The 54,614-nt window shown below is 66.6% G+C and carries 57 protein-coding genes and 1 tRNA gene (2 of these 58 only partly in view); 37 read left to right on the top strand and 21 right to left on the bottom strand.

The genetic code is table 11. The annotated features are described in order from the left end of the window. The 3 genes in view from truB to rbfA are tightly spaced (at most 53 nt apart) and all read right to left on the bottom strand, a layout consistent with a single transcriptional unit that may run on beyond the window. Positions 1–885: the 5' portion of a tRNA pseudouridine(55) synthase TruB gene (gene truB / locus H7828_RS06430; protein ID WP_226780178.1), read on the bottom strand. It extends 18 nt beyond the left edge of the window; 885 of the gene's 903 nt are visible here — the first part of the coding sequence; it begins with the start codon at positions 883–885; its stop codon lies beyond the left edge, outside the window. Positions 886–938: 53 nt separating this feature from the next. Continuing rightward, positions 939–1,679, bottom strand: coding sequence for a phosphodiester glycosidase family protein (locus tag H7828_RS06435; RefSeq protein WP_226780179.1), 741 nt, complete (start codon positions 1,677–1,679; stop codon positions 939–941). Beyond that, positions 1,676–2,107 carry a 30S ribosome-binding factor RbfA gene (gene rbfA / locus H7828_RS06440; protein ID WP_226780180.1) on the bottom strand — a complete coding sequence of 144 codons (432 nt, stop codon included), beginning with the start codon at positions 2,105–2,107 and terminating at the stop codon, positions 1,676–1,678. Before rbfA ends, H7828_RS06435 begins: the two co-directional genes overlap by 4 nt. Positions 2,108–2,206: 99 nt before the next feature. Here rbfA and dapB point away from each other — a divergent pair, with 99 nt between their 5' ends. Together dapB and H7828_RS06450 are read left to right on the top strand one after the other, a co-directional pair. Next, positions 2,207–3,019: a 4-hydroxy-tetrahydrodipicolinate reductase gene (gene dapB / locus H7828_RS06445; protein ID WP_226780181.1), complete on the top strand. Its 813-nt coding sequence runs from the start codon at positions 2,207–2,209 to the stop codon at positions 3,017–3,019. A 58-nt stretch (positions 3,020–3,077) separates the two neighbouring features. Beyond that, on the top strand, positions 3,078–3,443 hold the full coding sequence (locus H7828_RS06450; protein WP_226780182.1) for a dihydrodipicolinate reductase: 366 nt from the start codon (positions 3,078–3,080) through the stop codon (positions 3,441–3,443). A gap of 7 nt (positions 3,444–3,450) precedes the next feature. On the opposite strand, the gene H7828_RS06455 is transcribed toward H7828_RS06450, so the two are convergent. Then, positions 3,451–3,627 (bottom strand): DUF1674 domain-containing protein, encoded by a 177-nt coding sequence (locus H7828_RS06455; protein ID WP_226780183.1) that lies wholly within the window; start codon positions 3,625–3,627, stop codon positions 3,451–3,453. A 92-nt stretch (positions 3,628–3,719) separates the two neighbouring features. Between H7828_RS06455 and H7828_RS06460 the strand changes: the two genes are divergently transcribed. The 9 genes from H7828_RS06460 (at position 3,720) to H7828_RS06500 (ending at position 15,515) form a co-directional block, all read left to right on the top strand. Next, complete coding sequence (locus H7828_RS06460) at positions 3,720–4,985, top strand: RsmB/NOP family class I SAM-dependent RNA methyltransferase (protein ID WP_226780184.1); 1,266 nt, start codon at positions 3,720–3,722, stop codon at positions 4,983–4,985. 289 nt (positions 4,986–5,274) lie between these two features. After that, on the top strand, positions 5,275–6,981 hold the full coding sequence (locus tag H7828_RS06465; RefSeq protein WP_226780185.1) for a heparinase II/III family protein: 1,707 nt from the start codon (positions 5,275–5,277) through the stop codon (positions 6,979–6,981). 22 nt (positions 6,982–7,003) lie between these two features. Beyond that, positions 7,004–8,590, top strand: coding sequence for a bifunctional phosphoribosylaminoimidazolecarboxamide formyltransferase/IMP cyclohydrolase (gene purH, locus H7828_RS06470; protein WP_226780186.1), 1,587 nt, complete (start codon positions 7,004–7,006; stop codon positions 8,588–8,590). A 1-nt stretch (position 8,591) separates the two neighbouring features. Then, positions 8,592–9,077 carry a signal peptidase II gene (lspA, locus tag H7828_RS06475; RefSeq protein ID WP_226780187.1) on the top strand — a complete coding sequence of 162 codons (486 nt, stop codon included), beginning with the start codon at positions 8,592–8,594 and terminating at the stop codon, positions 9,075–9,077. 72 nt (positions 9,078–9,149) lie between these two features. Next, positions 9,150–9,683 carry a DUF3035 domain-containing protein gene (locus tag H7828_RS06480; RefSeq protein ID WP_226780188.1) on the top strand — a complete coding sequence of 178 codons (534 nt, stop codon included), beginning with the start codon at positions 9,150–9,152 and terminating at the stop codon, positions 9,681–9,683. Positions 9,684–9,774: 91 nt separating this feature from the next. Next, the gene (locus tag H7828_RS06485) at positions 9,775–11,127 is read left to right on the top strand and encodes a M16 family metallopeptidase (RefSeq protein ID WP_226780189.1); all 1,353 of its coding nucleotides are present in this window, start codon (positions 9,775–9,777) and stop codon (positions 11,125–11,127) included. Continuing rightward, positions 11,124–12,437 carry a M16 family metallopeptidase gene (locus H7828_RS06490; protein ID WP_226780190.1) on the top strand — a complete coding sequence of 438 codons (1,314 nt, stop codon included), beginning with the start codon at positions 11,124–11,126 and terminating at the stop codon, positions 12,435–12,437. The genes H7828_RS06485 and H7828_RS06490 overlap by 4 nt, the downstream gene beginning before the upstream one ends. A gap of 49 nt (positions 12,438–12,486) precedes the next feature. After that, positions 12,487–14,355 carry a DNA mismatch repair endonuclease MutL gene (mutL, locus tag H7828_RS06495; protein WP_226780191.1) on the top strand — a complete coding sequence of 623 codons (1,869 nt, stop codon included), beginning with the start codon at positions 12,487–12,489 and terminating at the stop codon, positions 14,353–14,355. Further along, complete coding sequence (locus H7828_RS06500; RefSeq protein WP_226780192.1) at positions 14,352–15,515, top strand: DNA recombination protein RmuC; 1,164 nt, start codon at positions 14,352–14,354, stop codon at positions 15,513–15,515. Before mutL ends, H7828_RS06500 begins: the two co-directional genes overlap by 4 nt. 67 nt (positions 15,516–15,582) lie before the next feature. On the opposite strand, the gene H7828_RS06505 is transcribed toward H7828_RS06500, so the two are convergent. Both H7828_RS06505 and H7828_RS06510 read right to left on the bottom strand, forming a co-directional pair. Further along, positions 15,583–16,236 (bottom strand): ChrR family anti-sigma-E factor, encoded by a 654-nt coding sequence (locus H7828_RS06505; protein WP_226780193.1) that lies wholly within the window; start codon positions 16,234–16,236, stop codon positions 15,583–15,585. 13 nt (positions 16,237–16,249) lie between these two features. Continuing rightward, entirely contained in the window at positions 16,250–16,795 is a 546-nt protein-coding gene (locus tag H7828_RS06510) for a sigma-70 family RNA polymerase sigma factor (protein ID WP_226780194.1), read from the bottom strand. Positions 16,796–17,007: 212 nt separating this feature from the next. Here H7828_RS06510 and H7828_RS06515 point away from each other — a divergent pair, with 212 nt between their 5' ends. Genes H7828_RS06515 through H7828_RS06535 form a run of 5 tightly spaced genes read left to right on the top strand, consistent with a single transcriptional unit; the run spans position 17,008 to position 21,579 of the window. Beyond that, complete coding sequence (locus H7828_RS06515; RefSeq protein WP_226780195.1) at positions 17,008–18,300, top strand: NAD(P)/FAD-dependent oxidoreductase; 1,293 nt, start codon at positions 17,008–17,010, stop codon at positions 18,298–18,300. After that, positions 18,297–19,055: a DUF1365 domain-containing protein gene (locus H7828_RS06520; RefSeq protein ID WP_226780196.1), complete on the top strand. Its 759-nt coding sequence runs from the start codon at positions 18,297–18,299 to the stop codon at positions 19,053–19,055. Before H7828_RS06515 ends, H7828_RS06520 begins: the two co-directional genes overlap by 4 nt. After that, on the top strand, positions 19,052–20,272 hold the full coding sequence (locus H7828_RS06525; protein ID WP_226780197.1) for an MFS transporter: 1,221 nt from the start codon (positions 19,052–19,054) through the stop codon (positions 20,270–20,272). Before H7828_RS06520 ends, H7828_RS06525 begins: the two co-directional genes overlap by 4 nt. Before the next feature lie 3 nt (positions 20,273–20,275). Then, a complete protein-coding gene (locus tag H7828_RS06530; RefSeq protein WP_226780198.1) occupies positions 20,276–20,839 on the top strand; it encodes a DUF3833 domain-containing protein in 564 nt (187 codons plus the stop codon). Then, positions 20,836–21,579 (top strand): SDR family NAD(P)-dependent oxidoreductase, encoded by a 744-nt coding sequence (locus H7828_RS06535; protein ID WP_226780199.1) that lies wholly within the window; start codon positions 20,836–20,838, stop codon positions 21,577–21,579. The genes H7828_RS06530 and H7828_RS06535 overlap by 4 nt, the downstream gene beginning before the upstream one ends. A 3-nt stretch (positions 21,580–21,582) precedes the next feature. On the opposite strand, the gene H7828_RS06540 is transcribed toward H7828_RS06535, so the two are convergent. From H7828_RS06540 to H7828_RS06565, 6 genes are all read right to left on the bottom strand, one after another. Next, positions 21,583–22,902 carry a TrkH family potassium uptake protein gene (locus tag H7828_RS06540; RefSeq protein WP_245398589.1) on the bottom strand — a complete coding sequence of 440 codons (1,320 nt, stop codon included), beginning with the start codon at positions 22,900–22,902 and terminating at the stop codon, positions 21,583–21,585. 1 nt (position 22,903) lies between these two features. Then, positions 22,904–23,569, bottom strand: a complete 666-nt coding sequence (locus H7828_RS06545) for a potassium channel family protein (RefSeq protein ID WP_226780200.1) — start codon at positions 23,567–23,569, stop codon at positions 22,904–22,906. A gap of 39 nt (positions 23,570–23,608) precedes the next feature. Further along, positions 23,609–24,268 (bottom strand): histidine phosphatase family protein, encoded by a 660-nt coding sequence (locus H7828_RS06550; protein WP_226780201.1) that lies wholly within the window; start codon positions 24,266–24,268, stop codon positions 23,609–23,611. 136 nt (positions 24,269–24,404) lie between these two features. Continuing rightward, positions 24,405–25,943, bottom strand: coding sequence for a tripartite tricarboxylate transporter permease (locus H7828_RS06555; RefSeq protein WP_226780202.1), 1,539 nt, complete (start codon positions 25,941–25,943; stop codon positions 24,405–24,407). 10 nt (positions 25,944–25,953) lie between these two features. Then, entirely contained in the window at positions 25,954–26,385 is a 432-nt protein-coding gene (locus tag H7828_RS06560; protein ID WP_226780203.1) for a tripartite tricarboxylate transporter TctB family protein, read from the bottom strand. 87 nt (positions 26,386–26,472) lie between these two features. Continuing rightward, entirely contained in the window at positions 26,473–27,450 is a 978-nt protein-coding gene (locus tag H7828_RS06565; protein ID WP_226780204.1) for a Bug family tripartite tricarboxylate transporter substrate binding protein, read from the bottom strand. A gap of 149 nt (positions 27,451–27,599) precedes the next feature. On the opposite strand from H7828_RS06565, the gene H7828_RS06570 reads away from it, so the two are divergent. The 11 genes from H7828_RS06570 (at position 27,600) to H7828_RS06620 (ending at position 38,798) form a co-directional block, all read left to right on the top strand. Then, the gene (locus tag H7828_RS06570; protein WP_226780205.1) at positions 27,600–28,271 is read left to right on the top strand and encodes a response regulator transcription factor; all 672 of its coding nucleotides are present in this window, start codon (positions 27,600–27,602) and stop codon (positions 28,269–28,271) included. Further along, a complete protein-coding gene (locus H7828_RS06575) occupies positions 28,264–29,655 on the top strand; it encodes a sensor histidine kinase (RefSeq protein ID WP_226780206.1) in 1,392 nt (463 codons plus the stop codon). The genes H7828_RS06570 and H7828_RS06575 overlap by 8 nt, the downstream gene beginning before the upstream one ends. Further along, entirely contained in the window at positions 29,652–30,695 is a 1,044-nt protein-coding gene (locus H7828_RS06580) for an ABC transporter substrate-binding protein (protein WP_226780207.1), read from the top strand. The genes H7828_RS06575 and H7828_RS06580 overlap by 4 nt, the downstream gene beginning before the upstream one ends. Positions 30,696–30,836: 141 nt before the next feature. Further along, positions 30,837–33,617 (top strand): formate dehydrogenase subunit alpha, encoded by a 2,781-nt coding sequence (gene fdhF / locus H7828_RS06585; RefSeq protein WP_226780208.1) that lies wholly within the window; start codon positions 30,837–30,839, stop codon positions 33,615–33,617. Between the two features lie 68 nt (positions 33,618–33,685). After that, positions 33,686–34,018, top strand: coding sequence for an ArsR/SmtB family transcription factor (locus tag H7828_RS06590; RefSeq protein ID WP_226780209.1), 333 nt, complete (start codon positions 33,686–33,688; stop codon positions 34,016–34,018). Positions 34,019–34,027: 9 nt separating this feature from the next. Continuing rightward, positions 34,028–34,537: an arsenate reductase ArsC gene (locus tag H7828_RS06595; protein ID WP_226780210.1), complete on the top strand. Its 510-nt coding sequence runs from the start codon at positions 34,028–34,030 to the stop codon at positions 34,535–34,537. Between the two features lie 22 nt (positions 34,538–34,559). Further along, positions 34,560–35,627 (top strand): ACR3 family arsenite efflux transporter, encoded by a 1,068-nt coding sequence (arsB, locus tag H7828_RS06600; RefSeq protein WP_226780211.1) that lies wholly within the window; start codon positions 34,560–34,562, stop codon positions 35,625–35,627. Next, a complete protein-coding gene (arsC, locus tag H7828_RS06605; protein WP_226780212.1) occupies positions 35,624–36,046 on the top strand; it encodes an arsenate reductase (glutaredoxin) in 423 nt (140 codons plus the stop codon). The genes arsB and arsC overlap by 4 nt, the downstream gene beginning before the upstream one ends. Beyond that, on the top strand, positions 36,039–36,749 hold the full coding sequence (arsH, locus tag H7828_RS06610; protein ID WP_226780213.1) for an arsenical resistance protein ArsH: 711 nt from the start codon (positions 36,039–36,041) through the stop codon (positions 36,747–36,749). The genes arsC and arsH overlap by 8 nt, the downstream gene beginning before the upstream one ends. Positions 36,750–36,813: 64 nt before the next feature. Beyond that, positions 36,814–38,001 (top strand): hydantoinase/carbamoylase family amidase, encoded by a 1,188-nt coding sequence (locus H7828_RS06615; RefSeq protein ID WP_226780214.1) that lies wholly within the window; start codon positions 36,814–36,816, stop codon positions 37,999–38,001. Positions 38,002–38,171: 170 nt separating this feature from the next. Beyond that, positions 38,172–38,798, top strand: a complete 627-nt coding sequence (locus H7828_RS06620; protein ID WP_226780215.1) for a hypothetical protein — start codon at positions 38,172–38,174, stop codon at positions 38,796–38,798. Positions 38,799–38,847: 49 nt separating this feature from the next. Here H7828_RS06620 and H7828_RS06625 read toward each other — a convergent pair whose 3' ends face one another. Then, complete coding sequence (locus tag H7828_RS06625; RefSeq protein WP_226780216.1) at positions 38,848–39,147, bottom strand: SHOCT domain-containing protein; 300 nt, start codon at positions 39,145–39,147, stop codon at positions 38,848–38,850. A 367-nt stretch (positions 39,148–39,514) separates the two neighbouring features. Here H7828_RS06625 and H7828_RS06630 point away from each other — a divergent pair, with 367 nt between their 5' ends. Continuing rightward, on the top strand, positions 39,515–41,668 hold the full coding sequence (locus H7828_RS06630; protein WP_226780217.1) for a peptidoglycan-binding domain-containing protein: 2,154 nt from the start codon (positions 39,515–39,517) through the stop codon (positions 41,666–41,668). A 67-nt stretch (positions 41,669–41,735) separates the two neighbouring features. Here the strand turns inward: H7828_RS06630 and ykgO are convergent, their stop codons facing one another. Beyond that, positions 41,736–41,861 carry a type B 50S ribosomal protein L36 gene (gene ykgO, locus H7828_RS06635; RefSeq protein WP_005850168.1) on the bottom strand — a complete coding sequence of 42 codons (126 nt, stop codon included), beginning with the start codon at positions 41,859–41,861 and terminating at the stop codon, positions 41,736–41,738. A gap of 68 nt (positions 41,862–41,929) precedes the next feature. Beyond that, a tRNA-Val gene (locus H7828_RS06640) sits at positions 41,930–42,004 on the bottom strand. A gap of 158 nt (positions 42,005–42,162) precedes the next feature. Between H7828_RS06640 and H7828_RS06645 the strand changes: the two genes are divergently transcribed. Further along, a complete protein-coding gene (locus H7828_RS06645) occupies positions 42,163–43,026 on the top strand; it encodes an N-formylglutamate amidohydrolase (protein ID WP_226780218.1) in 864 nt (287 codons plus the stop codon). Between the two features lie 93 nt (positions 43,027–43,119). Here H7828_RS06645 and H7828_RS06650 read toward each other — a convergent pair whose 3' ends face one another. Next, on the bottom strand, positions 43,120–44,373 hold the full coding sequence (locus H7828_RS06650; protein ID WP_226780219.1) for a DNA polymerase IV: 1,254 nt from the start codon (positions 44,371–44,373) through the stop codon (positions 43,120–43,122). A 53-nt stretch (positions 44,374–44,426) separates the two neighbouring features. Here H7828_RS06650 and H7828_RS06655 point away from each other — a divergent pair, with 53 nt between their 5' ends. From H7828_RS06655 to H7828_RS06665, 3 genes are read left to right on the top strand one after another with little or no spacing between them, the layout of a single operon-like run. Then, positions 44,427–44,882 (top strand): NUDIX domain-containing protein, encoded by a 456-nt coding sequence (locus tag H7828_RS06655; RefSeq protein ID WP_226780220.1) that lies wholly within the window; start codon positions 44,427–44,429, stop codon positions 44,880–44,882. A gap of 30 nt (positions 44,883–44,912) precedes the next feature. Further along, a complete protein-coding gene (locus H7828_RS06660) occupies positions 44,913–45,809 on the top strand; it encodes an SPFH domain-containing protein (RefSeq protein ID WP_226780221.1) in 897 nt (298 codons plus the stop codon). Next, complete coding sequence (locus H7828_RS06665) at positions 45,806–46,090, top strand: NfeD family protein (RefSeq protein ID WP_226780222.1); 285 nt, start codon at positions 45,806–45,808, stop codon at positions 46,088–46,090. The genes H7828_RS06660 and H7828_RS06665 overlap by 4 nt, the downstream gene beginning before the upstream one ends. A gap of 58 nt (positions 46,091–46,148) precedes the next feature. Here H7828_RS06665 and pyrF read toward each other — a convergent pair whose 3' ends face one another. From pyrF to H7828_RS06680, 3 genes are all read right to left on the bottom strand, one after another. Further along, positions 46,149–46,877 carry an orotidine-5'-phosphate decarboxylase gene (pyrF, locus tag H7828_RS06670; protein ID WP_226780223.1) on the bottom strand — a complete coding sequence of 243 codons (729 nt, stop codon included), beginning with the start codon at positions 46,875–46,877 and terminating at the stop codon, positions 46,149–46,151. A 78-nt stretch (positions 46,878–46,955) separates the two neighbouring features. Continuing rightward, entirely contained in the window at positions 46,956–47,201 is a 246-nt protein-coding gene (locus H7828_RS06675; RefSeq protein WP_226780224.1) for a hypothetical protein, read from the bottom strand. 322 nt (positions 47,202–47,523) lie between these two features. Then, positions 47,524–47,820 (bottom strand): hypothetical protein, encoded by a 297-nt coding sequence (locus tag H7828_RS06680; RefSeq protein ID WP_226780225.1) that lies wholly within the window; start codon positions 47,818–47,820, stop codon positions 47,524–47,526. A 150-nt stretch (positions 47,821–47,970) separates the two neighbouring features. Between H7828_RS06680 and clpB the strand changes: the two genes are divergently transcribed. Further along, entirely contained in the window at positions 47,971–50,586 is a 2,616-nt protein-coding gene (clpB, locus tag H7828_RS06685) for an ATP-dependent chaperone ClpB (RefSeq protein ID WP_226780226.1), read from the top strand. A 66-nt stretch (positions 50,587–50,652) separates the two neighbouring features. Here clpB and map read toward each other — a convergent pair whose 3' ends face one another. Then, positions 50,653–51,465 (bottom strand): type I methionyl aminopeptidase, encoded by an 813-nt coding sequence (map, locus tag H7828_RS06690; protein ID WP_226780227.1) that lies wholly within the window; start codon positions 51,463–51,465, stop codon positions 50,653–50,655. Positions 51,466–51,692: 227 nt separating this feature from the next. Between map and H7828_RS06695 the strand changes: the two genes are divergently transcribed. Then, positions 51,693–52,229: a dihydrofolate reductase family protein gene (locus tag H7828_RS06695; RefSeq protein WP_226780228.1), complete on the top strand. Its 537-nt coding sequence runs from the start codon at positions 51,693–51,695 to the stop codon at positions 52,227–52,229. Here the strand turns inward: H7828_RS06695 and sfsA are convergent. Next, complete coding sequence (gene sfsA, locus H7828_RS06700) at positions 52,217–52,924, bottom strand: DNA/RNA nuclease SfsA (protein ID WP_226780229.1); 708 nt, start codon at positions 52,922–52,924, stop codon at positions 52,217–52,219. The genes H7828_RS06695 and sfsA overlap by 13 nt on opposite strands. Positions 52,925–53,064: 140 nt before the next feature. Between sfsA and H7828_RS06705 the strand changes: the two genes are divergently transcribed. The 3 genes in view from H7828_RS06705 to H7828_RS06715 are tightly spaced (each overlapping or abutting the next) and all read left to right on the top strand, a layout consistent with a single transcriptional unit that may run on beyond the window. Then, positions 53,065–53,796 (top strand): competence/damage-inducible protein A, encoded by a 732-nt coding sequence (locus H7828_RS06705; protein ID WP_226780230.1) that lies wholly within the window; start codon positions 53,065–53,067, stop codon positions 53,794–53,796. Continuing rightward, a complete protein-coding gene (locus H7828_RS06710) occupies positions 53,793–54,539 on the top strand; it encodes a GNAT family N-acetyltransferase (RefSeq protein ID WP_226780231.1) in 747 nt (248 codons plus the stop codon). The genes H7828_RS06705 and H7828_RS06710 overlap by 4 nt, the downstream gene beginning before the upstream one ends. Continuing rightward, a protein-coding gene (locus tag H7828_RS06715; RefSeq protein WP_226780232.1) for a peroxidase-related enzyme crosses the window boundary here: on the top strand, positions 54,511–54,614 show its 5' portion. 466 nt of this gene lie beyond the right edge of the window; 104 of the gene's 570 nt are visible here — the first part of the coding sequence; its start codon is at positions 54,511–54,513; its stop codon lies off the right edge, out of view. Before H7828_RS06710 ends, H7828_RS06715 begins: the two co-directional genes overlap by 29 nt.

Consider the following 54,614-nt stretch of genomic DNA (forward strand, 5'->3'; position numbering starts at 1 on the left):
GCTGGGGTGCAGTTCGCCGCTGCGGTAGATGCCCACGGCAACGGCGCGGCCTTCGAAGCTGGCCCAGGCCTCATCGCCGTATTCTGCATCCGACGCGATGACCATGCCGGGGTTGCCATTGCGCAGTTTCGCCGCGCCTTCGGGGGTGCAGCGCACCTCGGGCAGGTCATCCAGCCCCTGTTCCAGGGGGCGCAGCCAGGCATCCAGTGCGGGGGTGCGGGCCAGTTGGTCAAGCAGTTCCAGCGACAGGCCCTCGTCCGCCTCGAAGGGGCCGGACCAGACCCGGCGCAGCGACAGGACATGCCCGTGGCATCCCAGCGCCTCGCCCAGGTCGCGGGCGATCGAACGGACATAGCCGCCCTTGCCGCAGACCATCTCGATCTCGGCATGGTCGGGGTCGGGGCGCGACACCATGGCCAGTTCCTCGACGAACAGGGGGCGGGCGGCGATCTCCATGGTTTCGCCGTCGCGGGCGCGCTTGTAGGCGCGTTCACCGTCGATCTTCACCGCCGAGAATTGCGGCGGCACCTGCATGGTGTCGCCGGTCAGGGGCAACAGGGCCTGGCGGATCGCGTCGTCGGTGGGGCGCAGATCGGACGTGGCGATCACCTCGCCTTCGGCGTCGTCGGTGTTCGTCGCCTCGCCCAGCTTGACGGTAAAGCGATAGGCCTTCATGGCGTCGGTGATCCAGGGGACGGTTTTCGTCGCCTCGCCCAGGGCCACCGCCAGAACGCCGGTCGCCTCGGGGTCAAGCGTGCCGGCATGGCCCGCCTTCTTTGCGTCGAAGGCCCAGCGTACCTTGTTCACCACGGCGGTCGAACTGAGGCCCGCGGGCTTGTCGATCACCACCCAACCCGAAATGTCGCGTCCCTTGCGTCGGCCCATGTTCCGCTCCTGCTGTGTCAAAGCCGGGGGCCTAGCGCCGCCGACGGCCAAGGTCAATTCATTGACTGCACGGTGCCGATGATCGGACCCATGGGAAAGCCCGGATCGTTGCGTTTGATCGACGGCGCGTAAAGCCGCGAGATGTTGCCATCCAGGAACAGCGCGTTGGGCGTTTCGAATTCATCGCGGAACAGGCGCCCGAAGTGGTGAAAGTTGACCGGGCGGTCGGAAATGGCCATCACCACCTCGGTGCCGTCAGCCGAAACGCCCACCCCGTTGCGGATATAGCGTGAGGTGCCATCTTCCAGGAAACGCGGATGCAGCTTGCCGTCGATCACCAGCATCGGCCCCGATTGCGTGGCGAAGGTGCAGGCGGGGGGCGCCTTTTCATAGCTGCGGCTTTCCACCACCGCCGCCTTTTTGCCCATCATGCAGAAGACGCCGTTGGGCAGCAGGCCGAAGTTGCCCGGCCCCTCGGAGGTGATCACGCGCATCTCTTCGCGCCCGTCCTCGATGTAAAGCCCGACAGGCGCTCGGTCGGGGTGGTACATCCCGCCGTTCATCGCCACCCCCAGCGCCTTGCCCTCGGCGTTCAGCGCACGGTCGAGGTTGCGGAAGCTGCCGAAGGGCTTGCCCGCATCGTCGTAGAGCCAGAGGCGCATGGGGTCTTTTTCAAGGTCGATCCGGCAGAAGGTGAAGGGCGCGCCATCGAACTGCACCTTGCCACAGTCGGGCGCGGCCTGTGCCGCCACGGGCAGGACGGCCGCGGCGATCCATCCGAGAATCCGTTTCATCCGGTGGCGGTTCCGTCGTCGTCCCCTTCCTCGGGGGTGTCGAGATCACGGCGCACTTCTTCGCGGTTCAGAAGTTCGCGGGTGTGGTCCATGCGGTCGAAGGTCTCGTCGATCAGGAACCGCAGTTCCGGCGCGTTCTTCAGAGTGATTTCCCGCACCAGGGCGCGTCGGATCTCATACTTGTTGCGCTTCAGCGCGGCGATGGCGCCTTCCTTGTCCTTGCCGCCCAGGGGCAGGACATAGATCGTCGCGACCCGCAGATCGGGCGAGGTGCGCACCTCGGAGACGGTGATCGACATGCGGTTCAGCTCGGGGTCGTGGATATCGCCCCGGTTCAGCAGGTCGGACAGGGCACGCCGGATCAGCTCGCCCACGCGAAGCTGCCGTTGCGAAGGGCCGGAGCCACTGGAAAATCGGTTCTTTGCCATGGGTGTGATCTAGGCGCGATCGCCCCGCCTTGCAACTGGGGGTTTTCGTGCTGTTCCGGCTCGGCTAGACCATGCGCAACGTCAAGCAGGGGGCAGGCCATGGCACAGGGACCGGGAATCGCGATCACGGGGGTATCGGGCCGCATGGGGCGGATGCTGGCCGCGATGGTGGGCGAAAGCGACGCGATGCATCTGTGCGGCGCGCTGGAACGTCCGGGCCACGACTGGATCGGCCAGCACCTGGGCCAGGCCATGGGCAGCGCCGCCTCGGGGGTGATCGTGTCCGACGATGCCGCCGCGGTGATCGGCCAGGCGCAGGCGGTGATCGATTTCACCGCCCCCGCCGCGACGGTTGCTTTTGCCGAACTGGCGGCCGGGGCGGGCGTCGTGCATGTGATCGGTACCACCGGCCTGACCGAGGATGATATTGCCGCTATCGAAGGCTGCGCCGATCGCGCCGTGATCGTGCGGGCCGGCAACATGAGCCTGGGGGTCAACCTTCTGACCCAACTGGTGAAACAGGTCGCCGCCGCGCTGGATGACAGTTACGATATCGAGGTGATCGAGGCACACCACCGCCACAAGGTCGACGCGCCCTCGGGCACCGCGCTGATGCTGGGCCAGGCCGCCGCCGAGGGGCGGGGCGTGGCGATGAACGATGTGGCCGACCGCGGGCGCGACGGGATCACCGGCGCCCGGCAGACCGGCGCCATCGGGTTCTCGGCGATCCGCGGGGGCGACATCATCGGCGAACACGACGTGATGTTCGCCGCCGAGGGCGAACAGATCGTGCTGCGCCACCGCGCCACCGACCGTTCGCTCTTCGCCCGGGGTGCGCTGAAGGCCGCGCTTTGGGGCCAGGGGCGGGCACCGGGGCATTACGACATGCTGGATGTTCTGGGCCTGAAGTGATCCGGGGCGCGGCGGGGCGGGTATATCCCATGTCCGTTCCCCGGCCAGAAGGTGCCCCATGCTCCGTTTCCTCCGCCTCTCCGCCCTAACCACGTTCCTTGTCACGCTCGCCCTGCCGGTCACGGCGCAGGAGTTTCGCGCCGTCACAGACAGGGCCACGTTCGTGCAACTGGTCGAGGGGCGCGCCCTGGGCCGCTTTGCCGTGACATTGCGTGTCGGGCGCGATGGCACGATCAACGGCCGCGCCTTCGGCCGCAAGGTGACGGGCAGCTGGGAGTGGCAGGGGCAGTATTTCTGCCGCGATCTGTCCTACGGCGACAGTGCGCTTGCGGCGAACTGCCAGCAGGTGCTGGCGCGCGGCGATACCATCCGCTTCGTGGCCGACCGGGGCAGGGGGCAATCGGCGGATCTGACCCTGCGCTGAGCGCGGCTCAGAAATCGACGGCGATGCCCTTCTTCTCCCAATCGCCATAGCGCACCGGCTCGGGGCCGTCGCGCCCGCCCAGCTCCACCGGAAGATCGGCAGGCCGTGCCTTGGCGCGCCGCTCTTCGGCCTCGGCCAGGGCGCGCTGCGCTGCGGGGGGAAGGGGGGTGGTCGGCTCGCTCATGGCGTCATCCTTGCTGAGAGGCGCTTGTTCAGGGGCTGAGGGTGATATACGCCGCCCACAGGTTTTCTCAACCCGCGCGAAGGATGCACCCGATGGCCGAACCTGTTGATGCCCCGCGCCGCGCGGCGCTTGCCCTGCTGACGGGCGTGACCGAAGATCGCCGCCTGCTGGCCGAAATGCTGCCCAAGGCCATGGCGCCCCTGGCCCCGGCCGACCGCGCCCGCGCCCAGCGGCTGGCCACCGGCACCCTGCGCTGGATGGACCGCGCGGACCGCGCACTTGGCCCCTTCCTGCGGATGAAGCCCTGGCCGCGCACCCACAACGCTTTGCGCATGGCCCTCTACGAGATCTTTGTCGAGGGCGCGGCGCACCACGGCGCGGTCAATGCCGCGGTCGAACTGGTGCGCGCGGTGCCCGACACCGCGCCCCAGGCCGGGCTGACCAACGCGGTCCTGCGCAATGTGCTGCGCAAGGGCGGCTGGGACGATCTGCCGCTGCCCCGCTTGCCCAAATGGCTGCGCAAGCCGCTGGTGTCCGACTTCGGAAAGGCGCGCGTCGCCGCGATGGAGGCGGCCTTTGCCCAAGGCGCACCGCTTGACCTGACGCCAAGGGATGGCGATGCCGCCGCGCTGGCCGCCCGGCTGGGCGGCACGGCGCTGCCCACCGGTTCGGTGCGGCTGAAGGATGCGGGGCAGGTCTCGGCCCTGCCGGGGTACGAAACGGGCGACTGGTGGGTGCAGGATGCCGCCGCCGCGCTGCCCGCCCGCCTGCTGAACGCGCAGCCGGGCGAAAGGGTGCTCGATCTCTGCGCCGCGCCGGGGGGCAAGACGATGCAACTGGCCGCCACCGGCGCCCATGTGACCGCGCTCGACAGTTCCGAAGGGCGCATGGCCCGCCTGCGCGAAAACCTCGCCCGCACCGGGCTTGCCGCCGAAACCGTGGTGACCGAGGCCGAAAGCTTCACCACCGACACCCCCTTCGATGCGGTCCTGCTGGATGCGCCCTGTTCGGCCACCGGCACCATCCGCCGCCACCCCGACCTGCCCCAGGCCAAGGACGGCAGCGAATTCCCCGCGCTCTTCAAGCTTCAGGAAGACATGATCGACGCCGCCCTGCGCCTGGTCAAACCCGGCGGGCGGGTGATCTATTGCACCTGTTCGCTGCTCATCGACGAGGGCGAGGAACAGGTTCGCGATGCCCTGCTGCGCAATCCCGGCGTCACGGTCGATCCGCTGGACCACCCCGCAATCGAAGCGCAGTGGCGCACCCCCGAGGGCCTGCGACTTACCCCGGAAGACTGGCCCGGTCTCGGCCATCTCGACGGCTTCTTCATCACCGCCCTGCGCCGCCCGGCCTGACGATTCCGCAGTTTCGCCCGTTCCGGGCGAAGCCTCCGGCGGGGATATTTAAGGACCAAAGATGATGCGCGGTCCGCCCTCATCTTTGGTCGGGCAAATATCCCGGGGGGAGTCGCCGCAGGCGACGGGGGGCTGGCCCCCCGGCCACACCTGCGCCGGGCGCCGAGTTTTGAAATGACAGCACGCCGCCCAAGGGGTATCATGGCGCACAACCAGACCCCGCACCAAGGCGAGGCATTACAGGCCCGTGTCCCGATCTGAACCCTGGACAGTGCGCAAGACGCGCTGGATGAACCGTTTGCGCGCGCGTCTCAGCACCCTGAGCGCGCCGGCCACCGGCTTTGTCAGCCAACCGGAACCGCGCACCATCGGCAGCTTCGCGCGGGGGCGGCAGATTTCAGCGGGCAACTTCCTCTTTGCCGGCTACCTGGTCGAGGCGCCTGACACTGCGATCTGGGATCTGCCGATGCCCGACCTGGCGTTCGAACAGGAACTGCACGGCTTCACCTGGGTCGATGACCTGGCCGCCGTGGGCGATGGGGCCGCGAACCTGCGCCAACGCACCTGGACCCACGCCTGGATCGCCCGGTTCGGCAAGGGCACCGGCCCCGGCTGGACGCCCGATCTGACGGGCCGGCGGCTGATCCGCTGGATTCACCATGCCGTCGTCCTGCTGAACGGCCAGGACAAGACCACGAGCGAGGCCTTCTTCCGTTCGCTGGCGCAGCAGACCAGCTTCCTGGCGCACCGCTGGTCGGCGGCCTCGCCGGGCCTGGCGCGGTTCGAGGCACTGACCGGGCTGATCTATGCGGGGATCGCCCTGACCGGCATGGAGCGCCACATCGCCCCCGCCATCAAGGCCCTGGGCCGCGAATGCGCGGGGCAGATCGATGAGCAAGGCGGCATCCCGACCCGCAATCCCGAGGAACTGATGGAGGTCTTCACCCTCCTGTCCTGGGTGGCCGCCGCGCTGCGCGAAACCGGGCGCGCCCCCGGGGCCGCCCACCTGGCCGCGATGGAGCGGATCGCCCCCTCGCTGCGCGCCCTGCGCCACAACGACGGCGGGCTGGCGCGGTTTCACGGCGGCGGGCGCGGGGCCGAGGGGCGTCTGGACCAGGCGCTTGCCGCCTCCGAGGTGAAGGGCGCGAAGCGGGCAGGGCTGGCCATGGGGTTTGCCCGGCTGTCCCACGGGCGCACCACGCTGATCGTCGATGCCGCCGCACCCCCGGTGCGCGAGGCCAGCGCCCATGGCCATGCCAGCACCCTGGCGTTCGAACTGACCTCGGGACGGCGGCCGCTGATCGTGAATTGCGGGTCGGGGCGCACCTTCGGGGAAAAGTGGCGCCGCGCCGGGCGGGCCACGCCGTCGCATTCCACCGTCGCGCTTGAGGGATATTCCTCGTCGCGCCTCGGGGTTGCCGGGTTGATCTCGGGGCAGAACGCCGAACTGCTGGTGGATGCCCCGCGCGACGTGCGCATCGAGATGCGCGACAGCGACCTGTCCTCGGGGCTGATCGCGGGGCATGACGGATACCTGGGCACTCACGGGCTGACCCATGTGCGCCAGTTGTACCTTAGCTTCGACGGGCGCGGCGTGCAGGGTGAAGACGTATTGGCCACCGTCGAAAAATCCGACGAGCGGCAGTTCAACCGCGCCCTGGACCAATCCGATCTCAAGGGTATTCCCTTCAAGGTGCGGTTCCATCTGCACCCCGATGTCGATGCCGAGCTTGACATGGGCGGCGCCGCCGTATCCATGGCGCTGAAAAGCGGTGAAATCTGGGTGTTCCGCCATTCCGGCGATGCGCGCCTGTCGTTGGAGCCTTCGGTCTATCTTGAGCGCGGACGGCTTGCCCCCCGTGCCACGAAACAGATCGTCTTGTCGGCAATTGCGCTGGATCTGGCCACTCGGGTCAGTTGGACGCTTGCCAAGGCGCAGGATACCCCCGATACGATCCGCGACCTTGAACGCGACGATCCCGCGTCCGAGGCGTGAATTCTGACCTGAAGGACCTGCAATGACCCAAGCCACCCCCATCCGCCGCGCCCTGCTTTCCGTTTCGGACAAGACCGGACTGGTCGACCTGGCAAGGGCCCTGGCGGGCCAGGGGGTCGAGTTGCTGTCGACCGGGGGGTCGGCGGCGGCGCTGCGGGATGCCGGGCTGGCGGTGCGCGACGTGGCCGAGGTGACGGGGTTTCCCGAGATGATGGATGGCCGGGTCAAGACGCTGCACCCCATGGTGCATGGCGGGCTTCTGGCCCTGCGCGACGACGAAGGCCATGTGGCGGCGATGAAGGATCACGGGATCGGCGCGATCGACCTGCTGGTGGTCAACCTCTATCCCTTCGAGGAGACCGTGGCCAAGGGCGCCGATTACGCCACCTGCGTTGAGAACATCGACATCGGCGGCCCGGCGATGATCCGCGCGGCGGCCAAGAACCACGGCTTCGTCACCACCATCGTCGATGTGCAGGACTACGATGCCCTGCTGGCGGAAATGGCCGGGAACGACGGGGCCACCACCTATGGCTTCCGTCAGAAGATGGCGCAGATCGCCTATGGCCGCACCGCTGCCTATGACGCCGCGGTCAGCACCTGGATGGCTGGCGCGCTGGACGATCCCGCACCGCGCCGCCGCGCCGTGGCGGGCACCCTGGTGCAGACCATGCGCTATGGCGAGAACCCGCACCAGGGCGCGGCCTTCTATGCCGACGGCAGTGCCCGGCCCGGCGTGGCCACGGCGGTGCAGCACCAGGGCAAGGCGCTGTCCTACAACAACATCAACGATACCGACGCCGCCTTCGAACTGATCTCGGAATTCGCCGATGCCGGTCCGGCCTGTGCGATCATCAAGCACGCCAACCCCTGCGGCGTGGCCGAGGGCGCGACCCTGGCCGATGCCTACCGCAAGGCCTTCGATTGCGACCGGACCAGCGCCTTTGGCGGGATCATCGCCCTGAACCGTCCGCTGGACGGCGAAACGGCCGAACTTATCAGCGGTATCTTCACCGAAGTGGTCATTGCGCCCGGGGCCGACGACAGCGCGATGAGGATTTTTGCAAAGAAGAAGAACCTGCGTCTGCTTACCACCACCGGCCTTGCCGATCCGGCGGCCGCCGGGCGGGTGATCAAGCAGGTGTCGGGCGGCTACCTGGTGCAGGACAAGGACACGGGCCGCATCACCGCCGATGACCTGAAGGTGGTGACCAAGCGCCAGCCGAGCGCGGCCGAGATGGCCGACCTGCTGTTCGCCTGGACGGTGGCCAAGCATGTGAAATCCAACGCCATCGTCTATGCCAACGGCGGCGCGACCGTGGGCGTGGGGGCCGGCCAGATGAGCCGGGTCGACAGCACCCGCATCGCCGCCCGCAAGGCCCAGGACATGGCCGAGGCGATGGGCCTTGAGGCGCCGCTGACCCGGGGTTCGGTTGCCGCGTCGGATGCCTTCTTTCCCTTCCCCGACGGCCTTCTGACCGTGGCCGAGGCGGGGGCCACGGCGGTGATCCAGCCGGGCGGCTCCATGCGCGACGACGAGGTGATCGCCGCCGCCGACGAGGCCGGGTTGGCCATGGTCTTTACCGGCATGCGGCATTTCCGGCACTGACATGGGGGTGCTGTTCAAGACCGCCGCCTATGTCTTCGTGATCGACCAGATCAGCAAATACCTGGTCGTTCACATGATGAACCTTGCCTCGGTCGGGTCGATCGACGTTCTGCCGCCCTTCCTGAACCTGCGGATGGCCTGGAACCGGGGCGTGAACTTCGGACTGTTTTCCAGCGACGAGAACGTCATGCGCTGGGTTCTGATCGCCGTGGCGCTGGTGATCACTGCCTGGGTCGTTGTCTGGATGCGGCGTGAAAAGGCCGGACGCAAGGCGCTGATTTCTGCCGGTTTCCTGGTGGGTGGGGCCCTTGGCAACGTGGTGGACCGTCTGATTTACGGGGCCGTGGCGGATTTTCTGAACATGTCCTGCTGCGGGATCGAGAACCCCTATGCCTTCAACGTCGCCGACATCGCCATCTTTGCGGGCGCGCTGGGGCTGGTGCTGTTCACCGGGACATCGGGAAAGAAGAAGAAAGGCGGCGCGTGAGCGGCGCAAAATGCCCGTGACGGGCTGGCGGGGATCGGTTACACCAACCGCCAAGGAATATGGGAGGCGCGGATGACCACGGGCGCGACACTTTTCAGGATCGGAGCCGGGATCATGGCTCTTGGCCTGTTGATCGGCTGTGGCGGGGCGGATCAGCCCCGGCTGCTGAACCTGAAGAAATCGGGCAGCGGGCCCGACGAATTCGCCATCCTGCCCACCAAGACCCTTGAGGCCCCCGAGGATTACGCGGCCCTGCCCGCGCCCACGCCCGGCGGCGCCAACCTGACCGATCCGACGCCTAAGGCCGATGCCGTGGCGGCCCTGGGCGGCGATCCGCGCCGTCTGTCGGGGGGCGGGCTGAACGATGGCGCGCTGGTCAGCCACACCACCCGTTTCGGGGTGAAGCCGGACATCCGCCAGGAACTGGCCGAGATCGACCTGCAATACCGCCGCGACAACGACGGGCGCTTGCTGGAGCGGCTGTTCAACGTGAACGTCTATTTCAAGGCCTACCGCAAGTTCGAGCTGGACCAGTACCGCGAGCTTGAGAGGTTCCGCCGTGCCGGCGTGCGCACGCCCGCCGTGCCGCCCGATCCGGCCCGCTGAGCGCCGGTTCTGTCACGTCCGCGTGCGCGGGGTTGAAGCGGGCCGGGCTCTGCGCACATAACCCGCAGAGATATTGCCCGAAGGAGCCCCCATGCGCCGCCTGTCCCGTGTCTTTCCGACGCTTGCCCTGATCGTTGCGCCGCTTGCGGCCCTGGCTGCCGACCCCACCACCTTTACCCTGGACAACGGGCTTGAGGTGGTGGTGATCGAGGATCACCGCGCGCCGGTGGTGGTGCAGATGGTGTGGTACAAGGTGGGCGCGGCGGATGAGCCGCCGGGCGTGTCGGGCATTGCCCATTACCTGGAACACCTGATGTTCAAGGGCACCGACGACATGGCGCCGGGCGAATTTTCCGATATGGTGGCCGCCAATGGCGGTTCGGACAATGCTTTCACCGGGCAGGATTACACCGCCTATCACCAGCGTGTGGCGGCCAACCGCCTGGAACTTATGATGAAGATGGAAGCCGACCGGATGCGCGATCTGCAACTGGACGGCACCGACATCCTGACCGAACGCCAGGTGGTGCTGGAGGAGCGCAACCAGCGCACCGAAAGCGACCCGGGCGCCTTGTTCAGCGAACAGCGCAGTGCGGCGCAGTACCAGAACCACCCCTACGGCATCCCGGTGATCGGCTGGAAGCACGAGATGTCGTCGCTGACGCTGGAGGATGCGCTGTCGTTCTATCGCACCTATTACGCCCCCAACAACGCGGTGCTGGTGGTGGCGGGCGATGTGGACCCGGCCGAGGTGAAGACCCTGGCCGAAACCTATTACGGCGTTCTGGCCCCCACCGAAGACCTGCCCGAACGCATGCGCCCGCAGGAGCCTCCGCAACTGGCCGAACGTCGGCTGACCTTCGAAGACCCGCGCGTGGCCCAACCCTATGTGATCCGCACCTACCTGGCGCCCGAGCGCGATGCCGGGGCGCAGGAAAAGGCCGCCGCGCTGACCATGCTGGCCGAGGTTCTGGGCGGATCGTCGCAGACATCGGAACTGGGCCGCCGGTTGCAGTTCGAGGAGAAGACCGCGCTTTACACCTCGGCCTTCTACAGCGGCGTGTCCTACGATGACACGACCTTCGGCCTTGTGGTGGTGCCCGCCCCGGGCGTCAGCCTGCAAGAGGCCGAGGATGCGCTGGACCGCGAAATCGCGGCCTTCCTTGAACGCGGGGTGGACGGCGAACAGTTGGAGCGGATCAAGATGCAGCTTCGCGCGGCGCTGATCTATGGCGAGGATTCGGTGCAGTCGCGGGCGCAGAACTATGGCTCGGCCCTGACCAGCGGCCTGACGCTGGAGGATGTCGAGGCCTGGCCCGAGATCCTTCAGGCCGTGACGGCGGATGACATCATCGCCGCCGGACGCGAGGTGTTCAACCGCAACAATGCCGTCACGGGCTGGCTGAAGGCCCCCGAAACCGCCGCGACGGAGGTATCGCAATGATCCGTTTCGTCTTCACCCTGGCCCTCGCGACGCTGGCGGCCCTTCCCCTGCGGGCCGAGGTCGATATCCAGAAGGTCACATCGCCCGGCGGCATCACCGCCTGGCTGGTCGAGGAACGTTCGATCCCCTTCACCGCGCTGGAAATCCGGTTCAAGGGCGGCGCGTCGCTGGATCGCGCGGGCAAGCGCGGATCGGTCAACCTGATGATGGGGCTGCTTGAGGAAGGCACCGGCGATCTGGATGCCCAGGGCTTTGCCGCCGCGCGGGAATCGCTGGCTGCCAGCTACGGTTTCGATGCCTGGAATGACGCGGTGTCGGTGTCGGCGCAGTTCCTGACCGAGAACCGCGATGATGCGGTGGCCCTGCTGCGCCGGGCGCTGGTCGAACCCAGCTTCGACCAGGTGGCGCTGGACAGGGTGCGCGAACAGGTGCTGTCCAGCCTGCGCTCGGACGCCACCGATCCGGGCAGCATCGCCTCGGAAACCGCGTCTCGGCTGGCCTGGGGCGATCATCCCTATGGATCGGATGCCAGTGGCACCATCGAATCGGTCAACGCCCTGACCCGCGAGGATATCGTGCAGGCCCATGACGACGTGCTGGTGCGTGACCGGCTGTTCGTGGGCGCGGTGGGCGACATCACCCCCGAGGCACTGGGCAAGCTGCTGGACGACCTGCTGGGCGGGTTGCCGCAATCGGGCGCGCCGCTGGCGGGGCCCGCCGCCTATCTGGGCGAACCGGGGGTGACGGTGGTGCCCTTTGACACGCCGCAATCGGTGATCGTCTTCGGCCATGAGGGCATCGCCCGCGACGACCCCGATTTCTTTCCGGCCTTCGTGGTGAACCAGATCTTCGGCGGCGGCAACTTCTCGTCCCGCCTGATGACCGAGGTGCGCGAAAAGCGCGGGTTGACCTATGGCATCGGCAGCTATCTGGCGACCTACGACAACGGCCATGCCCTGCTGGGGCAGGCCTCGACCGCGAACGAAAGGGCCGGTGAGACGGTGCAGGTCGTGCGCGACGAATGGGCCCGTCTGGCGAAGGAAGGCGTGACGCAGGAAGAACTGGACGCCGCCAAGACCTATCTGACCGGCGCCTATCCGCTGCGCTTTGACGGCAACGGGCGCATCGCCGCGCAACTGGTGGGCATGCAGATGGAGGGGCTGGGGCTGGACTACATCGTCACGCGCAACGACATGGTGAATGCCGTGACGCTGGAGGATGCCAACAGGGTGGCAAAACGGCTGTACCGGCCCGAGGATCTGCACTTTGTCATAGTCGGCCGCCCCGAGGGTGTGACCGCCACCCGGTAGAAGATTTGGCCATGGTCGAATCAAAGGTGGCCATGCTAGGGCTTGTGGCATGGCAGTGACACAACCCCACATGAGCGATAACCACCCCGTCATCCGACAGCTGGACGACGCCGCGATAAACCGCATCGCGGCGGGCGAGGTGGTGGAGCGCCCGGCCTCGGCGGTCAAGGAACTGGTGGAAAACGCGCTGGATGCCGGCGCGCGGCGCATCGAGGTGGCCTATGCCGACGGCGGCAAGAGCCTGATCCGCGTCACCGACGACGGCTGCGGCATCGACGCCGAGGCGCTGCCCCTGGCGCTTTCGCGCCATGCCACCAGCAAGATCGACGGCTCGGATCTTCTGAACATCCACACCTTCGGGTTTCGCGGCGAGGCGCTGCCGTCGCTGGGGGCCGTGGGGCGGCTGACGCTGACCTCGCGCGTGGCGGGGGGCATGGGGGCCTGCCTGTCGGTCAGCGGCGGCGTGGCCAGCGCGGTGCGCCCGGCCGCCCTGGGCGGCGGTACGGTGGCCGAGCTGCGCGATCTGTTCCATGCCACGCCCGCCCGCCTGAAGTTCATGCGCAGCGACCGGGCCGAGGCACAGGCCATCGGCGACGTGGTAAAACGCCTGGCCATGGCGGAACCCTTCGTCAGTTTCGTGCTGCGCGACGTGACGGGAGGCGGCGAGGGGCGCGTGGTGCTGCGGGCCGATGCCGGCACCGGCGATCTGTTCGATGCGTTGCACGGACGGCTGGCGCGGATCATCGGCAGTGATTTCGCGCAGAACGCGCTGCGGATCGAGGCCGAGCGTGAGGGGCTGAGCCTGACCGGCTATGCCGCGCTGCCCACCTATTCGCGCGGGTCGGCCAGCACGCAGTATCTGTTCGTCAACGGCCGCCCGGTGCGCGACAAGCTTCTGCATGGTGCGCTGCGCGGGGCCTACCAGGATTTCCTGAGCCGCGAGAGGCATCCGGCGGCGGTGCTGTTCCTCGACTGCGATCCGCAACTGGTGGATGTGAACGTGCATCCGGCCAAATCCGAGGTGCGGTTCCGCGATCCGGGTGTGGCGCGCGGCCTGATCGTTTCGGGCCTGCGCCATGCGCTGGCCGGGGCGGGGCACCGGGCCTCGACCACGGTGGCGGGGGCGACGCTGGGTGCCATGCGCTCCGAGGTGGTGGAGCCGCGGGTCTATCAGATGGACCGGCCCTCGGCGGGGGCGCTGCGCCAGTCCCACGCGGCCCAGGCGCCGGGCTTCGGAGAGGCGCTGCCGGTGATGGCGCGGGCCTCATCGCTCCCTGACGGTCGCTCTTCGCAGGAGGGCGCACCGCTTGAAGAGCGACCGTCAGGGAGCGATGAGAGCTTCCCGTTGGGTGCGGCGCGCGGGCAGGTGCACGAGAATTACATCATCGCCCAGACCGCCGACGGCATGGTCATCGTCGATCAGCACGCCGCACACGAACGGCTGGTCTATGAAAAGCTGAAACGCCAGATGGCCGAGAACGGCGTGGCGGCGCAGGCGCTGCTGATCCCCGAGATCGTCGAACTTTCCGAGGGCGACGCGGCGCGGCTGATGGAACTGGCCGAGGAATTCGCCCGCCTTGGCCTTGGCATCGAACCTTTCGGTGGCGGCGCCGTGGCGGTGCGCGAGACGCCTGCCATCCTTGGCACCGTCAACGCCGAGGCGATGCTGCGCGACATCCTGGACGAGTTGGACGATCTGGGATCGAGCGCCATGGTCCAGACCCGGATCGAGGCCGTGCTGAGCCGGATCGCCTGTCACGGGTCCATCCGCTCGGGCCGCTGGATGCGCCCCGAAGAGATGAACGCCCTGCTGCGCGAGATGGAGGCCACCCCCCATTCCGGCCAGTGCAACCACGGCCGCCCCACCTACGTCGAGTTGAAGCTGGCGGATATCGAGCGGTTGTTCGGGCGGACATGATCACCCTTGGCGACCGGAGCTTCGATCCCGGCGATCCCGTGACCCTGGCCCTTGTGGTGGCGGCCTTGCTGGCCCTTCTGGTCGTGATCCTGGTGGTGGTGACCCTGCGGCGCGCCGGGCGCACGGCCCGGATGCTGGCCCCCCTGGCCCAGCAGCTTCAGTACATGAACCAGCGGGTGCAGGCCCTGGGCGATGGCCAGCAACAGCTGAGCGGCAATCTGACCGGCGTGGCCGAGGCCCAGGCCGCCGCCCAGGCCCGCACGCTGCACCTGATGGAAACCCGGCTGGCCGAAGTGGGCGAGCGGATGGATCGGAACCTCACCGGATCGGCCACCCGCACGGCGCAATCCCTGGGCGAATTGCAGCAGCGCCTGAAGACGATCGACCGCGCCCAGGCGAATATCGAGAAGCTGTCGGGCAATGTCCTGTCGTTGCAGGATATCCTGAGCAACAAGCAGACCCGCGGTGCCTTTGGCGAAATCCAGTTGCACGACATCGTCGGCAAGGCGCTGCCCAGCGACAGTTTCACCTGGCAGGCCACGCTTTCCAACGGGCGGCGGGCCGATTGCCTGATCCACCTTCCCAAACCGCCCGGCCCCATCGTGATCGACAGCAAGTTCCCGCTGGATGCCTATGAGGCGCTGCGCCGGGCCGAAAGCGACCATGAGAAACGCGCGGCCGTGGCCGGAATGCGCACGGCGGTGCGCGCCCATGTCCGGGCGATCTCGGAGAAATACATCCTTGAGGGCGAAACCGCCGACGGGGCGCTGATGTTCCTGCCCTCGGAAGCGGTCTATGCCGAGCTGCACGCCAATTTCCCCGAACTGGTGCGCGAGGGTTTCGATGCCCGGGTCTGGATCGTGTCGCCCACCACCTGCATGGCGACCCTGAACACCATGCGCGCCATCCTGAAGGACGCGCGCATGCGCGAACAGGCCGGGGCAATCCGCCGGACCCTGAAGCAGTTGCACCGCGACATGGAGCTGGTGGTGGGCCGGGTCGAGAAGCTGAACACCCATTTCAACCAGGCCCGGGCCGATCTTGACGGCATCGGCACGGCAGCTGAACGGGCGGGCAAGCGGGCGGCGCGGCTGGACAATTTCGACTTCGAGGAGGTCGAGCCGGCCACCATCCTGCCGGGCGGTGACGGGCGCGCCTGAAGCAGCGGCACCCCCCCGGGGCAGGCGTCGGGATTTGAGTATTTTCGGCAAGAAAGAGCCAGGCCGGTCAGATTCCCAGGAAGGGCTGCGCGATCCTCTGGACAAGGCCGTTGAATTTCAGCGGCGCGTCGGTGGCAGCCAGGCAGATGCAATCCTCGCCCTGTTCGGCCACGGGGGTGTGATGCACCGCTTCGTTGGCGATTTCGATGTCGCCGCGCGCGAATCTTCCGTCCTCGTCGCTGAAGGCCCCTTGCAGGACCAGGGTCATTTCAAGGCCCCGGTGGCCGTGATCGGGCAGCCGGGTGCCGGCGGGGATATGGAGCAGGCGCAGGCTGGCCCCCGGTGCGGTGTTCAGCCGGGCCTGGCGCAGCCCGCCGCCCATGGCCCGCCAGCGGACCGCCGCAACGTCGGGCCCCGCATAGGCCCGCAGCGGGGCCGGAAAGGGCGTGTCGGGTGGCGCGGGTGCCGGCGCCGGGGGCGTGTCATCGGCGTGCGTGGCGATGCGGTGCAGCGTGGCCTGGAAAGCGCCGGGCGCGAGGGGGCGCGGCGCGCAATCGTCCAGCAGGCAGCCGCCCACCGTTTCGAATTCGCCCAGCCGGGCGCGGCAGTCGTCGCAGAGGCTGATGTGGGTGGCCACGACCAGGCTGAAGGCCTCGGGGAGCGAGCCGGCGGCATAGCCGATCAGCAGCGGATCGGTGAGGTGATGTTGGATCTGTCCCATGGTCGGGGTTCTTTCACTTCATGGCGTGGCGCAGCCGTTCCAGCGCCAGCCTTATGCGGGATTTTATCGTACCGAGCGGCAGGCCCGTTTCCGCCGCGATTTCGCTGTGGGACAGCTCGGCATAATAGGCACGTTCGATCAGGACACGTTGTTTTTCGGGAAGCTTCGCCAGGGCGTCGCCCAGTTGCGCGGTTTCCTGGGCCAGGGCCAGGACATCGCCCTGGTCGGGTTCTTCCTCGGGGCCCCAGGCGATGTCTTCGGGTTCGGGGCGGCGTTGCTTGCGCAGGGCGTCGATCCGCTTGTTGCGGGCGATGGTGAAGATCCAGGTCGAGACGGCGGCGCGCGAGGGATCGAACTGGTGGGCCTTGTGCCAGAGGGTTGCCATCACGTCCTGCACGCAGTCCTCGGCCATGGATTCGGACGCGCCCGAGCGGATCAGGAAGCCCTTGATCCGGGGCGCGAAGTGATCGAACACCGCGCCGAAGGCGGCCTGGTCGCGGTCCTGCCGGATGCGGCGCATGTATTCGGCCCAGTCTGGTGTTCGGTCAGGATTGGGCATCTTGGTCCTGAATGCTCCGGTCTGGGTGCGGTTGCGCCGTGGCGAGCACCATACCCCGGGGGGCGGCGCCGTCTGCGTGATATGTACGTTACCGGTTTGCATGTATCAATTACGCCGCAAGTCGCGGGCCGGATCACCGCTTTGCCAACTTTCCTTTAATCTGGCCGGACCCCTGGCGCGTATAGATCCCGAGCAACAGGTTCGGAGACAAGATGCCGTTCGAGACAGGAAAAGCCGCCGCCCAGAGAATCGCCGTGATCGGCGGGGGCATATCGGGAATGGGGGCGGCGCACATGCTGTCGGACCGTCACCAGGTCGTGCTGTACGAGGCGGCACCGCGGCTGGGCGGGCATGCACGCACCGTCATCGCGGGCAAGCGGGGCGATCAGCCGGTGGATACCGGGTTCATCGTGTTCAACAAGGTGAATTACCCCAACATGGTGCGGCTGTTCGACGATCTGGGCGTGCCCGTGGTGGAAAGCAACATGAGCTTTGGCGCCTCGATCAATGGGGGCGCCCTGGAATACGGGTTGCGCAGCTTCGGTTCGGTCTTCGCGCAGCGGCGCAACATCGCCAACCCCAGGTTCCTGCGGATGCTGTCGGACATCGCCCGCTTCAACAGCCGCGCGGTTTCCGTTGCCAACCGCCCCGACATGACCATCCGCGCCTTTCTTGACGCCCTTGGCACCGGCGCGTGGTTTCGCGACTATTACCTGCTGCCGCTTTCGGGGGCGATATGGTCGACGCCCACGCGCGGCATCCTGGATTTTCCGGCGCAGGCGATGATTTCATTCTTCCGCAACCATGCCCTGCTGGGCGCGACGGGTCAGCATCAATGGTACACCGTGAAGGGCGGATCGGTGGAGTATGTCCGCCGCCTTCAGGACCGGATGGAGCGGCGCGGGGTCGATATCCGCACCCGCGCCAGCGTGCAGGAGGTACGGCGCGGTGCCCAGGGCGTGCAGATCAAGGCCGAGGGGCAGCCGCTGGAGCAGTTCGACCAGGTGGTTCTGGCCACCCATTCGGACGACAGCCTTGCCCTTCTGGGCGATGCCTCGCCCGCCGAAAGGGCGGCTTTGGGGGCGGTGAAATACCAGCCCAACCGCATCGTGCTGCATTGCGACGAAACGCTGATGCCGCGCCGCAAGGGGGCCTGGGCCAGCTGGGTCTATGCCGAGCCGAAGGGCGGCGCACAGTCCGACCGGATCGACCTGTCGTACTGGATGAATTCGCTGCAGCCGATCCCCCGTGACGATCCGATGTTCGTGACCCTGAACAGCACCCGCCCCATCGACCCGGCCAAGATCTATGACGAGGCCGAGTTCCGCCACCCGGTCTATGACCTTGCCGCGCTTGAGGGACAGGCGGCGGTGCGGCGCATGAACGGCGCGCGCAACACCTGGTTCTGCGGTGCCTGGATGCGCAACGGCTTTCACGAGGATGGCCTGTCCAGCGGGCTGGAGGTTGCGGGCGGCATCGCGCAGGGGCATCTTGCCGTGGGATGAGGGATTGCGTCGAACATATCGAGGGAACCACCTTTCACGGTCGGCGCGGGGCAATTTCCAACAGCTTTCGCTATTCCATCGATTATGTCCTGGCCGAGCCCGAACGCACCCAGGACGCGCCCTGGCTTTTCGTGCGCAACCGGGCGGGGCTGACCTCGCTTCATGACAGCGATCACGGCGGTGCGCCGGGGCAGGGGCGCGGTGCCGCCTGGGTGCGCGAGGTGCTGGCGGCCCATGGTCTTGCCGTGACGGGGCGCGTCCTGCTTCTGGCGCAACCGCGTGTTCTGGGCCATGTCTTCAACCCGGTGTCGTTCTGGTTGGTCTACGGGGCGGATGATACCCTGCGCGTGGTGATCGCCGAGGTCAGCAATACCTTCGGCGACCGGCATTCCTATCTGTGCCATCACGCCGACCTTGCCCCGATCACGCGCGAGGATACGCTGGAAGCGCGCAAGATATTCCACGTTTCGCCCTTTCAGCCGGTGGGCGGCGGATACCGGTTCCGCTTTGACATCGGCGCCGAGAAGATCGGCATCTGGATCGACTATCGCCAGGAGAACGGCGGGCTTTATGCCACGCTGACCGGGCCGCGCCGGGCGCTGAGCAACCGCGCGATCCTTCGCGCCTGTCTGCGCCGGCCCTTCGGATCGCGCCGGGTGCTGGGGCTGATCCACTGGCAGGCGCTGAAGCTGTGGTGGAAGGGTGCCGGCTATCGCCCCCGCCCCGAACCGCCCGGAGACGAGGTGAGCCGGTGAGTGCCGGGCTGGCGCGCTATTCCGTCTTTGCGGCCATGCTGGCCATGGCGGGGCTGCCGATCTATATCCACGCGCCGAAATTCTATGTCGATCAGCATGGCGTCGGGCTGGGTGTGCTGGGCGCCGTGCTGGCGGCGCTGCGCCTGATCGACGTGGTGCAGGACCCGGTGCTTGGCTGGCTGGCCGACAGGTTGCGGCGCTGGCGGACCGTGTCGGTCGCGCTGGCCGGGGGGCTGATGGCGGTGTCGATGGTGGCGCTTTTTGCGCTGCCGCCCGCCCTGCCGCCGGTGGCCTGGTTCGCGGTGACGCTGACCGGGCTATTCTCGGGGTTCAGCTTCCTGACCATCACCTTCTATGCACAGGGGGTTGCCAGGGCCGGTGCCCTTGGCGCGGGCGGGCATGTGCGCCTGGCGGCCTGGCGGGAAACCGGCGCGCTTCTGGGGGTCTGTCTGGCGGCGGTGGCGCCGACCGCGCTGGTGGCCAGTGGCGCGCCCTTCGCCGTCTTTGCCTGGGGCTTTGCCGGGCTGGTGGTGCTGGCCATGCTGGCCATGGCGCGCGAATGGTCGGCCGGGGCGGTGGTGCCGGGGGAAACCGGCCTGCGCCCCATCCTGGCCGACCCGACGGCGCGGCGCCTGTTGCTGATCGCGCTGCTGAACGCGATGCCGGTTGCCGTCACCTCGACGCTGTTCCTGTTCTTCGTGGAAAGCAGGCTGGAGGCGCCCGGAGCGGCGGGGCCGCTTCTGTTGCTGTTCTTCCTTGCGGCGGCGGTTTCGGCCCCTCTTTGGGGGCGGATCGCGGCGCGGGTCGGGGAAAAGCGCGCCCTTGTCGCGGGGATGTCACTGGCCATCCTGTCGTTCGCCTTTGCCGCGATGCTGGGGCCGGGCGACAGCCTGCTGTTCGCGCTGATCTGTGCGGCATCGGGCGCGGCGCTGGGGGCGGACATGACGATCCTGACCGCGATCTTCGCCGCCCGCATGGGGCGCATCACCACGGGGGCCGAACAGGCCTTTGGCCTCTGGTCCTTCGTCAGCAAGGCGACCCTGGCTTTGGCTGCGGTGATTCTTTTGCCGGTGCTCGAGATTTCCGGCTTCGAATCGGGAACCGGGAACGATGCTCGCGCGCTTTTTACACTGACAGTGTTATATGCTTTGTTGCCCTGTGTACTCAAGTTGTGTGCGCTCGCCCTTCTGGCGGGCATGCCCATCGAAAGAGGTTGATCGATGGTGGTTGTTATCTGGTTTCTTGCGGGCATCCTTCTGGTGGTGGCGGTGATCGTCCTGCGACATTACTTCGCGTCCTTCAGCGGACAGCGCCCGTCCGACTATGATCACCTCGGCCCCGAATTCGATCTGCGCCGACACCTTGGGGGGCCGTTGCAATGTGATGGCGTGATCTATGGGCCCGGCGGGCGCATCACGTCGCGGTTCACCGCCGACATGACGGGAAGCTGGGACGGGGCAAAGGGAACGCTGGATCAGGTGTTCCGCTATGACAACGGCGAGAGGCAGGAGCGCGCCTGGCACCTGGCACTGGACGACGAGGGGCGGTTTCGCGCTGACGCCGAGGATGTGATCGGCACCGGGCGCGGCGCGCAATCCGGGCCGACCGTGCAACTGAAATACACCATCCGATTGCCAAAGGAGTCCGGTGGCCACATTCTGAACGTCATTGACTGGATGTACCTGGTGGACCAGACGACGATCATAAACCGCAGCCAGTTTCGAAAATACGGAATCAAGGTGGCCGAATTGGTCGCCACAATACGACCAAAGGACAAGACATGAGGGAATGGAACGGGAAACGATACTGGCTTGTGGGGGCTTCCGAAGGGCTGGGCCGGGCGCTGGCCCGGCGGCTGAGCGCGGCCGGTGCCGAGGTGATCCTCAGCGCGCGCAGTGCCGACCGCCTGAAGGACCTGGCCGATGACCTGCCGGGCAAGGCCAGTGTCGTGACCTGTGACGTGACCGACCCCGAAAGCCTGCGCCGCGCCGCCGAAGAGGCGGGCGACATCGACGGGCTGGTCTATCTGGCCGGTGTCTACTGGCCGCAGAAGGCCGGCGAATGGAACGCCGAACAGGTGGCCGCCATGTGCGACGTGAACTTCGGCGGCTGTGCCCGGGTTCTGGGCCAGGTGGTGCCGAAGATGGCGCAGAAGGGGGCCGGGCATATCGTGGTGACAGGCTCGATCTCGGGGTATCGCGGCTTGCCAGGGTCGATCGGTTATGGCGCGTCGAAGGCGGGTGTGATGCACCTGGCCGAACAGCTTTACGGCGAAATGCGCGGTTCGGGTGTCGGTGTCCAACTGGTGAACCCGGGCTTCATCCGCACCCGCCTGACCGACAAGAATGATTTCAAGATGCCCTTCATCATGGAACCGGACGAGGCCGCGCAGGAGGTCTTCGAACACATGCAGGGCGAAGGCTTCAAGAAGAGCTTCCCCATGGGGTTCGCCGCGATGTTCCGCCTGTCGCAGTTCCTGCCCGACTGGCTGTATTACCGGCTGTATTTCAGCGGCAAGCGCTGAGTCCTACCCGAGGTAGATCTGCCCCTCGGGATAGCGCACCCGCGGTTTCGACCGGGTCGCCAGGAAGAACCCGAGGGTCAGGGGCCCCACCCGGCCAAGGAACATCACGACGATCACGATCAGCCGGCCGGCGGTGTTCAACTCGCCGGTTTCGCCCATGGACAGGCCGACCGTCCCGAAGGCCGAGGCGATTTCAAAGCTGAGCTTGAGGAAATCGCCGTCCTGCACCACCATCAGCATGAACAGCGAGACCATGACCAGCAAAAGGCTGATCGTGGTCAGGGCCAGCACCTTCATGATCTCGGTCGCGGCGATGCTGCGCCCGAAGGCGCGCAGTTCCGAATGGCGGCGGAAAAAGGCGATGGTGGCCAGGATCAGCACGATGAAGGTTGTCACCTTGATCCCCCCGGCGGTCGAGGCGCTGCCGCCGCCGATCAGCATGAGGGATATGGTGATCAGCACGGTTTCATCGTGCATGGCCGAGGTGTCGATGGTGTTGAACCCGGCGGTGCGCGGCGTGACCCCTTGGAACCACGACACCATGGCCTTTTCCCAGGCGTGATCGAACAGGCCCAGGGTGGCGGGGTTGTTCCACTCCAGAAGCGCAAAGCTGAGACTGCCCCAGGCGATCAGGCCCAGGGTGCCGACGATCATCAGTTTCGTGTGCATCGAAAGCCGGTTCCAGGCCCGCACGCGCATGATGTCACCGATCACCACGAAGCCCAGGCCGCTGATCACGAACATCAGCGGAATCACCAGGTTGACGAGGGGATTGGTGGCAAAGCCCGACAGGCTGTCGGAAAACAGCGAGAAGCCGGCGTTGTTGAAGGCCGAGACCGAGTGAAACACCGCCTGCCACAGGCCCGGCCGCCAGCCGAATTCCGGCACGAAGACCGCCGCCAGAAGGAGTGCGCCCAAGACTTCGACCGCGATGGCGATCTTCATCACCCGCAGGGCCAGTTTCCCCAGGTTCGACAGTGATGTCTGGTTCAGATCCTCGCGCAGGACCATGCGCTGGGGCAGGTTGATCGGGATGCCCAGCACCGACAGCAGCAGCACCGCAAAGGTCATCAGGCCCAGCCCGCCCATCTGGATCAGGACGGCCACCACCGCCTGTCCGAAGGGGGTAAAGGCGCTGCCGGTGTCCACCACGGCCAGCCCGGTCACGGTCACGGCCGAGGTCGAGGTGAATAGCGCCTCCATCCAGCCCACGCTGTCGTCATGGGCCAGGGGCAGGCGCAGGATGATGGTGCCCACCACGATCAGGGCAAGGTAAAGCAGCGCCAGAAGCGCGGGCGGGGGCAGTTTGCGCAGGGCGATCAAGTCACACCGTATCCGCGAACTGGCGCAGGTTGCTGCGCTGGCCCAGGATCATCAGGCGGTCGTTTTCCTCAAGCGTGCAATCGGCGTGTTCGCTGCCCTTGTAGGTGCTGCCCTGCATGACGCCGACACAACGCAGATCGAAGCGTTCCAGCAGGTTCAGATCGGCCAGGGATTTCCCGGCCAGCCGTTCGGGCACCACGATGTTGACGACGTGAAACCCGTTGCCCAGGCTGACGTAATCGCGCACCAGCGGATTGTGCAGCATCTGGGCGATATGGCGGCCCATCTGTTCCTCGGGGTGGATGATCCGGTCGACGCCGACCTTCGACAGGATGCGGTGGTGCATCCGGGTGGTGGCCTTGGCCCAGACCTCGGGAACGCCGGCCATCTTCACCGTGATCGACGACACGATGCTGGCTTCAAGATCCTCGCCCATGGCGATGACGGCCACGTCGTATCCGTCCAGCCCCATTTCGCGCAGCGCCGCTTCGTCGCCGCCGTCGGCGATCACGCATTGCGACAGCTCGTCTGCCATGCGGTTCACCGCCGCCGGGTCACGGTCGATCCCCAGGACGTAGTTGTCGAAGCGGGCCAGTTCCTTGGCGATGGTCGCCCCGAACGAGCCAAGCCCGATCACGGCGAAGTTGCGACGTTTCAAGTTGGGCATTGCACGCGGCCTTTGCTGTCAGTGCGCCGGTTGCCCCGCCTAGATATGGGTGCGGGCGTGAAACCGGTCGGCCCGCTCAAGATGGGGCAGGGCGTTGAAGGTGTCCAGCAACAGGGCATTGCCGCCTTTCACATAGCGGTGCAGCGAGGTGTTGTTGATCTGCAGCAGGACATTGGCATAGCTGGCCACCTCAAGGCGCAGCAGAACCCGCATCGCCATCCCGATCAGCCCGCCCGAGGTGACCAGCATCACCCGCCCGCCCAGCGATTCGGCGTGGTCGATGATGGCCCGCACGCGCCCCTCGAAGGCGGCGAAGGTTTCCAGTTCGCTGTGAAGCTGCCCGGCCTCCCATGCGGTCATGAGTTGCGGCATGTGGTGAAGGAATTCGTCGCGGTCCCTTGGCATCGGGATGGCGTGGTTGTCGCGCAGCGACGTGGCCAGCCCGTAATAATCCAGCTCGTTCAGGCGCGCGTCCTGGCTGAATTCAAGGTCCAGGCAGGAGGCAATGGCCTTTGCGGTGTCGTGCTGGCGGTTCAGGGTGCCGCAGATGACGTGATCGAAGGTTTGCCGCGTGTCGCGCAGGTGTTCGCCCAGCCATGCCGCCTGTTGGCGGCCCAGGTCGGACAGGCGGTCATACCCGGCCTCGTCCGTCGCGGCGGAATTTGCCTGCCCGTGGCGCACCAGTGTGATTTCAACCATGCCGCTCTCCCTTGTCTGGGTGGGATTTGGCCCATGGGCGCGGGATGTGCAACACGGCTTTGGAAAACAGGCGCCCGCCAGCGCAGGGGCCCGGGGGAACCGACCACCCCGGGCGGGGGCGGTCGGTTCGTCGGTGTCAGTCGCGGGTCGACCCTTCTTCGTCGCCGCGGGCCCGCATTCCGGCCTTGACCCGCGCGCCCACGATCAGCGGCAGGACAAAGCCGACGATGGCCACCAGCCACAGCCCGATGGCCAGGGGGCTGTCGATCAGGGTCAGCCAGTTGCCGTTGTCGATGGTCACCGCGCGGCGCAGGTTGTTTTCCATCGCGTTGCCCAGCAGCGTGCCCAGGATGATCGGCACCAGCGGCACGTCGAACTTGCGCAGCAGCCAGCCCATCACGCCAAAGCCGATCATCACCAGCAGATCGAAGCTGGAGCCCGAGATGCCGTAGATGCCGACAAAGCTGACCATGGCGACAATCGGCATCAGGATGCGCGAGGGGATCATCAGCACCCGGGTGAACAGCCCGACCATGGGAATGTTCATGGCCAGAAGCATGAAGTTGGCGATGAAAAGCGCCGCGATCAGGCCCCAGACCACATCGGGGTTCTGCGAAAACAGCAGCGGCCCCGGCGTGATGTTCAGCGACAGAAGCACCGCCAGAAGCACCGCTGTCGTTCCCGATCCGGGCACGCCCAGGGCCAGCATCGGCACCAGCGCGCCACCGGCGGCGGCGTTGTTGCCGGCCTCGGGGGCTGCCACGCCGCGCGGATCGCCGGTGCCGAAGGTGCCTTCCTTGTCCACCAGCCGCTTTTCCATGGAATACGAGATGAACGACCCCAGAGAGGCCCCCGCGCCGGGCAGGACGCCCGCCACGAAGCCCAGGAACGAGGTGCGCAGCATGGTCGGCGTGCACTGCCGGATCATCGACCAGGGCGGATAGATCCGGCCGATCTCCAGCTTCTTGCCCTGTGCCTCGGACCCGCCGTGGCGGTTTTCAAGAAAGATGAAGACCTCGGACAGGGCGAACAGCCCGACGATGGCCACCAGGAAATCAAGCCCGTCGTAGAGATGCACCTCGCCGAAGGTGAAGCGCGGAACGCCGGTCTGGGTGTCGACCCCGACCATGGCCAGCCCGATTCCCAGGGCGGCGGCAAAGGCCGACTTGGCCTGGTTGGTCGAGGAAACGCCGCCCAGGGTCATGAAGGCCAGGGCGAAAAGGGCGAAATACTCGGCCGGGCCGAACAGAAGGGCGATCTTCACCAGTTGCGGCGCCAGAAAGATCAGGCCCCAGGTGGCGATGAAGGCACCGACGAAGGACGCGATGCCCGAAAGCGACAGCGCCTCGCCGGCAAGGCCCTTCTTTGCCATGGGGTGCCCGTCGAGACAGGTCATCATGGCCGGTTCATCGCCGGGAATGTTCAGCAGGATCGACGATATGCGCCCGCCGTACATCGCCCCGTAATAGACCGAGGTCAGCAGGATCAGCGATGGCGTCGCGCCCAGCCCCAGGGTGAAGGCCAGCGGAATCAGGATCGCCACGCCGTTCGAGGGGCCAAGACCGGGCAGCGCGCCCATGATGGTGCCCAGGAAACAGCCCAGCAGGGCCAGCCCGAGGTTCTGCCATGTCAGCGCGACGGCAAAACCGTCGCCCAGGGATGCAAGAGTGTCCATTGTATGCTCCTCAGAAGCCCCAGGGCCCGCGGGCAAGCGACAGCCCCAGCACCAGGTGGAAGATGACGTAGATGCCGACCGAGGTGCCGACCCCGGTGGCGACTGCCTCGAAGGGGGACGAACCCAGCCGCCAGGCCAGGTATCCGGCCGCGAAGGCGGTCGAGAGCACGAAGCCCGCTTCGGGCAACAGGTTGGCATAAAGGATCATGACGACAGCGGCGGCACCGATTTCCACGAGGCGGCCAAGGGCGGGCCAGGCGGGCTCGGGGTCGGGGCGCAGGGCGATGACGGCGCTGGACAGGCCAAGGATCGCGGCGATGATCAGGGGAAAGGCCTTGGGGCCCACGGCATCGGACAGGAAGCTTTCCTCGATGGCGATCGCCGCAATGGCGAACCCGATGGCGAGAAGCATGCCGAAGACACCGAAGATGCGATCACTCATTGAGATCTCCAATTCGGAACAGGTTGGGCAGGACCGGGCGCCGCATGGTGGGGCGGCGCCCGGTCCGGGCCGTGGTGTCGGCGGCGTTTACTTGATGATGCCGATTTCCTTCGAAATCGCCTGGATGCGTGCCACGCTGTCGGCGACGAACTCTTCGAACTCGGCGCCCTGAAGGCCGAGGGGGGCCAGGCCGTTCACGGCCATGATCTCTTTCCACTCGTCCGAAGCGTAGAGGGCGGCGATCTTTTCGACCCAGGCGTTGTAGGCTTCATCGCTGGAGCCGCCGGGGGCGTAGAAACCGCGCCAGTTGGCGCCAAGCGCATCGACGCCCTGTTCCTTGGCGGTGGGGATATCGGCGAAATCGCCGTCCAGACGCTCGGGCGCGAGAACGGCAAGCACCTTGATGTCACCGGATTCGACGAAACCCTTGGCTTCGGACAGATCGCCCGTGAAGCCCTGCACCGACCCGGCCAGAAGCTGGGTCACCGCCTCGCCGCCGCCGTCGAAGGCGATGTACTTGACGGAACGCACATCGTCGATGCCATAGGCGTCGGCGGCGATCAGCACCTTCAGGTGGTCCCAGCCACCCACGGCAGAACCGCCGGCGATGGAAACCGATGTGGGGTCGTTCTTGATCTGGTCAAGAAACTGCGGCAGCGTCTCGATCTCGCTGTCGGCGGCAACCGCGATCACGCCGTAATCGGCACCGATCGAGGCGACCCAGCGGACCTGGTCCATGGTGTTGCCCGGATAGCTGCCCTGGGCCAGGCGGGTTGCCGTGGCCGACGAGGCGGCGACGATCAGGTCATCGGAATCGTTGCGCTTGTTCACCACCTCGGCGAAGGCCACGCCGCCACCGCCACCGGCAAGGTTGACGACCTGCATGGTCTTGTCGATCTGGCCCAGGTCCTGCAGCACCTTGCCGACCTGGCGGCAGGTGAAATCCCAGCCGCCGCCGGGGTTGGCGGGCGCGATGCATTCGGGGTTTTCCTGGGCCGATGCGGTCACGGCCGACAGCGACAGGGCGACAGCGGCAATCAGGCCGCGGGTTGCGGATGTTCTCATGGGTTCCTCCTCAGAAGTTGCTCGGCGCACTCCCTTGCGCCGAGGTCGTTCCCGTGGGGGGCATTCGCCCTTTCCCGCGGGTCAGGGATGTGTAACGGATATAGCTGTCATGAACCTGTCAGTTCGGGCAGAGGGGGGACTGCCGCGCCATGCGAATCCTGCTGGTCGAGGATACCGAGGATCTGGCCGAGGGCGTTATGGCGCACCTTGCCCGCTCGGGGATCGTCTGCGATCTGGCCGTCAGCATCGAGGCGGCAGACGATTACCGCGCGGTCCAGAGATATGACGCCGTGATCCTCGATATCAACCTGCCCGACGGATCGGGGCTGGCCCTGCTGCGCGATCTGCGCCGCGAGGCCGACCGCACGCCCGTGCTCATGCTCACGGCGCTGACCTCGATCGATGACAGGGTGGCGGCGCTGGACCAGGGGGCCGACGATTACCTGGGCAAGCCCTTCGATCAGCGCGAGCTTGAGGCGCGGCTGCGCGCGCTCGTCCGGCGCGAGGCCGAGCGCAAGGAGGAACGGATTACCCTGGGCAGCCTTGTCTTTTCGCTGAACGACCGCAGCGCACGGTTGAACGGCCGCCAGATGGGCCTGACCCGGCGCGAGGCGGCCCTTCTGGATACGCTGATCCGCCACCAGGGGCAGTACCTGTCGAAAACCCGCCTTTACGATTCCCTTTTCGGGTTCGACGATGCCGATGTCGGGGTGAACGCCATCGAGCTTTACATCGCCCGCCTGCGCAAGAGGTTCGCCGACAGCGATGTGCGCATCGAAACCCAGCGCGGTGTCGGATACCGCATCTTTGCCGATGGCTGAGCGTCCGCCCACCCGCAGCCTTGTCACCCGGGTGCTGTTCGCCGTTCTCGCGATCCTGTTCCTGGGGGGGCTTCTGGTGGCCGGGTCGATGTGGCTGAACGGTCAGACGGCGGTGCGGCGGGCCTATGACCAGATCCTGCTGGGGGCCGCCAACGACATTGCCGAATCCATCCGCATTCTGGGCGGGCGGCCCGTTGCCGACCTGCCGGTTTCGGCCTTCGAGCTTTTGGCGCAGGCCCCCGAGGACCGGATCTATTACCGCGTGCGTGGCCCCGAGGGCGAATTCATCACCGGGCTGGATGCCGAGATGCAGATCGACGGCCCCGCGCGGCGCGGCGATGCGCCGGTCTATTTCGATGCCCGGCTGAACGGCGAGGCCGCGCGCTTCATCCGGGTGAACCGCCGCTTTGCCGAACGCGATTTTTCGGGCCTTGTGGAAATCGTGGTTGGCCAGACCCTGCGCGCGCGCACCGCGATGATGACCGACCTGATGCTGAACGCGATCCTGCCGATGGCGCTGGCCGGTCTGGCGCTGGTGCTGGTGGCCTGGATGGTCATCCGTCGCGCGCTGCGCCCGCTTGAGGCGATCACCCAGGGCCTGTCCGAGCGCGACCCCCACGATCTGACGCCCATTCTGCCCGACCGGCTGCCGCAGGAATTGCAGGTCATGATCGGGGCGATGAACCGGTTCATGGGCCGGCTTTCGGATCAGTTCGAGGGTACACGCAACCTCATATCCGACACCGCCCACCAGTTGCGCACGCCGGTTGCCGCCATCCGCGTTCACGCCGAAACCGCCATCATCGAACCCGACGGTCCGGCCCGCAGCCGGGCGATGGACAGGCTGTTGTCGCGCACCCGGTCGCTTGGCACGCTGCTGGACCAGCTTCTGAACCGGGCGCTGGTGCTGCACCGAAGTGATTCTGTGCCCCGCGCCCCTGTCGATCTGCGCGACGTGGCGCTTGAGATCATGGAGCGCGACGACCAGGGCGTTCTGGCGCCGGCGGTCGATCTGCGGCTTGAGATCGGGGAAGAGCCGGTGATGGTGCGGGCCGATGCCTTTTCCCTGCAAGAGGCCGGGCGAAACCTTCTGGGCAATGCCGTGGCCCACGGGGTGCCTCCGGTGGTGATCGGCGCCGAACGGCGCGGGGCCGAGGCCATCCTGTGGGTGCGCGATCAGGGCCCCGGGCCGGATCAGAAGATCCTCGCGCGGTTGGGCGAAAGGTTCAACCGCAACGCCGATTCGCGCGAGGGCAGCAATGGCATCGGCCTTTCCATCGTCCAGTCGGTGGCCCGGGCCTTTGGCGGCGCGGTCGAGATGACACGCGACGAAAAGGGGTTTCGCGCCGCCATCGTCCTGCCGACCGGGGGGGAGGGGACATGACCGCGCTGCTGCGTCTCGTGCTTTGCGCCCTGCTGGCGCTGTTGCCGGTGCAGGCCACGGCGCAGGAGGCGACGGTGCGCATCGGCGGGGGCGATACCGCTTTCCTGATGCGGTCAACCACCGATATCGCCATCATCCGCCCGGTCATCGAACGCTTTGCCGAACGCAACCCCGAACTGGCGATCACCTATGAACAATGGGGGTCGAACGCTCTGTTTGCCCGCACCCGGGAAGATTGCCGGGGGGATGGCCCGGGCGCCGATGCGGTGTTTTCCTCGGCGGTGCAGCAGATGGTCTGGCTGGTCAATGCCGCCTGTGCGCAGCCCCACCGGTCGGCCGCGACGCTGGCCCTGCCCGCAACGCGCCGCTGGCGGGATGAATTGTGGGGCGTCACGACCGAACCGGCCGTCATCGTCTACAACAAGCGCCTGCTGCGGGCCGATGCCGTGCCGCAGAACCGGTTTGCCCTGCTGGACGCCATGCGCGCCCGGCCCGAATTCTATCGCCGCAAGATCGCCACCTACGATATCGCCGCCTCGGGGCTTGGCTATCTCTTTGCCTATAGCGACAGCCTTGAGGCGACGACATTCGGCGGCCTGATGGAAAGCTTCGCGCGGATCGACGCCGTGGCGACCTGCTGTTCCGCCGAGATCATCGCCGGGGTGGCGCGGGGGGAATACCTGATCGCCTACAACGTGCTGGGGTCCTACGTCTCGAACGCGGCCTCGCCCGAGGTGGGGGTGATCCTGCCCAGGGATTACACGCTGTTCCTGTCGCGGGCCTATTTGATCCCCCGCAAGGCCCGCCGGGGTGAAATGGCCGCCCGCCTGCTGGATTTCCTTCTGTCGCCCGAAGCGCAGGGATTGCTGCTGCGGGCGGGGCTTGTCACCGATCTGGAGGACGCCGAAACCAGCCTGCCCCCCAGTGCGCGCCGTGCGATCCCGCTTTCCCCGGCGCTTCTGGTGGCGCTTGACGCCAACCGGCGGGCGCTGATGCTTGAATTCTGGCGCGATACCTTCGAGGAGGACACGTTGCCCTGAGCGGCCAGGACGTTTGCCAGCAAGAGTGCGGCAAGCTGTCGGCCCGATGTCTAAAAAGACGCGCAACCGGTCGCCGGTGATTATCGCCTTCCCCTGCGTTACGGTCTAGGGTGGCGGCAATTGTGACCCGGAGACTGAAGAATGTCCGATACCCTGCGTTTTACCCTCGATGGTCAAGAGGTCGAAGCCGAGTCCGGCGAGACCATTTGGGAGGTGGCCAAGAGGGTGGGCACCACAATCCCGCACCTGTGCCACCGGGATGAGCCGGGCTATCGCGCCGATGGCAATTGCCGCGCCTGCATGGTCGCCATCGAAGGAGAGCGCAACCTTGCCGCCTCCTGCATTCGCCAGCCCGCCGATGGCATGGTCGTGTCGTCGCAGGGCGCGCGCGAGGTCAAGGCTCGCCGGATGGTCATGGAAATGCTGCTGGCCGATCAGCCAAAGCAGGACGTGGCGCACGACAAGTCGGCGCATCTCTGGGACATGGCGGCGCAACAGGGCGTGGATGAAAGCCGCTTTCCGCCGCTGGAGCCATCGCGCATTCCGCTGCTGGACGATTCCCATGTGGCGATGTCGGTGAACCTTGACGCCTGCATTCAATGCGGGCTGTGCGTGCGCGCCTGCCGCGAGGTGCAGGTGAACGACGTGATCGGCATGTCGGGGCGGGGGCACGACAGTTACCCGACCTTCGATCTGGGCGATCCCATGGGCGATTCCACCTGCGTGGCCTGCGGCGAATGCGTGCAGGCCTGCCCGACGGGCGCGCTGATGCCGTCGTCGGTGGTGAACGAGGCGCAGGTGGGCGACCGCGCCGATTTCGACAGCGAAACCAAAAGCGTCTGCCCCTTCTGCGGCGTCGGTTGCCAGGTGTCGATCAAGGTCAAGGATGGCAAGGTCAAATATGTCGAGGGCATCAACGGCCCGGCCAACGAAGGGCGGCTTTGCGTCAAGGGGCGGTTCGGGTTCGACTATATCCACCACCCGCACCGCCTGACCAAACCGCTGATCCGCCGCGACGATGCGCCCGAAAAGGGGCTGAACGTCGATCCCGCCAATCCCTGGACCCACTTCCGCGAGGCGACCTGGGACGAGGCGCTGGAAAAGGCCGGTGCCGGGCTGGTGGACATCCGCAGCTATTACGGCGGCAAGGCGGTGGCCGGGTTCGGCAGCGCGAAATGCACCAACGAAGAGGCCTATCTGTTCCAGAAGCTGATCCGGCAGGGGTTCGGCCACAACAACGTGGACCACTGCACGCGGCTTTGCCATGCCTCTTCGGTGGCCGCGTTGATGGAGAATGTCGGATCGGGCGCCGTGACGGCGACGTTCAACGAGATCGAGAATGCCGATGTGGCCATCGTGATCGGCGCCAACCCGACCGAAAACCACCCCGTCGCCGCCACCTTCTTCAAGCAGTTCGCCAAGCGGGGCGGGCAGTTGATGGTCATGGACCCGCGCGGCCAGGCGCTGAAACGCCACGCCAGCCACATGCTGCAATTCCGCCCGGGCACCGATGTGGCGCTTCTGAATGCGATCATGAACGTGATCGTCGAGGAAAAGCTCTATGACCGGCAGTATATCGAGGGGTTCACCGAAGGCTTCTTCGAATTCCGCGATCATATCCGCGCCTTCACCCCCGAACGGATGAGCGATCTTTGCGGCATCAGCGCCGAGATGATCCGCGACGTGGCCCGCACCTATGCCGGGGCAAGCCGGGCGATGATCTTCTGGGGCATGGGGATTTCCCAGCATATCCACGGCACCGACAACGCCCGCTGCCTGATCGCGCTGGCGCTTCTGTGTGGCCAGATCGGGCGCCCGGGCACCGGGCTGCACCCGCTTCGCGGCCAGAACAACGTGCAGGGCGCATCCGATGCCGGGCTGATCCCCCAGGTCATGCCCGATTATCAAAGCGTGGCCGACCCCGAGGTGCGCGAGCTGTTCCGCCACATCTGGAAGGGCACCGCGATCCAGGAAACTCCGGGCCTGACGGTGGTGGAGATCATCGACGCCATCTATCGCGGCGAGATCAAGGGCATGTATATCCTGGGCGAAAACCCCGCCATGTCCGACCCCGACGTGGAACATGCCCGCGATGCCCTGGCCAAGCTGGATCACCTGGTGGTGCAGGATATCTTCCTGACCGAAACGGCGAACTATGCCGATGTGATCCTGCCCGCGTCGGCCTTTCCCGAAAAGCGCGGCACCGTGACCAACACCAACCGGCAGGTGCAGATGGGCCGCCAGGCCGTCCCGCCCCCGGGAGAGGCGCGCGAGGATTGGGCGGTGATCGTCGATCTGGCCCGGCGCGTCGGGCTGGACTGGGATTATGACGGCCCGCGCAGCGTGTTCGACGAGATGAAGATGTCCATGCGCAGCCTGCACCACATCACCTGGAAGCGGCTTCAGAACGAGGGCGCCGTCACCTATCCCTGCCAGTCGCCCACCGATCCGGGGCAGGCCGTGGTCTTTGGCGACGGCTTTCCGCGCCGCGCCGGGCGGGCCAGGTTTGCACCCGTCCGGGTGACACCCCCCGCCGAGGTGCCCAACGACGAATACCCGATGATCCTGACCACGGGCCGGCAGCTTGAACACTGGCACACCGGCAGCATGACCCGCCGGGCCAGCGTGCTGGACAGTATCGAACCCGAGGCGAATTGTTCGCTGCACCCGGCCACGCTGCGCAAGCTGGGCGTGGCGCCGGGTGAACACGTCCGTCTGACCACGCGGCGCGGTTCGGTCGACGTGATGGCGCGGGCGGATCGCGCCGTGGCCGAGGACATGGTGTTCCTGCCTTTTGCCTATGTCGAAGCGGCGGCGAACATCCTGACGAACTCGGCTTTGGACCCCTTCGGCAAGATCCCCGAGTTCAAGTATTCCGCCGTGCGCGCGGAAAAACCCGACGGGGCACTGGCGGCCGAATAGGCCGCCAACCCGGCCGCTTTGGCAGGGGCCTGTTGACTCGGGTCAGATATATCCATACATCGTGATATATGGATACGAATCACGCCCTCGCCGCCTTTGCCGCCCTGTCTCAGCCGACCCGGCTGGACGTGTTCCGCCTGCTGGTGAAGGCCGGTCCCGAAGGGATGGCGGCCGGTGACATCGGTGCAAGGCTGGATGTGCGCCAGAACACCATGTCGGCCAACCTTTCCGTGCTGGCCCAGGCGGGCCTGATCCGCGCCCAGCGGCAGGGGCGCAGCATCCGCTATTTCGCCGACATGGAGGGGATGCGCGGGCTGCTTGCCTTCCTCATGGAAGATTGCTGTGGCGGCCGGCCCGAACTGTGCCAGCCGCTCCTCGAAGAACTTGCCTGCGGTTGTTAGGAGCCTGCCATGACCGACACCCCCTATAACGTCCTGTTTCTCTGCACCGGCAATTCCGCCCGGTCGATCATCGCCGAGGCGATCATGAACCGCGAAGGCCAGGGCCGGTTTCGCGGCTTTTCGGCCGGATCGCGGCCCAAGGGCGCGCCTCATCCCTATGCCATCGACCTTCTGAAGGGGCTGAACCACGACACCGCCTTCGCCCGCTCCAAAAGCTGGGAGGAATTCGCCGCGCCCGATGCGCCGAAGATGGATTTCGTCTTTACCGTTTGTGACAATGCCGCCGCCGAGGAATGCCCCTTCTGGCCAGGTCAGCCGATGACGGCGCATTGGGGCCTGCCCGACCCGGTTGTCGCCGAAGGGGGCGAGGCCACCCGCCGGCTGGCCTTTTCCGAAACCTACCGGATGCTGCGCAGCCGGATTTCCGTTTTCGCCAGCCTGCCCATCCATTCGCTGGATCGCATGACGCTGCAACGCAACCTGACCGAGATCGGCCAGGATACCGTCAGCGCCGTCTGACCCCAACTTCGAAAGCACTTTCATGACCGATACTCCGCTTCCCGCCGCTGCCGGGCTTGGCACCTTTGAACGCTGGCTGTCGCTTTGGGTGGCGCTGGCCATCGGTGCGGGGCTGCTGCTGGGCAATCTCTTTCCCGGTGTCTTTGCGGCGCTGGCCGCGCTTGAGGTGGCCTCGGTCAACCTGCCGGTGGCCGTCCTGATCTGGGCCATGGTCTTTCCGATGATGGTGGGCGTGGATTTCGGCGCCCTGGCCCGGGCAGGGGACAAGCCCAAGGGGCTGATCGTGACGCTGGTGGTGAACTGGCTGATCAAACCCTTCACCATGGCGGCCCTCGGCGTGCTGTTCTTTGAATACGTCTTCGCCGGTCTGATCCCGCCCGACGATGCCCAGGCCTATCTGGCCGGCGTGATCCTTCTGGGCGCGGCGCCCTGCACGGCGATGGTCTTTGTCTGGTCGAACCTGACGCGGGGCGATGCCACCTATACCCTGGTGCAGGTCAGCGTGAACGACGTGGTCATGGTCTTTGCCTTCGCGCCCATCGTGGCCTTCCTTCTGGGGGTGACCGATATCGTGGTGCCCTGGGATACGCTGCTGCTGTCGGTGGGCCTTTACGTCATGCTGCCGCTGGTGGCGGGCTATCTGACCCGCAACCGCCTTGTGGCCGCGGGCGGCGAAGCGGCGGTGGATGCCTTCAAGGCGCGGGTACAGCCCTTTTCCATCTTCGGCCTGCTGGTGACGGTGGTTCTGCTGTTCGGCTTCCAGGGCGAGGTCATCCTGGACCGCCCGCTGGTCATCGCGCTGATCGCCGTGCCCCTGCTGATCCAGTCCTACGGCATCTTCTTCGTCGCCTATGGCGCGGCGCGGGCCTGGGGCATTCCGTTCAACATCGCCGCGCCCTGTGCCCTGATCGGCACGTCGAATTTCTTCGAACTGGCGGTGGCGGTGGCGATCTCGCTGTTCGGCCTGGGCTCGGGCGCGGCGCTGGCAACGGTGGTCGGCGTCTTGGTCGAGGTGCCGGTCATGCTGTCGCTGGTGGCCTTTGCCAACCGCACGAAACATTGGTTTCCCGCAGAAAGGGGCGCATCATGAGCATCGTCATCCACCACAACCCCGGTTGCGGCACCTCGCGCAACGTTCTGGCAATCATCGAGGCTTCGGGCGAAACGCCCGTGGTGATCGAGTACCTGCAAACCGGCTGGACGCGGCCCCAGCTTCTGGGCCTTTTCGCGGCCGCCGGCCTGACACCGCGCAACGCGCTGCGCACCACGAAATCCCCGGCCGAGGAACTGGGCCTGCTTGATCCGTCGGTGTCGGAGGAAACCATCCTCGACGCGATGCTGAAGCATCCGGTTCTGGTCAACCGGCCCATCGTCTGTTCCCCCCGGGGCGTGCGCCTGTGCCGGCCCAGCGAGGCGGTGCTTGACCTGCTGGACCGCCTGCCGCCCGGGCCGATGGCCAAGGAAGACGGCACGCCACTGATCGATAAGGAGGGCAATCGCCTTGACTGACACCCCCAACCTGGACGAGGGCCACTTTCAGCCGCTGGACACCGACCGCCTGTTCCCCCGCCCGCACAGCAACCACGCGCCCCGCATCCTGCTTCTTTACGGGTCGTTGCGCGAACGCTCCTACAGCCGGTTGATGACCGAGGAAGCGGCCCGCATCCTGACCCGGCTGGGCTGCGAGACGCGCACCTTCCACCCCTCGGGGCTGCCGCTGCCCGACGATGCCGGGGCCGATCACCCCAAGGTGGCCGAACTGCGCGACCTGGTGGGCTGGAGCGAGGGCATGGTGTGGTCTTCGCCCGAACGCCACGGCGCGATGACCGGCATCATGAAAGCCCAGATCGACTGGATCCCGCTGTCGCTGGGCGGTGTGCGTCCGACCCAGGGCAAGACGCTGGCGGTGATGCAGGTCAGCGGCGGATCGCAAAGCTTCAACGCGGTGAACCAGCTGCGCATCCTGGGCCGCTGGATGCGGCTTCTGACCATCCCCAACCAATCGTCCACCCCCAAGGCGTTTCTCGAGTTCGACGAGGCGGGGCGCATGAAGCCTTCGCCGTTCCACGACCGGATGGTGGACGTGATGGAAGAGCTGGTGAAGTTCACCGTCCTGACCCGCGACAGCAAGGATTACCTGCTGGACCGCTACAGCGAGCGTCGTGAAAGCGCCGCGCAGCTTTCGGCGCGGGTGAACCAGAAGGCGATCTGACAGGTCTTCGGATTCGGGGCGGGAACATGCTAAGCAGGCCGCAAACCACCCGGAAGGAGCCACGATGACCGAGCCTGACACCGAACGTTTCCTCGCCGATCTTCACAAGCTGCGCAGCTTTGGCGCCAGCGGGATCGGCAAGGGCGTGATGCGCCCGGCCTACAGCGACGCCGACCTCGCCTCGCGCGATTGGCTGGCGGGGCGGATGGCCGAGGCGGGGCTGACACCGGTGTTCGATTCCATGGGCAACCTTTTTGGCCTGTCCGACCGGCCCGGCCCCCTTTTGGGCAGCCACAGCGACACCCAGCCCGAGGGCGGCTGGCTGGACGGCGCCCTTGGCGTGATCGCGGCACTTGAGGTCGCGCGCTGCGTGCCCGGGGTTTCGGTGGTCAGCTTCCAGGATGAGGAAGGCCGTTTCGGGGTCTGCACCGGCAGCGAGGTCTGGTCGGGCGGCACCCCCCAGGACGAGGCCGACCGCCTGAGCGACGACGACGGCATCACCCTGGGCGTGGCCCGCAGGGCCCTGGCCGAACGGGCCGGCGAACCGGTGCGCCCTGACCGCTTTACCGGCTATGTCGAGATGCACATCGAACAGGGGCCGGTTCTGGACAGTTGCGAAGACGTGGTCGGCGTTGTCAGCGATATCGTGGGTATCCGCGACATGCTGATCACCTTCACCGGTCAGCAGAACCATGCAGGCACCACCCCCATGGCCCTGCGCCAGGATGCGTTTCAGGGGCTGGCGGCCTTCAGCACCGCCCTGAACGACGCGCTGCGCAATGTGGTGACACCCCAGACCGTGTGGACCATCGGCCATGTCTCGGTGCACCCCAATGCCAGCGCCATCGTCCCGGGGCGCGTCACCTTCTCGATGCAGTGGCGGGATGGCGACAAGGGACGGCTGCACCGAATGGAACAGGTGGTGCGCGACACGGCCCGAAAGGTCGCGGACGAGCGGGGGTTGCAATGCAGCTTTGGCGAGATGCTGGGCCTTGATCCCGTGGCGATGGACGGGCGGCTGGCCGATGCGCTGGCCCAGGCGGCCGAAGAGGTGGTGCCGGGGAAATGGCGCCGGATGCCTTCGGGTGCGCTTCACGATGCGACGAACGTGGCGCGTGTCCTTCCGGTGGCCATGCTTTTCGTGCCGTCGATCGGTGGGCTCAGCCACGACTTTGCCGAGGATACCGACGAAGCCGACCTGGCCACCGGCCTGCGTGTTCTGACCGGGGCGGCGCGGAAACTGGTGTCGTGACGGCGGGCCTGTCTTTCCTGGGCCGCGCCTGCGGAACAATTTGACGCCTGAGAATTTCCTGCCACGATACCGGGGACAGGCCCCGCGCCGGGGCCGGAGGGCCGGGGATGGGCAATATCAACCGAAGAGTTATGGCTGGGTGGCTGCGATTCCCCGCCGCCGGATGGGCGGTGGCGCGCTGCTTGATCCTGGCGGGCCTTTGGGCGGTCACGGCGGTGCCACAGGCCGCGCGCGGGGCGGATGCGGCGCTGAGCGAGGGCTGGATCGCCATGGCCGAAGGTTGCCTTGGCTATGCGGAAAGCGGAAGCCGCGCCGTGTTCGACGGCTGGCCAGCCACCACGCCCGCCGGGCCGTGCAACGGCGATCCGGTCTGCGAGAGCGACGAGATGATCTTTGCCCTGCCCGAAGGCCGGGGCATCGGCGCCGTGACGGTGCGTGTGGGGGCGGCCGATTGGGTGGGCCGCCGGTACCATGGCAGCGATCCGGCGGCGCTGCGGGTGGGGGACGCACCGGCCCATGCCTTCTGCGCAAGCGCGCCGGACGTGCCGCATCGAACCGGCGACATCGACAGGGCGCACCGGCTGTGGGTCATGCGCCAGCGGGCAAGCCATCGTCTGTACCCCGCCGAGGGTTATGTGAGCCTGCCGGCGGGGCCCTATATCGGTTGTGGTCATGACGGGCGGCGGTTTCTGGTGGAATTCTCGTTGGCCCGGCCCGGTGCCGCCATCATGCGGCTGAACTATCCGACGCGCACCCCTGCGCTGGAGGGTGGGATCTGCGCCGGGCCGATGAGTTGAAGAGGCTGGCCATGGGGGCGCATGTGACCATGGCGCCCCGTGGCGGGGCCTATCCCTCACTCTCGCGGAAGCGGGCGATGAGGATGGCGGCCAGGATCGTTATTCCCAGGGTCAGCGACAACATGGCAGGAATGCCAAGCGCAAAGACGATGGCCGATGCCAGCGCCGGGGGCAGCAGGCAGGCCAGCAAAAGCACCAATGCGTCGCGCCGGGCAGAGCGGCGGGCGGGCTGTTCGGCCTCGGGCACCTCGTCGAGGATGGCCTGTTTGGCGGCGGTGAACTCGGCCTCGCTCAGGATGCCTTCGGCCCGCAGCCGCGAGAGCGCTTCGATTTCCTTGACGAGGGGCATGGCCTGGCCTTTGCGGTTGATCCTGCGCCAGATTGGCCGGCAATCGCGGCACAAAGGCGGCAACCCGTTGTCAAAATATCCCATGGTTAACAGTGTCTTGCCCGTTGATCCGGTCGTGCGACCCCGTGTCGCCCTGCGCCACGAGGCCCGCCCGCCCGGAACCACGCCGCAGGCCTCGGGCGTTGGGGCAATGTCACCGGGATTGCGCGGGTGGCCGGATTGCTATCGGATAACCACGGGTGGTTGTTGCATGACAGCCCGCTGGCGCCGAGGCTTCGTGGGACTGTGAATGGCGCGCCTGTCCTGATCGCTTCCCAAGTTGACAGGGCAGCGCGACACCGACCGGGCTTGGAGAAGGACCGTTGAGATGACGAGATCATTGTTTGCCAAGGGGGGCATCATGGCCCTGCTGATCGGAGCCTTGGGCACCCCTTCATGGGCCGAGGATATCGCGCTGGTGATCGGCAACCGCGACTATCGCGGCGCGGCGCCGGTGACAGGGGCCGACGAGGTGGTGAACGCCGCCAAGGCGCTGCGCGACAATGCGGTGACGGTGGTTCAGGGCGAGGACGCGACCCTGGCCGATCTGAGGGGCCTTTTGGGCCAGTTCGAACAGATGGCGCCCTCGGCCGATGGGTTGCTGGTGGTGCTGGCGGGGCAGTTCGTGCAGGGCGGAAACGACACCTTCTTCCTGCCCGTCGATGACGACCGGCCCGGCCTGACCGGCCTTGCCGCGCAATCCCTGTCGATCTCCTCGGTTCTTCAAATCCTGTCGACCGCACCGGGCGAGGCGGTTCTTGTGCTGGCCGAAGACGGGCGCAGGGGCGAGAGGGGGCCGTTCCTGCAGGATGGCATCGGGCCGCTGGATGTGCCCCAGGGGGTCACGCTGGTTCAGGGGGCGCCGCTGCCGGTTGCCAACTTGGTGCGCCGGGTGCTTGCCGTGCCGGGGGCGCCGCTGGATGCGGTGGAGGGCGGATCGTTGCGCCTGTCGGGGTTCCTGCCCGAGGGGCACAGTTTTCTGAGCGACGGGGATCGCGAGAGCGACGATGGCGCGCTGCGCGATGCCCTGGACGATGCCGACCGCCAGCGGCGGCGCGCCGACCGGGCCGAGCGCGCGGCGGCCGAGGCCCGTTCTACCGCACGGGAGGCCGAAGTGTCGCTGGCCCGGGCGGACGAGGCGCTGTGGCGCATGGCCCAGACCGAGGATTCGGCCAGCGGCTATGCCCGCTATGTCGATGTCTTCCCCGATGGGGCCCATGCCACCGAAGCCGCGCGCCTGATTCGCGGCATTCGCGACGAACCGTACCGCGATGCGCGCCTGGCCGAAGAGGCGCTGTCGCTGAGCCGTGGCCAGCGCCAGGCGGTGCAGCGCGACCTGACCGCGCTTGGCTATAACACGCGCGGAATCGACGGTATCTTCGGCCCCGGCACCCGCAGCGCGATCCGCGCCTGGCAGGCACAGGCGGGGCAGGTGCAATCGGGCTATCTGGACGGCGCGCAACTGCGCCGGCTGGACCGCGAGGTGAAGCGGAAGCAAGAGCAGGCCGCCGCCGAGGAACGCGCCCGCCAGGAAGAAGCCCGGCGTCGCGACGATGCCTTCTGGCGCGAGCTTGGGTCGGGGCGCACGGAGGAGGCGCTGCGCCGCTATCTTGAACGGTATGCCCGCGGACAATGGTCGGATCAGGCCCGCGCGCAACTGGCCGAGATCGAACAGGCCCGTCGCGTGGAGGAAGAGCGGCAGGCCGACGATGCCTTCTGGCAGCGGCTGGGCGCGGGTCAGGATGAACGTGCCCTGCGCCGATACCTCGAGAGGTTTCCGCGCGGACGGTGGTCACGCGAGGCGCGTAACCGGCTGGAGCGGATCGAACAGGACCGCGCCGCCGAAGCCCGCCGCGAGGAAGAGCGCCGCGCCGAGCAGGCCCGCCGGGAAGAGGCGCGCAAGGCCGAGGAGGCGCGTCGCCAGAAGGAAGAGCGCGAGAGGGCCGACAATGATTACTGGCGCCGCACCGGTGCGCGTGGCAGCGAAGAGGGCCTGCGCGCCTACCTGAGGGAATTTCCCGAGGGCGTTCATGCGAACGAAGCGCGCGATGCCATCGCCCAGCTTCTGAATGACAGCGGCATCGACGTGCCGAAGGCCGAACAGATCGCCTGGGAAAAGGCCGCAGCGCAGAACACGCCCGAATCCTACCGTGTCTATGTGATCGCCTATCCGAACGGCTACTGGATCGCCGAGGCGAAGAAGCGCCTGGCGCGGCTGGTGAACGGCACGGACAGTGAAAGGGAACAGGCGCGGGCCGAGGAAGCGGCCCTGGGCCTGAGCCGCCCCCTGCGCCGGGCTGCGGAAGACCGGCTGGCCGCGCTTGGCTATGACGTCGGCAAGGTCGACGGAAAGTTCGACCGTCAGACGCGCAGGGGCATCACCGACTATCAGCGCAACACCGGCCTGCCGGCCACGGGTTTCCTGAGCGAACAGATGGTGGTGCAGCTGTTGCAGGATTCGATTCGCAACCTTCTGCGCTGAGGCGGAAAGGAAAAGGGCCACGCGTGTGTTTCACGCGTGGCCCCAAAACCGTTTTGTCGTTCGTGGATCAGCCCTGGCGGGCCTTGAACCGACGCTGTGTCTTGTTGATCACGTAAACGCGACCTTTCCGACGAACCACGCGGCAATCGCGGTGGCGGTTCTTCAGCGAGCGGAGCGAGTTGCGGACTTTCATGTTCCGTATCCCTCATATCGCGGCGCTGGCGCGCCAGTTGCATTTGCCGGTTGCCCGGTGCGAATTCATGGTGGGCGATACTGGGATCGAACCAGTGACCCCTTCGATGTCAACGAAGTGCTCTACCGCTGAGCTAATCACCCATATGGCCCCGTTTCCGGCCCGTTTCAACGAAACGGAGGCACGGGAAACCCGTACCGGTGCGCGGTCTATAAAAGGAGTCGGGGGTGGGTTCAAGGGCTTTTGGCAACGAGTTTTTTCGCCCTATACTCTTTATCGTGGGAAAGGCGGGCAAAACGGCATGAACCAACAGGAACCGTTCCAGATTTTCATGCCGCGCCGGCGCGATACCAGCGTTGTTTTCGCGTCGCCGCATTCGGGGGCCGACTATCCCCGCGACATGATGCGCCGCACGATTCTGGACCGGGAGGCGGTGCGGTCTTCGGAAGATGCCTTTGTCGATCACCTGTTCGACCTCGCACCGGTGACGGGCGCGCCCTTTCTGGTGGCCACCGCGCCGCGGGCCTATGTCGATCTGAACCGCGCCAGCGATGAACTGGACCCCGCCCTGATCGAGGGCCTGCGCCGCATCGGGCACAACCCGCGCGTGGCCTCGGGGCTGGGGGTGGTGCCGCGGGTGGTGGCGGGCGGGCGCGCGATCTATCGCGGCAAGCTGAGCCTTGAGGATGCGCGGGGGCGGATCCGCGATGTCTGGCGCCCCTATCATGACGCCCTGCACGGGCTTATGGCGCAAAGCATGGCCGAGTTCGGGCAGGCGATCCTGGTGGATTGCCACTCGATGCCCCATGAAGCCGTCGAATCGCTGGCCCATACGCGGGGCGGGCGGCCCGACGTGGTGCTGGGCGACAGGTTCGGCGCGGCCGCCTCGGGGGCGGTCGTCGAGAGGATCGAGGCGGCCTTTGCCTCGGCCGGCCTGCGGGTGGCGCGTAATGCGCCCTTCGCGGGCGCCTATATCGCGCAGACCTATGGCCGCCCGTTGCGCCGCCAGCATGTCGTGCAAATCGAGATCGACCGTGCCCTTTACATGGACGAGGCGAAGATCGAACCGCTGCCCGGCTTTGCCGCCTTCAAGCGGGTGATCGACGGGGTGGTGGCCGAAATCTCGGAGATCGGCCGGCGCGATCATGCGCTGGCGGCGGAATAGCGCGCAGCGGCGGGACGCCTTCGGCGCGAGAGTATTTCTGCAAAGAAGAAACCATGGTGGTTCTCATCTGACCAAAGGGCACTGGCGCGGGACTTAGCGCAGGGCGCGTCCTTTCAGGATCGCCTTGTCGCCGAAGCGGGCGCGAATCTGGTCGGCGGCGCGTTCGGCCCTTTCGCGGCGTTCGGCATCGGGATCGAGAAGGTCGCCTGCCCCCACGGCGGTATCGGCGGGGCCCAGTTCAGACAGGCCGACGCCCAGCAGCCGGAAGGGCCCTTCACCGGCCACCGGATCATAGAGCGCGCGGGCGGTGCGATAGATCCGGTCGGCGGTCTGGGTGGGATCGTGCAGGGTGGTGCGCCGTGTCAGCAGGCTGTGGTTGGCACGTTTCAGTTTCAGCGTGACGATACGCCCGGCGATGCCCTTGGCCTTGGCGCGGCCCGATACCTTTTCGGCCAGCCGCCAGATGTGACCGTCCAGGATATCGCCGTCGGCGGTGTCGTCGTGGAAGGTGGTTTCGTTGCTGATTCCCTTCACCGGCGTATGGCCCGACACGCGCCGGGCATCCTGGCCCCGCGCAAGGTGCCAGAGCCGTTCGCCCATCCCGCCGAAGCGCGCGGTCAGGTCGCGCCTGTCCCAGCGCAGCAGGTCGGCGAAGGTGCGGATGCCGGCCTTTTCCAGCGCGGTCTGCGACACCGTGCCGATGCCCCAGATCATGCGCACCGGCTTGTCGTGGAGGAAATCCATGGTTTCGGCCTGGCCGATCACCGAAAAGCCGCGTGGTTTGTCGAGGTCCGAGGCCACCTTGGCCAGGAACTTGTTGTGCGACAGCCCGATCGACCCGGTGATGCCGATTTCGTCCTTCATCCGCTTCACCAGCCGGGCCAGCATCACCGCGGGCGGTGCACCGTGCAGGCGGGCGGTGCCGGTCAGGTCCATGAAGGCCTCGTCCAGCGACAGGGGTTCGACCACCGGGGTCAGTTCGTCCATCAGCGCGCGAATCTGGCGCGACACTTTGACATAGACCTCCATGCGTCCGCGCACGACCACCGCCTCGGGGCAGAGCTTGAGCGCCTGAAACATGGGCATGGCGCTGCGCACGCCCTTGATTCGCGCGATGTAGCAGGCCGTCGAGACCACCCCCCGCCGCCCGCCGCCGATGATCACCGGCTTGTCGCGCAGTTCGGGGTTGTCGCGCTTCTCGACGCTTGCGTAGAATGCGTCGCAATCCATATGGGCTATGGTAAGATCCCAAAGTTCGGGATGTACCGCGATGCGCGGGCTTGCGCAGGCGGGGCAGCGACGGCCGGTTTCGAACCGGGTCAGGCATTCGCGGCAAAGTGCGGGCATCGGAGGCTCGGCTGGAGAGAGGGATGCAGGATGATACGGCAAGGAGCGGCAGGTTGACCACAGAGGTTTTTCAGGGAGACGATCCGGGGCGGTTCACCGGCGCCAAGCTGGCCCTGCTGACGGGGGACAAGGTGATCTCGATCCTGCGCGACGACCGGCCCGATATCGAATATCCGGCCTTTTGGGATCTGCCCGGCGGCGGGCGCGAGGGCGACGAGACACCGGTGGATTGCGTCTTGCGCGAAACCCACGAGGAACTGGGCCTGCGGCTGGAGGAAGAGGCGCTGATCTGGCGGCGTGCCTTCGTATCCACCAACGATCCGACGGCGGCGGGGTGGTTCTTTGCCGCCCATATCACCCCCGACCAGGTGGGGCGCATCCGTCTTGGCAACGAGGGGCAGCGCTGGCGGCAGATGGGCGTGGCACAGTTCCTGCGGCTTTCGGATGCCGTGCCCTATCTTCAGGGGCGGTTGCGGTTCTATCTTGACGACATCGAACAGGGCGGCTGATGTGGCGGCCCTGAGGGGCAGGGGGCGGAGATGGATATTGAAACGGTACTGATCGACCTGATCGGCGGGAATTTCGCGCTGATCGCGCTGGCCCTTTTCGTGGTTCTCTGCATCCTGCTGGGGGTGCGGATCGTGCCGCAATCCGACAAGTTCGTGGTGGAGCGGTTCGGGCGGCTGCGTTCGGTCCTGGGGCCGGGGATCAACCTGATCGTGCCCTTCCTTGACAAGGTGGCGCACAAGGTTTCGATCCTGGAGCGCCAGTTGCCCAATGCCGAACAGGACGCGATCACCCGCGACAACGTGCTGGTGCGGGTGGAAACCAGTGTATTCTACCGCATCCTCGAGCCGGAGAAGACCGTCTATCGCATCCGCGACGTGGACGCCGCCATTGCCACGGTGGTGGCCGGGATCGTGCGCGCCGAAATCGGGATGATGGAACTGGACGAGGTGCAGAGCAACCGCGCCGAGCTGATCGGCAAGATCAAGGTGCAGGTCGAATCGGCGGTGGATGACTGGGGCATCGAGGTGACGCGCGCCGAACTGCTGGACGTTAACCTGGACCAATCGACCCGCGAGGCGATGTTGCAGCAGTTGAACGCCGAACGCGCCCGTCGCGCCCATGTGACCGAGGCCGAGGGCAAGAAGCGCGCAGTCGAACTGTCGGCCGATGCCGAGCTTTACGCCGCCGAGCAGGTGGCCAAGGCGCGGCGCATCTCGGCGGATGCCGAGGCCTATGCCACGGCGGTGGTGGCCCAGGCGATCCGCGAGAACGGGATGGAGGCGGCACAGTACAACGTGGCGCTGAAGCAGGTCGAGGCGCTGGGCCGGATTTCCGAGAAGCCCGGATCGCAGACGGTGGTTCTGCCCTCGGACGCCGTGGATGCCTTTGGCGATGCCTTCAAGATGATGTTCGGGCGCAAGCCATGAGTTGGGCCGACTGGTGGCTATGGGCGGTGGCGGCACTGGTGCTTGGGTGCCTTGAAATGCTGCTGCCGGGGTTCATCCTGCTGGGCTTTGCCATCGGCGCCGGAATCGTCGGCCTGCTGTTCCTGGTGGGCGGGCCGGTCGCCCTGTGGCTGAGCGGCAGCCTGCCGTTGACGCTGGTGGTTTTCGCTGTCCTGTCGCTTCTGGCCTGGATCGCGTTGCGCCGCTTTGTCGGGCTGCGCGAGGGCCAGGTGAAGATGTTCGATCAAGACATCAACGATTAGGATCGTCGCCGACGGGGGAGCCTCCGGCAGGAGTTTTCGAGGCAAGAAAGAGCCGGGGTCAGCGGTTCGGTTGCCGGGCCTGGGGCGATGCCATTTCGGCCAGGATGTCGCCGGCGGCGGCGCGGGGATCGTCCGCCCGCCAGACCGGGCGGCCGACGACAATGTGGTCGGCACCGTCGCGCATGGCCTGGGCCGGCGTCGCGATGCGTTTCTGATCGTCGCTGGCGCTGTTGGCCGGGCGCACGCCGGGGGTGACGATCAGCCTGCCGTCGGCTTCGGGCAGGGCGCGGATCGCGCGCGCCTCTTGCGGGGAGGCGATGACACCGTGTGCCCCGGCCTGAAACGCGCCGGCGGCGCGGTCGGTCACCAGTTGCGACACCGAGCCGTCGCGCATGAGGCAGGCGTCAAGATCATCGCGTTCCAGCGAGGTGAGGATGGTGACGGCGAGGATCTTCAGGTTCGATCCCTCGGCGCCGTTGCGCGCGGCCCGCACGACATGGGGGTCGCCATGGACGGTGAGGAAATCGAGATCGAACTGCGCGATGCCGCGCACCGCGTTTTCGATGGTGGCGCCGATGTCGAACAGCTTCATGTCGAGGAAGATCCGCTTCTGATGCTGTTCCTTCAGCTCGATAGCGAGGGCCATGCCGCCGCCGGTCAGCATCCCCAGACCGATCTTGTAGAACGAGACGGCGGGGCCGATCCGTTGGACCATCTCCATGCCTGCGACGGCGTTCGGCACGTCGAGGGCCACGATCAGGCGGTCGTCGGTCATGGTGTCTTGCATCGCGTGTTCCCCGGTGAACGGACGGCAAAGGCGCGGCCCGCCCCGCTTTTGGGAAAAGCCGCGCCGTGATGCAAGGGGTCAGGCGGCGATAATGCCCGTCTCCTGCCCCGGGAGGCGGGACAGGTGGCCCGCGATCATCTTGCCATCGGCCACGAGCCGGTCGCGCAGCGGCGCCTTGCCCCGGGCCGGAACATGGGCATGCACCGAGATCAGGTGGGGCGGATGGCCCGTTCTGGTCTTGGCAAGAAGGGTCACGCGCGCCTCGACCATGCCGAAATCGCGGTTGCGGTGGACGTTGGAAATACGTGTTTCAAGTACGATCATTTGTCCGATCCTTTGGCAAAACGGTGGGGCGTGCGGGCAGCCGCGATCAGCGATGTCAGAATGCGCTGGTGTTCCTGATCGGGAGTGCCGGGGGCGGAGACGTGAAAGCGCCGTTGCGACCCGCGAATGTCGAGCCATGACACATCCGCCTCGAAACGGCGGGTGCGGGCGTCATATGTGACCGATCTAATCTGCGTGCCTTGAGCCTTCATTGCATTGCTCCTGTCTTGCGCATGCGTCAGCATCCGCGCTTGGGAATATAACTAGGAAGCCTGTGGATAAGTTTCACAGGTGGAACGAAAATGTGATGTTCCGGCCGTCTTTATACGTTCAGTCTGACGTTTTCCGTCGCAGCGCACAAGGTAAGGTCAGCCTCACCCAGCCAGACCTCGGGCATGCGGCGCAGCTGTCCCAGGGCGTTCTGGATCAGGGCATCGCGCACCGCCGGAAGGGGCGCGTCGGCGGGCAGGCTGCTGTGGCAGAGGCAGTCGGTGGTGCCGGCCTGGCCCCCGCCGGTTGTGCCATATTCGAACTGGACCCGCGCGTTGTGCCGGGCCGGCGCGGTTTCGAAATGCCAGTCGTCGATGGTGACTCCGATGATGCGGATCTGTCTTGTCATGGCCGAAAGCCCCTTTCCCCCGGCCCGGAGAGGCCTGTTGCGATCTTGACACAGCCGCTGGCCGCTCCCATTTCAGACGGGCAAGGCCGAGGGGAAGCGTGCCGCCAAAGCGGGCGTTTCCGATCAGGCGCTTAACCAAAGGAGAGACCCATGAACTTGGACAAGTTCACCGAGCGGTCGCGCGGTTTCATTCAGGCCGCCCAGACGATCGCCATGCGCGAAAGCCATCAGCGGCTTGCGCCCGAGCATCTGCTGAAAGCATTGCTTGATGATGAACAGGGATTGGCCACGAACCTGATTTCGCGCGCGGGCGGGGCCCCGGCGCGGGTGGTCGAGGCGGTGGAACTGGCCGTGGGCAAGATGCCCAAGGTCAGCGGCGACGCCGGCCAGACCTATCTGGATGCCACCACCGGCAAGGTGCTGGCCGAGGCCGAGAAGCTGGCCCAGAAGGCGGGCGACAGCTTTGTTCCCGTTGAAAGAATCCTGATGGCCCTGGCCATGGTGAAGTCGAAGGCGAAAGACGCCCTGGACGCCGGCGGCGTGTCGGCGCAGGGGCTGAACGGCGCGATCAACGACATCCGCAAGGGGCGCACGGCGGATACGGCCAGTGCCGAAGAGGGCTATGACGCGCTCAAGAAATATGCGTTGGATTTGACCGAACGCGCCGAACAGGGAAAGATCGACCCGATCATCGGCCGCGACGAGGAAATCCGCCGCGCCATGCAGGTTCTGTCGCGCCGCACCAAGAACAACCCGGTTCTGATCGGTGAGCCGGGTGTGGGCAAGACCGCCATCGCCGAGGGCCTGGCCCTGCGCATCGTCAACGGCGATGTGCCCGAAAGCCTGCGCAACAAGAAGCTGCTGGCGCTGGACATGGGGGCGCTGATCGCCGGGGCGAAATACCGCGGCGAGTTCGAGGAACGTCTGAAGGCCGTGCTGAACGAGGTGACGGCGGCCGCCGGGGAAATCATCCTGTTCATCGACGAGATGCACACGCTTGTCGGCGCGGGCAAATCCGATGGCGCCATGGATGCCGCCAACCTGATCAAGCCGTCGCTTGCCCGGGGTGAGTTGCACTGTGTCGGGGCCACCACCCTGAACGAATACCGCAAGTACGTTGAAAAGGACGCGGCCCTGGCCCGGCGGTTCCAGCCCGTGATGGTCGAGGAACCGACAGTCGAGGATACCATCAGCATCCTGCGCGGCATCAAGGAGAAGTACGAGCTGCACCATGGTGTGCGGATTTCGGACAACGCCCTGGTGGCGGCTGCAACGCTGTCGCACCGCTATATCACCGACCGGTTCCTGCCCGACAAGGCCATCGACCTGATGGACGAAGCGGCCAGCCGGTTGCGCATGGAGGTGGACTCCAAGCCCGAGGCGCTAGACGCGCTGGACCGCGATATCCTGCAAAAGCAGATCGAGGCCGAGGCGTTGAAGAAAGAGGACGACGCCGCCTCGCGCGATCGGCTTGCCGCCATCGAGAAGGACCTGGCCGAGTTGCAGGAGCGGTCGGCCGAACTGACCGCCAAGTGGCAGGCCGAACGTGACAAGCTGGAAGGCGCGCGCGAGTTGAAGGAAAAGCTGGACCGTGCAAGGGCCGAGCTGGACATCGCCAAGCGCGAGGGCAACCTGGCCAAGGCCGGTGAGCTTTCCTATGGCGTGATCCCGCAGCTTGAGAAGCAACTGAACGCGGCGGAAGAGGCCGAAAGCGACGTGATGGTCGAAGAGGCCGTGCGCCCCGAGCAGATTGCCGGGGTCGTCGAGCGCTGGACCGGCATCCCCACCAGCAAGATGCTGGAGGGCGAGCGGGACAAGCTTCTGCGCATGGAAGAGCAGATCGGCAAGCGCGTCATCGGTCAGCGCCGTGCGGTGAAGGCCGTGGCCAACGCCGTGCGCCGGGCCCGTGCGGGCCTGAACGACGAGGCGCGCCCGCTGGGCAGCTTCCTGTTCCTCGGGCCGACGGGCGTGGGCAAGACCGAGCTGACGAAAGCGCTGGCCGAGTACCTCTTCGACGACGACAGCGCCATGGTGCGGATCGACATGTCCGAGTTCATGGAGAAACACGCCGTCGCCCGTCTGATCGGCGCGCCTCCGGGCTATGTCGGTTATGACGAAGGCGGGGTGCTGACCGAGGCCGTGCGCCGCCGCCCCTATCAGGTGGTCCTGTTCGACGAGGTGGAAAAGGCGCACCCGGATGTGTTCAACGTGCTGTTGCAGGTGCTGGACGACGGTGTGCTGACCGACGGGCAGGGCCGGACCGTGGATTTCAAGCAGACGCTGATCATCCTCACGTCCAACCTTGGCGCGCAGGCGCTGAGCCAACTGCCCGAGGGGGCCGATGCGTCGGTCGCCAAGCGTGACGTGATGGACGCCGTGCGCGCCCATTTCCGGCCCGAATTCCTGAACCGGCTGGACGAGACGATCATCTTCGACCGTCTGGGCCGCGAGGATATGGGCGGGATCGTCGATATCCAGCTTGGCCTGTTGCAAAAGCGGCTGGCCGGGCGCAAGATCACGCTTGATCTGGACGACGGTGCGCTGAAGTGGCTGGCGGACGAGGGCTATGACCCGGTGTTCGGTGCAAGGCCGCTGAAGCGGGTGATCCAGCGGGCGTTGCAGGATCAACTGGCCGAGATGATCCTGGCTGGCGATGTGCGCGACGGCGAGGTCGTGCATGTCAGCGCAGGTGTCGATGGCCTGTTGGTGGGCGACCGGGTGTCGGCCAGCAACCGCAGGCCGCCGGAAGACGCGGTGGTACACTGAACGACAAGGGGCGCCCCACCGGGCGCCCCTTTTTCATTCACCGGCAATTTCTGAGGGGCGCGCGCGTCAGCCCTGGGTCGGGTGGAAACGGCCCGCGGGGGACAGCGTGAAGATCTCGCACCCCTTGGCCGTCACGCCGACCGAATGTTCGAACTGTGCCGACAGCGATTTGTCGCGCGTCACCGCTGTCCAGTCGTCGGCCAGGATCTTGGTTTCCGGGCGGCCGATGTTGATCATCGGTTCGATGGTGAAGAACATGCCCTCTTCCAGCACCGGACCGGTGCCCGGGCGGCCATAGTGCAGCACGTTGGGGGGCGCGTGAAAGACCCGCCCCAACCCGTGACCGCAGAAATCGCGCACCACCGACATGCGCTGGCCCTCGGCATAGGTCTGGATCGCGTGGCCGATGTCACCGAAGGTATTGCCGGGCTTCACCGCCTCGATGCCCTTCATCAGGGAATCGTGGGTCACCTGGATCAGGCGTTCGGCCTTGCGCCCCAGCTTGCCCGCCACATACATGCGCGACGTGTCGCCGAACCAGCCATCGACAATTACGGTCACGTCGATGTTCAGGATGTCGCCGTCCTTCAGGGTCTTGTCGCCGGGAATGCCGTGACAGACGACGTGGTTCACCGAGATGCAGCTGGCGTGCTGGTATCCCTTGTACCCAATGGTGGCCGAACGTGCCCCGGCCTCGTCAACCCACTGGGTGATCAGGCGGTCCAGCTCGCCCGTGGTCTGGCCCACGGTCACATGATCGGCGATATCGTCAAGAATTCTGGCCGCCAGCGCCCCGGCGACATGCATGCCTTCGAAATCGGCGGATTCGTAGATGCGGATGCCGTCCTTGGTCAGGCGGCCACGGTTCGTCTGGTCCATGCGGGAACCTCATATCGGATGGGCGCGATCCGGGGATAATAAGCGCAGTGCACCAATTGTTCCAGCCCCCCGGTGGCCGGGGGCGGGGCGCCGCATTGACCGAAGGTCGGCCGCCTTGCTATGATCGCGCCACCAGCCGGAGTAGGGCCAGTGATCAATTAACCCTTGCCAGAAGACGAACGACCGCCGCGCGGCTGTCATTTCCGTGTTTTTGCAGAGGTTTCTTCATGCGACGCATCATCTATGACGTGGCCGTCAGCCTTGACGGTTTCATTTGCGCATCCGATCACGACGTTTCGGCCTTTCCTGCCGAGGGCAGCCATGTGACTGCCTACCTTGAACGGTTGGCGGGCTATGACACCGTCATCATGGGGCGTACCACCTATGAATTCGGCTATCGCTTCGGTCTTGTTCCCGGCGCGCGCGCCTATCCACACATGGACCACCACATCTTTTCCCGAACACTGAGCGTTCCGCCGACGGCGGATGTCACCGTGGTGCGCGACGATCAGGCCGGTGCCTTGCGTCGCCTTTGCGCGGCCCGGGGCGGAGATATCTATCTTTGCGGCGGCGGTATCCTTGCCGGATGGGTCGCCCGGCAGAGGCTGCTTTCGCTGTTGCGGATCAAGCGGGCGCCGGTGGTTCTGGGGTCGGGGGTGACCCTCTTCGAAGGGCTGGCCGCTCCTGTGCGGTTCACGCTGATCCGCAGCACGGCCCATGACAGCGGTGTGATCTTTTCCGAGTACGCTGTTCAGGGCGCCTGAACCGGCAGGGCCTTGCGCAGGGTCACGCCGTCAAGGCCGATGGCGGTGTCGTAACACAGCATCTCAACGCCCGCGGCCCGGGCATCGCCAAAGGCCTTTGCATAGGCCGGGTCAAGATCGGCTGCCATGGCAAGGGCCGTGCAATCGGTGCGCTGCACGAGGTAGAGCATGACCGCGCGATGCCCCGCCGCCACCATCAGCGACAGTTCGTGCAGATGCCGCGCCCCGCGCGCCGTCACGCAGTCGGGAAATTCCGCCAGCGACCCGTTGCGCAGAAGGTGGACGTTCTTCACCTCGACATAGGCATTGGGCAGGCCAGGCTCGCTGAGCAGGAAATCGACACGGCTTTTGGTGCCATAGTTCACCTCGGGGCGGGTGTTGGAATACATCGCCAGTTCCGGGATCGCGCGGGCGCGCAGTGCCTCGCCCACGACGCGGTTGGGCACGGCGGTGTCGATGCCCGCCCAGTGGCCATCGGCGAATTCGACCAGCCGCCAGCCATAGCGCAGCTTGCGTTTCGGGTCGTCGTTGGGTTCGACCCAGACCCGCAGGCCGGGGTCTTTCAGCCCCAGCATGGCGCCGGGGTTGGGGCAGTGGGCGCGCACCGTTTCCCCGCTGTCCAGGGTGACTTCGCACAGGAACCGGTTCCAGCGGCGAACAAGGTGACCGGCGATCAGGGGGGCGGCAAACAGCATGGCGCCGACCTAGCAGAACATCCCGCGCCGCAAAAGGGCGCCCTTGGCCGGGTTTTCGCCCCCTTCGCGGCGGCCACTTCTGGCGCAGCGGCCGAACGCAGGCTAACCAAGGGCAGTGAAACTCAATTCCGGGGGCCGAAATGGCAAATCCGACGGCAGCGATGCTGGTCATTGGCGATGAAATCCTGTCGGGGCGCACCCGCGATGCCAACATGCACCATCTGGCGGGCGAACTGACGAAACACGGGATCGACCTGCGCGAGGTGCGCATCGTTTCCGATGACCGCGAGGCGATCGTCGCGGCGGTCAGCGCGTTGCGGGACAGTGCCGATCATGTCTTCACCTCGGGCGGGATTGGCCCCACCCATGACGACATCACCGCCGATTGCGTGGCGGCGGCCTTTGACGATCATATCGACGTGCGCGACGATGCCCGCGCCCTGCTTCAGGCCCATTACGACAGGCAGGGGACCGAGCTGAATGCCGCCCGCCTGCGCATGGCCCGCATCCCCGACAGCGCAACCCTGATCGAAAACCCGGTATCGGTCGCGCCCGGTTTCACCATCGGCAATGTCCACGTCATGGCCGGGGTGCCCAACGTGTTCCAGGCCATGGTGGCCAGCGTCCTGCCGACGCTGACCGGCGGTGCGCCGCTGCTGTCGCAAAGCCTGCGGATCGACCGGGGCGAAGGCGATATCGCCGGCCCGCTGGGGGAACTGGCGGCGGCCTTTCCCGATCTTTCCATCGGTTCATACCCATTTCAGCGCAATGGCGCCTATGGGGCGAACATCGTGATCCGTGGCAGCGATGGCGCGCGGGTCAGCGCGGCGATGGCGCAACTCTGCGACCTGTTTCCCGGTTCGCAGGCATGACGCCCGAGGCCCTGTTCGCCACGCTTGAGGCGACTTGGCCCGCCGCGCGGCGGGTCGCCCTGCCGCCCTTTGAAATCCGCGATGGCAGGGGCGGCGGCAAGCGGGTGTCGGCGGCCATCGCGACCGAGACCGTGGCCGATGACGATATCGAGGCCGCCGAGCACGCCATGGCCGCCCTGGGCCAGGCGCCGCTGTTCATGCTGCGCCGGGCCGATGATCCGCTGGACGGGATGCTTGCGGCGCGTGGATACCGGATTGCCGATCCGACGGTGATCCGTGCTTGTCCCATCAAGGCGCTGACGGCGCAGCGCCCGCCGCCGGTGTCGGCCTTCACCATATGGGAGCCGCTGCAGATCATGCGCGACATCTGGGCCGGTGGCGGCATCGGGGCGGCGCGGCTGGAGGTGATGAACCGCGTGACGGCGGCCAGGACCGGCGTGCTGGGGCGCAGCGCCGACAAGCCCGCCGGCGCCGCCTTTATCGCGCTTCACGATGATATCGCCATGGTGCACGCGGTCGAGGTGCGGCCCGAATCCCGTCGTCTGGGCACGGCCCGCCACATGATGCTGGCCGCGGCGCATTGGGCCGCCGAACAGGGCGCGCGCGACATCGCCGTGGCCGTGACCGAGGCGAACGCGGCGGCCAACGCGCTCTATGCTTCCCTCGGGATGCCTGTATGCGCTAAATATCATTATCGCATCGGGGACTCGCTGGATGACCAGGGACGCACCGACGGCGCTTGACCTGCCCATGGTCGATCCGCTGCCGGACAAGACACGGAAATACTTCGACATCTGCCAGGAAAAGCTGGGCATGGT

Origin of the sequence: Oceaniglobus trochenteri, from assembly GCF_020529025.1 — a bacterium.
GTDB lineage: Bacteria > Pseudomonadota > Alphaproteobacteria > Rhodobacterales > Rhodobacteraceae > Oceaniglobus > Oceaniglobus trochenteri.

What these genes read in the sequence shown, in the direction of transcription:
- fdhF (WP_226780208.1), top strand. Translation starts at nt 30,837, where the DNA reads ATGTCCGATACCCTGCGTTTTACCCTCGATGGTCAAGAGGTCGAAGCC.
- H7828_RS06650 (WP_226780219.1), bottom strand. Translation starts at nt 44,373, where the DNA reads ATGCCCGCACTTTGCCGCGAATGCCTGACCCGGTTCGAAACCGGCCGT.
- H7828_RS06695 (WP_226780228.1), top strand. Translation starts at nt 51,693, where the DNA reads ATGCGACGCATCATCTATGACGTGGCCGTCAGCCTTGACGGTTTCATT.
- H7828_RS06550 (WP_226780201.1), bottom strand. Translation starts at nt 24,268, where the DNA reads ATGGTTGAAATCACACTGGTGCGCCACGGGCAGGCAAATTCCGCCGCG.
- H7828_RS06705 (WP_226780230.1), top strand. Translation starts at nt 53,065, where the DNA reads ATGGCAAATCCGACGGCAGCGATGCTGGTCATTGGCGATGAAATCCTG.
- lspA (WP_226780187.1), top strand. Translation starts at nt 8,592, where the DNA reads ATGGGGGTGCTGTTCAAGACCGCCGCCTATGTCTTCGTGATCGACCAG.
- H7828_RS06465 (WP_226780185.1), top strand. Translation starts at nt 5,275, where the DNA reads ATGAACCGTTTGCGCGCGCGTCTCAGCACCCTGAGCGCGCCGGCCACC.
- arsB (WP_226780211.1), top strand. Translation starts at nt 34,560, where the DNA reads ATGACCGATACTCCGCTTCCCGCCGCTGCCGGGCTTGGCACCTTTGAA.
- H7828_RS06510 (WP_226780194.1), bottom strand. Translation starts at nt 16,795, where the DNA reads ATGCCCAATCCTGACCGAACACCAGACTGGGCCGAATACATGCGCCGC.
- H7828_RS06590 (WP_226780209.1), top strand. Translation starts at nt 33,686, where the DNA reads ATGGATACGAATCACGCCCTCGCCGCCTTTGCCGCCCTGTCTCAGCCG.
- H7828_RS06480 (WP_226780188.1), top strand. Translation starts at nt 9,150, where the DNA reads ATGACCACGGGCGCGACACTTTTCAGGATCGGAGCCGGGATCATGGCT.
- H7828_RS06565 (WP_226780204.1), bottom strand. Translation starts at nt 27,450, where the DNA reads ATGAGAACATCCGCAACCCGCGGCCTGATTGCCGCTGTCGCCCTGTCG.
- sfsA (WP_226780229.1), bottom strand. Translation starts at nt 52,924, where the DNA reads ATGCTGTTTGCCGCCCCCCTGATCGCCGGTCACCTTGTTCGCCGCTGG.
- purH (WP_226780186.1), top strand. Translation starts at nt 7,004, where the DNA reads ATGACCCAAGCCACCCCCATCCGCCGCGCCCTGCTTTCCGTTTCGGAC.
- H7828_RS06680 (WP_226780225.1), bottom strand. Translation starts at nt 47,820, where the DNA reads ATGACAAGACAGATCCGCATCATCGGAGTCACCATCGACGACTGGCAT.
- H7828_RS06520 (WP_226780196.1), top strand. Translation starts at nt 18,297, where the DNA reads ATGAGGGATTGCGTCGAACATATCGAGGGAACCACCTTTCACGGTCGG.
- H7828_RS06595 (WP_226780210.1), top strand. Translation starts at nt 34,028, where the DNA reads ATGACCGACACCCCCTATAACGTCCTGTTTCTCTGCACCGGCAATTCC.
- H7828_RS06560 (WP_226780203.1), bottom strand. Translation starts at nt 26,385, where the DNA reads ATGAGTGATCGCATCTTCGGTGTCTTCGGCATGCTTCTCGCCATCGGG.
- clpB (WP_226780226.1), top strand. Translation starts at nt 47,971, where the DNA reads ATGAACTTGGACAAGTTCACCGAGCGGTCGCGCGGTTTCATTCAGGCC.
- rbfA (WP_226780180.1), bottom strand. Translation starts at nt 2,107, where the DNA reads ATGGCAAAGAACCGATTTTCCAGTGGCTCCGGCCCTTCGCAACGGCAG.
- H7828_RS06455 (WP_226780183.1), bottom strand. Translation starts at nt 3,627, where the DNA reads ATGAGCGAGCCGACCACCCCCCTTCCCCCCGCAGCGCAGCGCGCCCTG.
- H7828_RS06485 (WP_226780189.1), top strand. Translation starts at nt 9,775, where the DNA reads ATGCGCCGCCTGTCCCGTGTCTTTCCGACGCTTGCCCTGATCGTTGCG.
- H7828_RS06535 (WP_226780199.1), top strand. Translation starts at nt 20,836, where the DNA reads ATGAGGGAATGGAACGGGAAACGATACTGGCTTGTGGGGGCTTCCGAA.
- map (WP_226780227.1), bottom strand. Translation starts at nt 51,465, where the DNA reads ATGGACCAGACGAACCGTGGCCGCCTGACCAAGGACGGCATCCGCATC.
- H7828_RS06570 (WP_226780205.1), top strand. Translation starts at nt 27,600, where the DNA reads ATGCGAATCCTGCTGGTCGAGGATACCGAGGATCTGGCCGAGGGCGTT.
- H7828_RS06645 (WP_226780218.1), top strand. Translation starts at nt 42,163, where the DNA reads ATGAACCAACAGGAACCGTTCCAGATTTTCATGCCGCGCCGGCGCGAT.
- H7828_RS06530 (WP_226780198.1), top strand. Translation starts at nt 20,276, where the DNA reads ATGGTGGTTGTTATCTGGTTTCTTGCGGGCATCCTTCTGGTGGTGGCG.
- H7828_RS06710 (WP_226780231.1), top strand. Translation starts at nt 53,793, where the DNA reads ATGACGCCCGAGGCCCTGTTCGCCACGCTTGAGGCGACTTGGCCCGCC.
- H7828_RS06555 (WP_226780202.1), bottom strand. Translation starts at nt 25,943, where the DNA reads ATGGACACTCTTGCATCCCTGGGCGACGGTTTTGCCGTCGCGCTGACA.
- H7828_RS06515 (WP_226780195.1), top strand. Translation starts at nt 17,008, where the DNA reads ATGCCGTTCGAGACAGGAAAAGCCGCCGCCCAGAGAATCGCCGTGATC.
- ykgO (WP_005850168.1), bottom strand. Translation starts at nt 41,861, where the DNA reads ATGAAAGTCCGCAACTCGCTCCGCTCGCTGAAGAACCGCCACCGCGAT.
- arsC (WP_226780212.1), top strand. Translation starts at nt 35,624, where the DNA reads ATGAGCATCGTCATCCACCACAACCCCGGTTGCGGCACCTCGCGCAAC.
- H7828_RS06615 (WP_226780214.1), top strand. Translation starts at nt 36,814, where the DNA reads ATGACCGAGCCTGACACCGAACGTTTCCTCGCCGATCTTCACAAGCTG.
- H7828_RS06675 (WP_226780224.1), bottom strand. Translation starts at nt 47,201, where the DNA reads ATGATCGTACTTGAAACACGTATTTCCAACGTCCACCGCAACCGCGAT.
- H7828_RS06630 (WP_226780217.1), top strand. Translation starts at nt 39,515, where the DNA reads ATGACGAGATCATTGTTTGCCAAGGGGGGCATCATGGCCCTGCTGATC.
- H7828_RS06580 (WP_226780207.1), top strand. Translation starts at nt 29,652, where the DNA reads ATGACCGCGCTGCTGCGTCTCGTGCTTTGCGCCCTGCTGGCGCTGTTG.
- mutL (WP_226780191.1), top strand. Translation starts at nt 12,487, where the DNA reads ATGGCAGTGACACAACCCCACATGAGCGATAACCACCCCGTCATCCGA.
- H7828_RS06450 (WP_226780182.1), top strand. Translation starts at nt 3,078, where the DNA reads ATGCTCCGTTTCCTCCGCCTCTCCGCCCTAACCACGTTCCTTGTCACG.
- H7828_RS06435 (WP_226780179.1), bottom strand. Translation starts at nt 1,679, where the DNA reads ATGAAACGGATTCTCGGATGGATCGCCGCGGCCGTCCTGCCCGTGGCG.
- H7828_RS06625 (WP_226780216.1), bottom strand. Translation starts at nt 39,147, where the DNA reads ATGCCCCTCGTCAAGGAAATCGAAGCGCTCTCGCGGCTGCGGGCCGAA.
- H7828_RS06575 (WP_226780206.1), top strand. Translation starts at nt 28,264, where the DNA reads ATGGCTGAGCGTCCGCCCACCCGCAGCCTTGTCACCCGGGTGCTGTTC.
- H7828_RS06660 (WP_226780221.1), top strand. Translation starts at nt 44,913, where the DNA reads ATGGATATTGAAACGGTACTGATCGACCTGATCGGCGGGAATTTCGCG.
- H7828_RS06545 (WP_226780200.1), bottom strand. Translation starts at nt 23,569, where the DNA reads ATGCCCAACTTGAAACGTCGCAACTTCGCCGTGATCGGGCTTGGCTCG.
- H7828_RS06500 (WP_226780192.1), top strand. Translation starts at nt 14,352, where the DNA reads ATGATCACCCTTGGCGACCGGAGCTTCGATCCCGGCGATCCCGTGACC.
- H7828_RS06490 (WP_226780190.1), top strand. Translation starts at nt 11,124, where the DNA reads ATGATCCGTTTCGTCTTCACCCTGGCCCTCGCGACGCTGGCGGCCCTT.
- H7828_RS06505 (WP_226780193.1), bottom strand. Translation starts at nt 16,236, where the DNA reads ATGGGACAGATCCAACATCACCTCACCGATCCGCTGCTGATCGGCTAT.
- dapB (WP_226780181.1), top strand. Translation starts at nt 2,207, where the DNA reads ATGGCACAGGGACCGGGAATCGCGATCACGGGGGTATCGGGCCGCATG.
- H7828_RS06665 (WP_226780222.1), top strand. Translation starts at nt 45,806, where the DNA reads ATGAGTTGGGCCGACTGGTGGCTATGGGCGGTGGCGGCACTGGTGCTT.
- H7828_RS06460 (WP_226780184.1), top strand. Translation starts at nt 3,720, where the DNA reads ATGGCCGAACCTGTTGATGCCCCGCGCCGCGCGGCGCTTGCCCTGCTG.
- pyrF (WP_226780223.1), bottom strand. Translation starts at nt 46,877, where the DNA reads ATGCAAGACACCATGACCGACGACCGCCTGATCGTGGCCCTCGACGTG.